Raw genomic sequence first — 57,671 nt, 5'->3', positions numbered from 1 at the left:
TCATGGACGCAGACCTCGAACCCAAGCAGGGCTGAACCAAACCCCACGCCGCGCTTGGATCGGGCCAGACTGCCACCCCAAAAGAAAGCCGCCCCGCCAAGCCCACCCGCTGGCACCACCGCCCGGCCCGCCATGCGCTCGCCTGCAGACCTGGGCCTGTCTGCGTATAGTCGTGCCAACGCCCCGCGCGCCTTCCCACCACTCCCGCCTGATGGCATTGACCCCATGACCGACCTCAGCAACTTTGAAATCACCCGCAAATGGCCTGCCCAGCACCCCGAGCGCCTGCAGCTGTATTCGCTGCCAACCCCCAATGGGGTCAAGGTGTCGATCCTGCTCGAGGAGCTGGGTTGGCCGTACGAGGCCCATCTGGTCAACTTTCAGAGCAATGACCAGCTGAGCCCGGCGTTCTTGTCCTTGAACCCGAACAACAAGATCCCGGCCATCCTGGACCCGCAAGGGCCCGGGGGTCAGCCGCTGGCCTTGTTTGAGTCGGGCGCCATCCTCTGGTACCTGGCCGAGAAAAGCAGCCAGTTCCTGCCCACCGACCCGGCTCAGCGCTACGAAACCCTGCAGTGGCTGATGTTCCAGATGGGGGGCGTGGGCCCGATGTTTGGGCAGCTGGGCTTCTTCCACAAGTTCGCTGGCAAGGACTACGAGGACAAGCGCCCGCGCGACCGCTACGTGGCCGAATCCCGGCGCTTGCTGGGCGTGCTGGAACAGCGGGTGCAAGGCCGAGCCTGGATCATGGGCGACCTCTACACGGTGGCCGACATCGCGATCTGGCCCTGGGTGCGCAACCTGTTCGGCTTCTATGAAGCGGGAGACCTGGTGGGCCAGGCCGACTTCCCTGAAGTCGCCCGCGTGCTGGCCGCCTTTGTGGCGCGTCCGGCGGTGCAACGCGGCCTCAACATCCCGGCGCGCCCCTGATCCGACCCGGGGCCTTGCGCCCCGACTGAAGCCCCCCCACGCGCCCGACCTCGAGCCGCCCCCCCAAACGCGCCAAAGACGTACTTGGTCGGCCGCCCAGCGACCAGCCCCAGCAGCACCAGCACCAGCACCAGCGTGCAGACCTGAGGCCCCTTGGGATCGCTCACCCGATCCCGCCAAAGGACGACTGGCGGATGAAATGGGGGGCGAAGCCGCGGACACCGCAAGCGGTTTGGCCAGGCGAAACAACGACGCCTCAAGGTTTGAGGCAGCGGTTCTCAGGGCTTTCTAAGCGACCTCTGAGAAGCTTCTCAGGGGCTTCTTGGGGCCTCAGGACGTGCCCAGGGCCAAGGGGACTGCGCGCTCGCCGCCGACCTTGAACAAGGCCACCGCGCGCACCAGGTCGTCGGCCTGCACGCGCAGGCTGCCTGCCGCGGCCGCCATCTCCTCCACCAGGGCCGCGTTCTGCTGGGTGACATAGTCCATCTGCGTCACCGCCTCGCCGACCTGGGCCACGCCAGCACTTTGCTCGGTGCTGGCGGTGCTGATCTCATTGACCATGGCGCTCACACGCTGGATCGAATCCACCACCTCCTGCATGGTGTGACCTGCCTGGTGCACCAGCGCCCCGCCCTTTTCAACCCGTTCGACGCTGTCGTTGATCAGGGTCTTGATCTCTCTGGCAGCCTCAGCGCTGCGGCGGGCCAGCGAGCGCACTTCACTGGCCACCACGGCAAAGCCGCGACCTTGTTCGCCGGCGCGGGCGGCTTCCACCGCGGCATTCAAGGCCAGGATGTTGGTCTGGAAGGCAATGCCGTCGATCACCCCGATGATGTCGGCGATGCGGCGCGAGCTGTCGTTGATGCCCTGCATGGTGTCCACCACCTCGCTGACCACCTGCCCACCGCGCGCAGCCACGCTGCTGGCGGTCAAGGCCAGCTGGCTGGCCTCCCGTGCATGCTCGGCGTTCTGGCGCACGGTGCTGCCCAGCTCTTCCATCGAGGCCGCGGTCTGCTCCAGCGCACTGGCCTGGCTCTCGGTGCGACCGCTGAGGTCCTGGTTGCCCAGGGCGATCTCGGCGCTGGCCGTGGCCACGTTCTGCGAGTTCTCGCGCACCGAGCGCACCACCCCCGCCAGGCCTTGGCCAATGCGGTTCACCGACGCCTGCAACTGGCCCACCTCGTCGCGCCCAGCCACCTTCAGGGCCACCGTCAGGTCACCCTGGGCGATCTGGTCGGCGGCCTGACCCACATCGGCCAGCGGCACCACCACCAGGCGGCGGAACACCAGCCAGCCCAGCACCGAGATCACCAACACCATCAGCAGGCCCAGACCCGCATACAGGTTGCGCATGTGCACCACCAGGGCGGAGTATTCGTCGGCGTAGGTGCCGCCCGCGATCACCCAGTTCCACTCCTTGAAATGGGTGAAGGCAATCACCTTGTCGCGCGGGCGCGTCTCGCCGCGCTCCTCGTTGATCCAGGGGTAGCGCAGCTCACCGTTCTTGCGTTCGAGGATCTCGCGGATGAACTCGCGGCCATTCGCGTCCTTGGCCGCGATCATGCTCTGCCCCTCCTTGACCGGGTGAATCACCAACTGCCCATAATTGGGCCCCGGCTGGGCGTCGAGCACGTAGAAGTAACCCGTGTCACCGATCTTCAGGTCGCGGATGGTCTTCTTGAGGATGCTCAGGTAGCCCGTGAACTCCTGCGCCACCAGACTCAGGCCGATCACCTGGCCCTGGGCGTTCTTCAAGGGGTCGTAGCGTGTCATGTACTGACGGCCAAACAGCGACACCAGACCCACAAAGGGCTGGCCCTGCAAGGCCATCGGGTAGGCCGGGTGCTGGCGGTCCAGGGTGGTCCCCGTGACGCGCTGGCCTTGCTCGTTCTTGAGCGAGGTGCTGATGCGCACAAAGTCATCCCCAGCGCGCACAAAAACGGTGGTCGAGCTCTTGGTCAGCAGCGAAAACTCATCGACCACGCTGTTGTCCAGGTTCACCGGCTTGCCGTTCCACAGCATCACCGGGACCGCTCGGCCCGCCAGGGTCTGGGTTTCACCGTTGAGGCTGACCTGCCCGTCCAGGCGCCGGTTGAAGGCCAGCCCCAACTCCGAGGTGCGCAAACGCAGGTCGTCGTCGGTGGCCTTGACCAGATGGGCCAGCAATTGGGTCTTGTCCTGCACCTCGGCGGTGGCGCGGGCCTCGATGCTCTCGGCGACCGACCACGAGATCGCGCTGATCAGCAGGGTCAGCACGGTCAACACCAACAGGAAATTGCTCAGGGAGAGCTTGGTGCCCAAGCTCATGTCACGCCACCGGGCGCGGATCTCGCTCATCTTGACTCTTTCCAACGGGCGGAGGGCAGCACAGGCCTGAGGGGCTCAGGCGATGCGGCCTGGGCTTTCAGGGGCTGCGGGGGTTGCAGTGCCCGAAGTATCCGGGCAGCGCCGCGCGCTGTCTCAGGCCCCGACACAGACGTTGATTCACATCAAGCATTTGGGGGCTGCCCCAAGGCAACGGGCCCGGCAGAGCGGGTCTGCCGGGCCTGGTATCGAGCCTGGTATCGAGCCTGGTGTTGGGGCGTTGGAAAGGGGCTCAGCCCCCGAGGCACCGGATCAAGCGACCCACTTGCGGGCGTTGCGCCACAGGCGCATCCAGGGGCTGAATTCGCCCTTGTCACCCGAAGTCCAGCTCATCTGCACATTGCGGAACACGCGCTCGGGGTGCGGCATCATGGCGGTGAAGCGGCCATCGGCCGTGGTCACGGCGGTCAGCCCCCCCGGGCTGCCGTTCGGGTTGAACGGGTACGCCTCGGTGGCGGCACCGAAGTGGTCCACAAAGCGCATGGCAGCAATCGCCTGGTCCGGCTGGCCGCGGTACTTGAAGTTGGCGTAGCCCTCACCGTGGGCCACCGCGATCGGCAGGCGGCTGCCGGCCATGCCTTGCAGGAACAGGCTGGGCGAATCCAGCACCTCGACCATCGACAGGCGCGCCTCAAAGCGCTCGCTCTGGTTGGTGGTGAAGCGCGGCCAGGCCTCGGCGCCAGGGATGATGTCGGCCAATTCGGCAAACATCTGGCAGCCATTGCACACGCCCAGACCGAAGGTGTCCGTGCGGCCGAAGAAGCCCTTGAACTGCTCGGCCAGCACCGGGTTGAAGGTGATCGAACGGGCCCAGCCAATGCCGGCGCCCAGCGTGTCGCCGTAGCTGAAGCCGCCACAGGCCACCACGCCCTTGAAGTCCTCCAGGCGAGCGCGGCCGTTTTGCAGGTCGGTCATGTGCACGTCATAGGCCTCGAAGCCCGCCTCGGTGAAGGCGTAGGCCATCTCGACGTGCGAGTTGACGCCCTGCTCGCGCAGGATGGCCACCTTGGGGCGGCTCAGGTTCAGGTACGGCGCGGCCACGTTCTCGCTCGGGTCGAAGCTCAGGCTGACATGGGCGCCCGGGTCGTTGGGCACGCCGGCGGCGGCGTGCTCGGCGTCGGCGCAGGCCGGGTTGTCACGGCGCTGGCAGATCTTCCAGCTCACCGCGTCCCACACCTGGTGCAGGTCCGACAGGCTGGCGCTGAACACGTTTTTGGTGTCGCGCCAGACCTGGATCTCGCCCTTGCCGGCGTCCATCGCAGACGAGGCCGGGCGGGTCTTGCCCACGAAATGGCTGTGCTTGCTCAGGCCGTGCTCACGCAGGGTCTGCATGACCTCGTTGCGCTCGCTGGTGCGCACCTGCAGCACCACCCCCAGCTCTTCGCTGAACAGCGCCTTGAGGGTCAGTTCCTGGCGGCGGGCGCTGACTTGCTGCGCCCAGTTCTTGCTGTCGCCGTACTCGGCGCGGCTGTCGCTGATGCCGTCCCCCTCGGTGACCAGCATGTCCACGTTCAGGGCCACCCCCACATGGCCCGCAAAGGCCATTTCGCAGACGCTGGCGAACAGGCCGCCGTCGCTGCGGTCGTGGTAGGCCAGGATCTTGCCTTGGGCGCGCAGCGTGTTGACGGCGTTGACCAGGTTCTTCAGGTCCTGGGCATCGTCCACATCGGGCACGCGGTCGCCCACCTGGTCCAGCACCTGGGCCAGCACCGAGCCGCCCATGCGGTTCTGGCCCTTGCCCAGGTCGATCAGCACCAGGGTGGTGTCAGCCTCGGTGGCGTCGAGTTGCGGCGTCAGGGTGCCGCGCACGTCGCCCAGGCTGGCGAAGGCGCTGACGATCAGGCTGACCGGCGAGGTGACCTTCTTGGCGGCACCGGACTCGTCCTTCCATTGGGTGCGCATGGACAGGCTGTCCTTGCCCACCGGGATCGAGATGCCCAACGCCGGGCACAGGTCCATGCCCACGGCCTTGACAGTTTCGTACAGCGCGGCGTCTTCGCCGGGCTCGCCGCAAGCGGCCATCCAGTTGGCCGACAGCTTGACGCGCGGCAGCTCGATGGGCGCGGCCAGCAGGTTGGTGATGGCCTCGGCCACCGCCATGCGGCCGGAGGCCGGCGCGTCGATGGCGGCCAGCGGGGTGCGCTCGCCCATGCTCATCGCTTCACCGGCAAAGCCCTTGTAGTCGGCCAGGGTGACGGCGCAGTCGGCCACCGGCACCTGCCACGGGCCCACCATCTGATCGCGGTGGCTCAAGCCCCCCACGGTGCGGTCGCCGATGGTGATCAGGAAGCGCTTGCTGGCCACGGTCGGGTGGGCCAGCACCTCGATGGCGGCCTGCTGCAGGCTGACGCCGGTCAGGTCCACCGGCTTGAACTGACGCGCCACGGTCTTGACGTCGCGGTGCATCTTGGGCGGCTTGCCCAGCAGCACGTCCATCGGCATGTCGACGGGGGTCGGCTGACCTTCGTCGGACAGCACCAGCTGGCGCTCTTCGGTGGCCACACCGACCACCGCGAAGGGGCAGCGCTCGCGTTCGCAGAAGGCGGTGAACTGGGCCAGCGACTCGGGCGCAATCGCCATCACGTAGCGTTCCTGGCTCTCGTTGCTCCAGATTTCCTTGGGCGCCAGGCCAGACTCTTCCAGCGGCACCTTGCGCAGGTCAAATCGCGCGCCGCGCCCGGCGTCGTTGGTCAGCTCGGGGAACGCGTTGGACAGGCCGCCGGCACCCACGTCGTGGATGGCCAGGATCGGGTTGGCCGCACCCTGCGCCCAGCAGTGGTTGATGACCTCTTGCGCACGGCGCTCGATTTCGGGGTTGCCGCGCTGCACCGAGTCAAAGTCCAGCTCGGCCGCGTTGGCGCCCGTGGCCATCGAGCTGGCGGCACCGCCGCCCATGCCGATGCGCATGCCCGGGCCGCCCAGCTGGATCAGCAGCGTGCCGGCGGGGAACTCGATCTTCTGGGTCAGGCCGGCGTCGATGACACCCAGGCCGCCCGCGATCATGATGGGCTTGTGGTAGCCGCGGCGCACGCTGTCCACGTCGGAAGGCACGGTCTGCTCGTACTCACGGAAGTAGCCCACCAGGTTGGGGCGGCCGAATTCGTTGTTGAACGCCGCGCCGCCCAGCGGCCCTTCGACCATGATCTGCAAGGGGCTGGCGATGTGCTCGGGCTTGCCGAAATCGGTGGTCTGGCTGTCGTCAAACACCAGGCGCGACACCGTGAAGCCGGTCATGCCAGCCTTGGGCTTGGAGCCACGGCCGGTGGCCCCTTCGTCACGGATCTCGCCGCCCGCGCCCGTCGAGGCGCCCGGGAACGGCGAAATGGCGGTCGGGTGGTTGTGCGTCTCGACCTTCATCAGCACATGGTGGGTGGCGTCGGACTTGGCGTACGCCACCGACTGGCCGGTGGCCGACGGCGCGTTGAAGCGCTCCACGGCGTGGCCCTCCATCACCGAGGCGTTATCCGAGTAGGCCACCACGGTGTGCTGCGGTGCCAGTTGGTGCGTGTTGCGGATCATGCCGAACATGCTCTTGTCTTGCGGCACGCCGTCGATGGTGAACTGCGCGTTGAAAATCTTGTGGCGGCAGTGTTCGCTGTTGGCCTGGGCGAACATCATCAACTCCACGTCGGTGGGGTTGCGCTGCAGGCCCGTGAAGGCCTTCACCAGGTAGTCGATTTCATCGTCGGCCAAGGCCAGGCCAAACTGGGTGTTGGCGGTTTCCAGCGCCGCGCGGCCGCCGCCCAGCACGTCCACGTACGCCATCGCCTGGGCTTGCAGCTCGGTGAACAGGCCCGCGGCCTGGGCGCGCTCAAACATCACCGACTCGGTCATGCGGTCGTGCAGCAAGGCCGCCACGGCTGCGCGCTGCTCGTCACTGAGGCTGGCCTTGCCCAGCAGCGGTTGCTTGAAGCTGATGCGGTACTCGGTCACGCGCTCGACCCGCTTCAGCGCCAGGCCGCAGTTGCGCGCGATGTCGGTGGCCTTGGACGCCCACGGCGACACGGTGCCAAAACGCGGGCTGACCACCAGCACCTCCCCCTCGCTGGGGCCGGTGTACGGATCGCCGTAGGTCAGCAAGGCGGCCAGGCGCTCGCGCGTGGCGGCGTCGGGTTGCGCGTCCGACACCACCAGGTGCACAAAGCGGGCCGAGATGCCGCTGATGCGCTCGTGGATCGCCTGCAGGCGGGGCAGCAGTTGCTGCACCCGGAACGCGCTGAGGGCGTTGCCGCCTTCAAAAGTGCTGATGTGTTGGGCGTGCGAAGGGTGCATCTGGGGCGATGTGGGCAAGGTCACTTTGGCGGCCTGTTGGGGGTAAGACGGCTGGGGCCCGGGACCAGAACCACCGGTCGCTGAATGGGACCGGCTCGCCCTGGCCAGAGCGATACATTGGAAAGCCCGCTATTTTAGCCGTCCCGCAGCCGCCCCTGCCCAAGCCCCCAGCCGGCGCCTGCTGATGCCCGCTGACACCCTATGGTGCGGACCCCGTGGCGCGCGGTGGGCAGGGCCCGCAACTGCCTGGCAAAGCGCACGTGCGTCCCCCAAGCCCTCGCCCCCAAGGCCCGCCCAGCGACGCGGCCCTGACACGCTGTCAGGGCGGTGCGCCCGGGGCCCATGCAGGGCCCCGGCACAGATGGGATAATCCCGGGATGAGCATCACCTACAAAACCGCCGAAGAAGCCGAAGGCATGCGCGTCGCTTGCCGATTCGCATCGGAAGTGCTGGATTACCTGACCCCCTTCGTGAAACCGGGCGTCACCACGTTGGAACTCGACCGCCTGGCGCTCGAATACATCGTCAATGTGCAAGGCAACAAGTCGGCCACCGTGGGCTACCAGCCCCCGGGCTACCCGCCCTACCCGGCGGCCCTGTGCACCTCGCTGAACAACGTCGTCTGCCACGGCATCCCGAACGACAAGCCGCTGAAGAAGACCGACATCATGAACATCGATGTCACCATCATCACGCCCGAAGGCTGGTTTGGCGACAACAGCCGCATGTACGTGATGCCCGAGGCCTCGATTGCCGCCAAGCGCCTGAGCGCGCTGACGTTTGAAGCCATGTGGATCGGCATCCAGCAGGTCAAGCCCGGCGCCCGCCTGGGGGACATCGGCCACGCGATCCAGAAATTTGCCGAAGGCCATGGGTTTTCGGTGGTGCGCGAATTCTGCGGCCACGGCATCGGCAAGCGCTTCCACGAAGAACCGCAGGTGCTGCACTACGGCCGCCCGGGCACGCTCGAGGAATTGAAGCCCGGCATGACCTTCACGATCGAGCCCATGATCAACGCGGGCAAGCGCGAGGTCAAAGAGTTTGGCAACGACGGCTGGACCATCGTGACCAAAGACCGCAGCCTGTCGGCCCAGTGGGAACACACCATCCTGGTGACCGAAACCGGCTACGAAGTGTTGACCCTGTCGGCCGGCAGCCCACCGCTGCCGTCGTTTGTCAGCGCCACCAAGACCTGAGTCCCCCTCCCGTCTGAACCCCACCCCCAGCCCTGCCGCGTGTTCGGCCCCAGCTTGCCACCGTCACCATGACCGAAACCCAGGCCCTGCGCGAGCAGTACCGTGAACAAAAAGCGGCCCTGCTGCAGACACTGCAAACCACCAGCGCATCGACGCGCGGCATCCATTCGCTGCTGGGCAAGTTCGCCCAACAAGTGGACCAGGTGCTGGCCGAGCTGTGGGCACGCACGCAGTTCCCGGCCGGGTTTGCCTTGCTGGCCGTCGGGGGCTATGGGCGTGGCGAGCTGTTCCCTTACTCCGATGTGGACGTGCTGGTGCTGCTGCCCGACGGCGTGGTGCCCGACGAAGACGCCACGCTCAAGCAGCAGCTGGAAACCTTCATCGGCCACTGCTGGGATGTGGGCCTGGAGATTGGCTCCAGCGTCCGCACGGTCAGCGAATGCGTGGCCGAATCGGCCAAGGACGTGACGGTACAGACCTCGCTGCTCGAGGCCCGCCTGCTGGTCGGCGACGCGGCGCTGTTTGCCGATTTCGAGCGCCGCTACCGCGCCCACCTCGACCCCGCCGCGTTCTTTGTCGCCAAGTCGCTTGAGCTGCGGCAGCGCCACAACAAGTCCGAGAACACGCCCTACTCGCTCGAACCCAACTGCAAGGAATCCCCCGGCGGCCTGCGCGACCTGCAGGTGCTGCTGTGGGTGGCCAAGGCCGCCGGCTACGGTCAAAGCTGGGACGAGCTGGCCGCCAATGGCCTGGCCACTGAATTTGAAGTGCGCCAGATCAAGACCAACGAAGCGCTGCTGAGCCTGATCCGCGCGCGCCTGCACCTGGTGGCCAAGCGCCGGGAAGACCGCCTGGTGTTCGACCTGCAAACCGCCGTGGCCGAGACCTTTGGCTACCGCAGCCACGCCCCCGACGGCACGCGGCTGGCCGTGCGGGCCAGCGAGGCCCTGATGCGCCGCTATTACTGGGCCGCCAAGGCGGTGACGCAGCTGCACCAGATCCTGATGCTCAACATCGAGGAGCGCTTGCATCCGGCGGGCCAGTCCCTGCGCCCCATCAACGAGCGCTTCTGTGAAAAAGGCGGCCTGATCGAGGTCGCCAGCGACGACCTGTACCAGCGCAACCCGCACGCCATCCTGGAAACCTTTTTGCTCTACCAGACCACGGTGGGCGTCAAAGGCCTGTCGGCACGCACCCTGCGCGCCCTGTACAACGCGCGCCACGTCATGGACGGCGCCTTCCGCCACGACCCGGTCAACCGCCAGACCTTCCGCCAGATCCTGCAGCAGCCGCAGGGCATCACCCACGCGATGCGGCTGATGAACCAGACCTCGGTGCTGGGGCGCTATTTGTGGGTGTTCCGCCGCATCGTGGGCCGCATGCAGCACGACCTGTTCCACGTCTACACGGTGGACCAGCACATCCTGATGGTGCTGCGCAATGTGCGCCGCTTCTTCATGGCCGAGCACGCGCACGAATACCCTTTCTGCTCGCAACTTGCGGCCGGTTGGGACAAGCCCTGGATCCTGTATGCCGCGGCGCTGTTCCATGACATCGCCAAGGGTCGGGGCGGCGACCATTCGGACCTGGGCCGGGTCGAGGTGCAGCGCTTCTGCCGCGACCACGACATCGCCCCCGAAGACGCCGACCTGATCGCCTTCCTGGTCGGCGAGCACCTGACCATGAGCCGCATTGCGCAGAAAGAGGACCTCAGCGACCCCGAGGTCATCGGCGCTTTTGCCCGCCGCGTGGTCAATGAACGCCAACTCACCGCGCTGTACCTGCTGACCGTGGCCGACATCCGGGGCACCAGCCCCAAGGTCTGGAACGCCTGGAAAGGCAAGCTGCTCGAAGACCTGTACCGCTACACCCTGCGTGTGCTGGGCGGCCGTGCCCCCGACCCCAGCGCCGAAATCGAGGCCCGCAAGCGCGAAGCGCTGGTGCAACTGGCCCTGTACGCCCTGCCCCACGAAGCCCAGAAAGGCCTGTGGGACACGCTGGACGTGAGCTACTTCATGCGCCACGACGCCAGCGACATCGCCTGGCACACCCGCCAGCTGTCGCGCCATGTGGGCTCGGCCGAGACCCTGGTGCGTGCGCGCCAGTCGCCCGTGGGCGAAGGCATGCAGGTGCTGGTCTACACCCCTGACCAGCCTGACCTGTTTGCGCGCATCTGCGGCTACTTTGACCAGGCCGGCTTCAGCATCCTGGACGCCAAGATCCACACCGCGTCCAACGGCTACGCGCTGGACACCTTCCAGGTCGTCACTCAAATGCTGCCCGAGCACTACCGCGAACTGACCAGCCTGGTGCAGTGCGACCTGACCCGCACCATCATCGAGGCCGGCCCGCTGCCACCGCCCAGCCGAGGCCGCGTGTCGCGCCGTGTGAAGAGCTTCCCGATCACGCCGCGCGTGGACCTGCGCCCCGACGAGAAAGCCCAGCGCTGGCTGCTCAGCATCTCGGCCAGCGACCGCCTGGGCCTGTTGTACCTGGTCGCCCGCGTGCTGGCCCGGCACCAGATCAGCCTGCAACTGGCCAAGGTCAGCACCTTGGGCGAACGCGTCGAGGACACCTTCCTGATCCAGGGCCCCGAATTGCAGCAAAACCGCAAGCAGATCGAGATCGAAACCGAGTTGCTGCAGGCGCTGGGCGCGGTTTGAGCGCCAACAGCACCGCCTGCCGCTGGGGGCACGAGGTGCCAGTCGCCGTCCACGCCCCCCCTTGGGTGCGTTGCCGGGAGGCGGGCCGCCGCGCTGCCGCAGGGTCAGACCTTCACCATGGATAAGTTGTGGCTGCAACAGCAGGTGCTGGAGCAACTGAGCGCCGACCTGCAGCAAGTGGAAGCGGCCTTGCAGACCGCCCATGAAGCGGCGACCCACGAAGAAAACATCGCCGAGAACAAATACGACACCCTGGGTCTCGAAGCCGCCTACCTGGCCACCGGCCAGGCGCGGCGCGCTGAGGCCATTCGCCAGGCCATCGCCGCCTGGCGCCAGTTCCGCCCCCGCCCCTGCGACGCCGAGCAGGGCATCCGGGTCGGTGCGCTGATCCGCCTGCGGGACGCGGACGGCCAGGTGCAGCTGCTGTTCCTGGGCCCGCTTGGCGGCAGCATGAGGCTCGACCACGGGGCCCAGTCGGTGCAAGTGATCAGCACCGAAGCGCCCCTGGCCCAGGCCCTGTTCGGCCGATGCGAGGGCGACGAGGTGTCGATCCAGGTGGGGAGCAAGCGGCAGCAATTTGAGGTGCTGGGGCTCGAATAGGCCGCGGGCTGGGCGCCGCGCGGGGGGCCGATTCACAGTGGCGGGCCGCCGGCCTAGTCCTCGCTGAGGTAGCCCCGCTCCACCTGCTGCTGTGGCTGCTCAAAAATGGCCATGGCGGTCTTCATGCGCCTGAAGCCGAAGCGCCGGTAGAACGGCTCTTTGCCCGGGACCGCATACAGGATGATTTTCTTGTGGCCCGCAGACAGGTCCACCAGTTTTTGCACCAGCTGCTGGCCCAGCCCGGTCCCCTGGTGGCTGGGCAGCACCGCAATGTCGCACAGGTAGGCGCAGTCGGCGCCATCGGCCAGAGCCCGCCCGGCCGCGACCAGCTGGGCGTTGTCGTACACAAAACACTTGAACAGGCTGTTGGAGAAGACGCGCTGCAGGTGCTCGGGGGGCTTCTCACCCAGCGGGGCGGCCCGGTACAGGGCCGACAGTTCGTCCCAATTGACGCCATCGTCGGTGCAGTGCCATTCAAGTGTCATTGGAACCCCCTCTTGCCGCCGCGCTTCGCGCTGGCGGTGTGTGTCAAAACCCTCAAGCCCCTGCCCTGCCGCGCTGCTTGCCCGACAGAGCCCCAGCCCAGCGCACCAGCCCCTCAGTCATCCTGCGCCGGGTCCAGCCCCGGAAACAGCACCTCGGTGAAGCCAAAGCGGCTGAAATCGCGCACCCGCATGGGGTATAGCTTCCCGATCAGGTGGTCGCACTCGTGCTGCACCACGCGGGCGTGGAAGCCCTCCACGGTGCGCTCGATGGGGTCGCCGAAGGGGTCGAAGCCGCGGTAGTGCAGGCGCTTGTAGCGCGGCACCACGCCACGCAGGCCGGGCACCGACAGGCAGCCTTCCCAGCCCTCCTCCTCTTCGTCGCCCAGCGGGGTCAGCACCGGGTTGCACAGCACGGTGCGCGGCACCAGCGGGGCGTCGGGGTAGCGCGGGTTGGGCGCATCGGTACCAAAGATGACCACTTGCAGGTCGACCCCGATCTGGGGCGCAGCCAGGCCCGCGCCGTTGACGGCGGCCATGGTCTCGAACAGGTCGTGCACCAGCAGGTGCAGGGCATCGCTGTCGAAGTCGGTCACGGGCTGGGCCACGCGCAGCAGGCGCGGGTCGCCCATCTTGAGGATCTCGCGGATCGCCATGTCAGTCTCCGGTTGGGGGGAAAAGCGCCGCTTGCACCGGCGCGTCCTGCGCAGGGGCCGAAGGGGGGAGCTGCGGCGCCTCAGCCGGGGCCGCAGCGGCGGCCGTCGGGGCGCTGGCGGCTGCGCTGGCCGACTCGGTGGGCGCAGCGGCCAGCAAGGCCAGCATGCCGGCTTCGTCAAGCACCGCGACGCCCAGGCTCAGCGCCTTGTCGAGCTTGCTGCCCGCCTCGGCACCCGCCACCACGTAGTCGGTCTTCTTGCTGACCGAGCCGGTGACCTTGGCCCCCGCGGCTTCGAGCAGGTCTTTGGCCTGGTCGCGGCCCAGTGTGGGCAAGGTGCCGGTCAACACCACGGTTTTGCCAGCCAGGGCCGAGCGGGGGGCAGACTCGGCAGCGGGCAAGGCGGCGAGCAGTTCAGCGCGGATCTGGTCCAGCGCCTGCAGCACCTCGGCCTGGCCAGGCTCGGCAACGAAGGCCTGCACGGAGCGCAGCACCTCGGCCGGCAGGTCGGCCTGGTGGATCCAGGCGGCTTGCGGGTCCAGCAACTCGCTGAGGCGGCCCAGGTGGGGCGCCAGTTGCTCGGCGCGCAGCGGCGTCAGCTTGGGCACCTTGAGGGCGCCCAGCAAGCTGGCCAGGCTCAGCTTGTCGGCCAGCGCCGCCACGGGGCGGCCGGTGTCGGGCGGCACCACCCCTTCGGCCACCAGGGTGTCGATGACCTTGCGGTTGTGGTCCTCCTGCAGGAACTCATAGATCGAGGTGGCCACGACGTCTCCCACGTCGGGCAGCACGCGCAACAAGGGCAGCGGCGCGCGGCGCACCCAGTCCAGGCGCCCCAGCCAGTCGGCCAGGGTCTTGCCGGTGGATTCGCCCACATGGCGCATGCCCAGCGCAAACAAAAAGCGCCCCAGGGGCCGCTGCTTGCTGGCGGCGATGCCGTCCAGGATGTTTTGCGCCCATTTGGTGGGCACCTCGTCCCGGCCTTGCAACTCGGCAGCCACACCGTCACGTTCGTCCACACGGCGTTTGACGTCCAAAAACTGCTGCAGCGTCAGCTGGTAGAGGTCGGCCACGCTGTGCAGTTGGTCAAACTCGACCAGGTTGTCGATGTGGCGCTCGCCCAGGCCCTCGATGTCCATGGCGCGGCGGCTGGCAAAGTGGCGGATCGATTCCTTGCGCTGCGCCTTGCAGAACAGGCCGCCGGTGCAGCGCGCCACCACCTCGCCCTCGTCGCGCATGACATGCGAGCCACAGACCGGGCAATGGCGCGGCATGACAAAGCGCAGGTACGGCTCGGGCAAGGCCTCGGCATTCAGGTCCAGCTCGGCGGGGCGGCGCTCGGGCACCACGGCCACCACCTGCGGGATCACGTCGCCGGCCCGGCGCACGATCACCGTGTCGCCCACCAACAGGCCCAGGCGGGCGATCTCGTCCTGGTTGTGCAGCGTCACGTTGGACACCACCACGCCCCCCACGAACACCGGCTCCAGCCGCGCCACCGGGGTGATGGCCCCGGTGCGGCCCACCTGCACATCGATGCCCAGCACCGTGGTCAGCTGCTCCTGGGCCGGGTATTTGTGGGCCACGGCCCAGCGCGGCTCGCGCGTGACAAAGCCCAGGCGGCGCTGCAGCGCCAGGCTGTTGACCTTGTAGACCACGCCGTCAATGTCATAGGCCAGGCGGTCGCGCAGCGCGCCGATCTTCTGGTGAAAGGCCACCAGCTCGGCCGCGCCGTGCGCGATCTGGTCCAGCGCCTCGACCGGAAAGCCCCAGCTTTTGAGCGCCTGCAAGACCTCGAAATGCGTCTGCCAGGCCGGCCCGCCCTGCTCCGCCGGCGTAACCTCGCCCAGACCGTAGGCAAAAAAGCTCAAGGGGCGCTGGGCCGCGATGTTGGAGTCAAGCTGGCGCACCGCACCGGCCGCCGCGTTGCGCGGGTTGACAAACAGCTTGTCGCCGCGCGCGCGCTGGGCCTCGTTGAGGCGCTCGAAATCGGGGCGGCGCATGTAGACCTCACCGCGCACCTCCAGCACCGGCGGGGCGTCGTCGGGCAGTCGCAGCGGGATCTGGCCAATGGTGCGGATGTTGTGGGTCACGTCCTCACCCAGCTCGCCGTCGCCGCGCGTGGCGGCCTGCACCAGCACGCGGTTCTCGTAGCGCAGGTTCATGGCGAGGCCGTCGAACTTGAGTTCGGCCACGTACTCGACCGGCGGCGCGCCCTCGCCCAGGCCCAGCTCGCGTCGGATGCGGGCATCAAAGGCCTCGGCGCCGCTGGCCTCGGTGTCGGTCTCGGTGCGGATGCTCAGCATCGGCACCGCATGGCGCACGCTGCTGAACTGGTCCAACACCCGCCCGCCCACGCGCTGGGTGGGCGAATCGGGGGTCAGCAGCTCGGGGTGGGCCGATTCCAGGGCCTGCAACTCGGCAAACAGGCGGTCGTACTCGGCGTCCGGCAGCGCAGGCTGGTCCAGCACGTAGTAGGCATGGGCCAGCCGGTGCAGTTCGGCCCGCAGCACCGCGGCTCGGGCTTCGGGGCCGGTCGGCAAGGACCCAGGGGCCGCAGCAGCGGCCCCCGGCAACTCAGCTTGGGTCATGGGCGGCTCAGCTGAAAAGGCGGCGCGCCTGGGGCGATCCGGCCGCCAGGTCGCGGCTGTCGAGTGCGTCGTACAGCTGCTCCAGGTCGGTGCCAATGGTGTCCATCGCCTGCTCGGGGATCAGGTTGCCGTTCTGGTCGGTGACCACGCCGTCCATGGCGTCGGCCAGGGCCTGGGCCACCTCGCGCAGGCGGGTGAAGGGGTGCTCGGCCCGCATCACCTGGGGCACGTCCAAGTGCAGCGCGATCTCGCGCAAGGCCGATTGTTCGGGGTCGTCGGCCATGGCGGCCTGGGCGTCGTAGCTCAGACCCAGCAGCGGGGGCAGGCCTGGCGCGGACGCCGGCAGCACCATGCGGCCCGGGATCGCACCCGGCACAAAGCCCTGGCGCGCCGCGTTCTGCTGCACATAACCGGGGCTCCAGGCAGCATGGCGGGCCCGCAGGCTGAAGGACAGCTGGGCATCGTGGTCGCTGGCGAACTGATCGAGCTCGCGACCGCGCGCCACCTCGTGCAGCATGTCGGGGAACTCGGGCGAGGCATTCACCGCGTCGGCAAAGGCCTGGGTCTTCATGACGAACTCGGAGAACTCGATCTCGTTGAGTGCGCCCGTGCGGTTGGCCAGTTGCACACCGGCCTGGAAGGCGGTGTAACGCTGGCCCGGCACGGGGGTTTCCCAGTGCTGGCTGCCCTCGTTGAGGCCTTCGATGGCAAACGGCTTGCTGCCCGCGCGGCGGGTGTGCGGCAAGGCGGCCAGCGCGGCATCGCCGTAGACCGGGGCCTCCAGCGTGAGCGGGGCAATCACATCGATCAGCGAATCCAGGCCGGGCTTGCGCTCCAGCGTGGGCAGGCCCAGGGCGGCCGCGTGGGCGCCGGGTTGGGTGTCGGCAAAGCCGTCTTCCAGGCCCGGTTCAACGCGCTCGGCGCCGGGGGCCTCGGGAGGGGCGTCGGTGGCCTGGGGCTCGGGATCGGGCTTGCGCGGCTCGTTCTTGCGCGAAGTCCAGGTGTTGTAGGCCACCACCGCCGCCAAAATGGCGCCGCCAGCGATGGCCAGGCTGATTTGCAAGGTACTCATGGGGAGGTCTTTTTCCAGAGGCTTGGGTCGTGTGGATTCAGGCTTGGGCCATGGACAGGGCCGACTCCATGTCCACCGCCACGATGCGGGACACGCCTTGCTCCTGCATGGTCACGCCGATCAGTTGCTCGGCCATTTCCATGGCGATCTTGTTGTGGCTGATGAACAGGAACTGCGTGCCCTGGCTCATGCTGGACACCAGCTTGGCATAGCGCTCGGTGTTGGCGTCGTCGAGTGGCGCGTCCACCTCGTCAAGCAAGCAGAACGGGGCTGGGTTGAGCTGGAAGATGGCAAACACCAGCGCGATGGCGGTCAGCGCCTTCTCACCGCCGGACAGCAGGTGGATGGTCTGGTTCTTTTTGCCGGGAGGCTGGGCCAGCACCTGCACGCCCGAGTCCAGGATCTCGTCACCGGTGATGATGAGCTTGGCCGTGCCCCCGCCAAACAGCTCGGGGAACATGCGGCCAAAGTGCTCGTTGACGGCGTTGAAGGTGCCCGACAACAGGTCGCGGGTTTCGCTGTCGATCTTGCGGATCGCGTCCTCCAGCGTGGTCATGGCCTCCACCAGGTCGGCCGACTGGGCGTCCAGGAAGGTCTTGCGCTCGCGCGCAGCGGTCAGCTCGTCCAGCGCCGCCAAGTTGACGGCGCCCAGTGCGGCGATCTCGCGGTTCAGTCGGTCGATTTCCGATTGCAGACCGGTCAGGCGCACCTGGCCCTGCTCGATCGACGCAGCCACCGCCTCCAGGTCGGCGCCGGCGTCGCTGAGCAGGCTGGCGTACTGCTCAAAGCCCAGGCGCGCGGCCTGCTCCTTGAGCTGGAACTCGGTGATGCGCTGGCGCAGAGGTTCGAGCTCACGCTCCACCTGCAGGCGGCGTTCGTCGGTGGCGCGCAGCTGGGCGGTCAGGCCGTCGTATTCGCTGCGGCGCGCGGCGAGGTTCTTCTCGCGCTCCATCTTGCGCTCCAGCGCGTCCTGCAAGCCCCCTTGGGCGGCCGCGTCCGACAGGCGCCCCAGCTCGGCCTGGGCCCGCTGCTCTTCGTCGAGCAAGGCCTCGCCCTGTTGGCGTGCGGTGTCGATGGTGCGCGACAGCTCGCCCCGTCGGGCTTCGAGCGAGCGGCGGGCAAAGGTGGCCTCTTGGGCCTGGCGCTCCAGCGTGCGTTGCTGCTCGCGGCTTTCGGCCAGCTTGCGCTCGGCCTCGATGACGCGTTCGTCCAACTGGGCGTGGCGCTCCTGGGTGTCGGCGAGCTGCATGTCCAGCTCTTCAAAACGGGCCTCGGCGGTGATGCGGCGCTCCTGGATGTCCTCCAGGGCCAGGTCGACTTCGGCGAGGTCGGACTGGATCTGTTCGCTGCGGCTGCGGGTCTGCTCGGCCAGCTGCGACAGGCGCAGGGTCTCGACCTCCAGCTCATGGCGACGGCCCTGCACCTCGGTGGCTTCGCGCCGGGCGGCGACCAGGCGCTGCGAGGCCTCGGCATAGGCCGCCTCGGCGCGCACCAGCGCGCTGCGCGAGTCTTCGGCGATCAGCGCCTGGGCACGCAATTGCTTGTCCAGGTTCTCGATTTCCTGGGCGCGGGCCAGCAGGCCCGACTGCTCGGAATCGGGCGCGTAGAAGGTCACGCCATGCGCCGACACGGCGTGGCCACCCGCCACATAAATGACCTGCCCGGGCGCCAGGTCGGCGCGCTGGGCCAGGGCTTCTTCGAGGCTGCTGGCGGTCAGGCAGCCATGCAGCCAGTCGGCCAGCAAGGCGCGCAGGCTGGCGTCGTGCACGCGCAGCAGGTCGACCAGGCGGGGCGGGCCGCCGCTGACCTCGGGCCGGGGCGCCGACGGCGGGCTGAAAAAGGCCAGCCGCGCCGGCGGTGCGTCGGCACTGCTGTGCCCGAGGAAGCCACGCACCATCTCCAGGCGCGACACCTCGAGGGCGCCCAGGCGCTCACGCAGCGCGGCCTCCAGGGCGTTCTCCCAACCGGGTTCAATGTGCAGACGGCTCCACAGCCCGGCCAGCCCGTCCAGCCCGTGGCGGGCCAGCCAGGGCTGCAGCTTGCCATCGGTCTTGACCTTGTCCTGCAAGGCCTTGAGGGCGTCCAGGCGGGCCGACAGTTCGGCCTGACGCGCCCCCTCGGCGTTCACCGCCTGCTGGCGCTGGCGGCGGTCGTCGTCGAGCTGGGGCACGCTGTCTTGCAGCTCATGCAGGCGGGCCTCGGCCACCTCGGCGGCCTCTTGGGCCTCTTCGAGCTGGCTGCGCAGGGCGTTCAGGCGGGCCTCGTCGGGGGCCGCCAGGGCACTGCGGTCGGCACTGAGCTTGTCGCGGCGCTGGTTCAGGCTGCGCGACTGCTCGTCCAGGCTGCGCTGCTCGGCGGCCAGCACCTGGATCTGCTGCTGCACCTGGGCCACGCTGGCGCGCTGTTCATTGGCACGCTGCTGGCTCAGGCGCAGCGCGTCCTCGAGTTCGGGCAGGCGCATGGCCTGCTCCTCGACCTGGGCGGCCAGCAGCTCGGCGCGCTCTTCGGCGTCCACATCAGCCTCGGCCAGGGTTTCGAGCTGGGCCTCGGCGTCTTCGCGGCGCAAGCCCCACTGGGCCATCTGTTCCTTCAGGGTCACCAGGCGCTGCTGCACGCGCTGGCGGCCTTCGATGACGAAGCGGATCTCGGCCTCGAGCTTGCCCACCTCGGTGCTGGCCTCGTACAACTGGCCTTGCGCCTGGTTGACCTGGTCGCCCGCGGCGTAATGGGCCTGGCGGATGGTTTCGAGGTCGGCCTCGATGTGGCGCAGGTCGGCCACCCGGGACTCGAGGTCGTTCAGGGCCTTGTCGGCATCGGCCTTGACCTTGGCCTGGTCGCCTTCGCTTTCGCGCCGCTTCAGGAACCAAAGCTGGTGCTGCTTGAGCGTGACCTCGCTCTGCAGGGCGTTGTACTTGCGCGCCACCTCGGCCTGCTTTTCGAGCTTGTCGAGGTTGGCATTGAGCTCGCGCAGGATGTCCTCGACCCGGGTCAGGTTTTCGCGCGTGTCGGACAGGCGGTTTTCGGTCTCGCGGCGGCGCTCTTTGTACTTGGACACGCCGGCGGCTTCTTCAAGGAACAGGCGCAGCTCTTCGGGCTTGGACTCGATGATGCGGCTGATCGTGCCCTGACCAATGATGGCGTAGGCGCGTGGCCCCAGGCCCGTGCCCAGAAACACATCCTGCACGTCCTTGCGGCGCACCGGCTGGTTGTTGATGAAGTAGCTGCTGGTGCCGTCGCGGGTCAGCACGCGCTTGACGGCGATTTCTTCGTATTGGTTCCACTGACCGCCGGCGCGGTGGTCGGCGTTGTCAAACACCAGCTCGACGCTGGACCGGCTGGCGGGCTTGCGGGTGGTCGTGCCATTGAAGATGACGTCCTGCATCGACTCGCCGCGCAGTTCACTGGCCTTGCTTTCGCCCAGCACCCAGCGCACGGCATCCATGATGTTGGATTTGCCGCAGCCATTGGGGCCCACCACCCCCACCAGCTGCCCAGGCAGCAGGAAGTTGGTCGGCTCGGCGAACGATTTGAACCCTGATAACTTGATTGAATTGAGACGCACGTCAAACCCTGTTCGGGCTGCAGCGGGGCATCGCCGCTGTCAGCTTGAGGGCCTCCAACCCGCCATGGGCGAAGGCAGCGGTCCGGACGATCCGCGGGGCACGATGTTACCCGAGCCCGCTGCCCTGCTTCACCAGGCCGCGGGCCCTGGCAGCCGCCACCCGCGCCCACGCGGGCCCAGGGGTGCTCCCAGCGCCCCATGGCGGGGGCGGCGACCGACCGGCGGCCTGGCGGCCCCCAGGCCATCGCGCGGGTCATGGCAGCGTGACGGATTCGCCCGAACGCCGCACCATCTGGCCGACGCGGAAGTTCGGGTTGGCCGGGAAGTCGTAGTTCTGGGTCATGCCGCCGGGGTACTCCACCGTCACGACCCAGACCACATGGCGGCCCGCCCGTTCTTCGAGGGCCCGGCCCCCATAGACGCCCCCGGCCGCGCCCGCCACGGTGGCCAGTTGTTTGCCAAAGCCGCCGCCGATCTGGTGCCCGATGGCGGCGCCGATCACGCCGCCCGCGATGGTGCCCAAGGCCCCCGCGTGGCCTTCACGTTCTTCTTCGTTGACGGCGGCCACGGTGCCGCAGCCCTCGCACAGCGTTTGAGCGCGCGGGGCCGGTGGGGGCAGGGGTGCGGCCGCAGGCAGGCCACGGGCCCGGTCGTAGGTGGCGGTGGCGTCGCGGTTGCACTGCATCCGGCTCTCAGGGGTCGACTCCTGATCGCAGATCTGCAGGTCCTGGCGGTAGCGGGCCTGGGCCGATTGGGCCTGGGCGCCCAGCGGGGCGGCCAGGGCCGCGAACAGCAAAGCGCAATGAAGGACGGAAGGGGTGTGGCGCATGGTCATGAACTCGGTGGTGTTGGGGCCTTGTTTATCGCGGCCCCGCGAGCCGCCCAGGCAACGCGCTGTAAGCAGCTGTGCTCAGCCTGCCAGCGTCCCCCAGCAGGGCAGCCCCTGCCCGGCGCGGGCCCGATTCAATTCGTAGCACCTGAAGGTTTTTGTTGCCTTGACCGGCGCGCCTGGCGGCCCAACGGCCCGAACGCGGCCTCGGATTCTGAACTTCATCATTCATTTATCGAATATTGATCTGCATTGCATGTGTGATATAAATTATTTGATATGGAAACCCGCCACCTCGAAGCCTTCTCTGCGGTCATGACCAGTGGCAGCATCACGGGGGCTGCCCGCCTGCTGGAGCGGTCCCAGCCCGCCGTGACGCGGCTCATCCAGGAGCTGGAGGCCGAAATCGGCCACCCCTTGTTCCAGCGCCATGGCCCGCGGGTCACGCCCACTGAGCACGGTTTTGGCCTGCGCGAGGAGGTCGAGCGTGCGCTGGCCAGCCTGCGCCTGGTCAGTGAACGGGCGCGCCAGATTGCGCGCCGCGACGTCCCCAGCCTCGACGTGGTGGCCACCTCGGCCTTGGCCCTGGGTTTGCTGCCCGCTGCGCTGGCCAGCCTGGAATCCCAACAAGGACCGGGGCCGCTGCAACTGCGCAGCACCTCCCCCGAGCAGGTGATGCAAGCCGTGCTCAGCGGCGCCGCCGATCTGGGCCTGTGCAGCCTGCCGCTCGAGCACCGGGGCCTGCAGGTGCACTGGATCGGTCAGGTGCCCTGTGTGGCCGTGCTGCGCGCCGATGACCCGCTGGCCCAGCAGTCGGTGCTGTCCTCACAGGCCCTGGCGGAGCGCCGACTGATCACCCTCAACAACCCCTACCGACTGCGCCACCGGCTGGAGCACGCCCTGCCGTCGCGGCAGCAGTCGGCCCTGATCGAGACCAATTCCTCGGTGAACGCCCAAGCCCTGGTGCGGGCGGGTCTGGGGGTGGCCGTGCTGGAACCCCTGACGCCCCTGAGCCTGCCCGCACCGGATCTGGTGACCCGCCCGCTGGACACCGAGGTGCTGTTTTTCTTTGGCGTCATCACCCTGCAGGCGCGGCCCCGCAACCCCGCGCTGGAGCAGCGTGTCGAGGCCCTGGCCCAGGCGCTGCTGCAGCAGGCCCGCCAGCTGCCGGGCTTCGTCGAACACGCCCCGAGCACCCACACCCATTTGCTGGACGCCGCCCACGGGCGGGTGCCCCAGCCCCCTGCTTCTTCTATTTGACTGCGACAAAGGTTCAAGCCATGAGCACCGCCCCCTCCCCCACCGGCCTGTCGGCCCTGGAAGCCCGCCTTCAACAGGATTTGCAATGGCTGTGCCTGCCTGCCAAACCCTGGGTGCCCCAACACGACCCGGCCGTGCTCGATGTGGCGATCATTGGCGGCGGCATGGCGGGGCTGGCCCTGTCAGCCTCGCTGCGCCACCTGGGGGTGCGCAACCGCATTTACGACCAGGCCCCGGCGGGCTATGAAGGCCCCTGGGCCACCACCGCGCGCATGGAAACCCTGCGTTCGCCCAAAGAGCTGACCGGGCCCGCTCTGGGCCTCGCGAGCCTGACCTTCCGCGCCTGGTTCGAGGCCCAGTTCGGCCTGGCCGCCTGGGACGCGCTGGACAAGATCCCGCGCCTGCAGTGGGCCGACTACCTGCGCTGGTACCGGCAGGTGCTGGACCTGGACGTGCAGAACCAGCACCGAGTCAAGGCCGTGCTGCCCCAGCCCGATGGCACCGTGACGCTGGCCTTGCTCAACGAGGCCGCGTCGCCAGCCCAGGCGCTGACGGTGCGCGCCCGCCACGTGGTGCTGGCCACGGGGCGCGACGGCCTGGGCGGCGCCTGGGTACCAGACTGGGCGCACCAGTTGCCGCGTGATCGCTGGCACCATTCTTCGGATGTGTGGGACGGCGAAAGCCTGCGCGGCCTGCGCGTGGCCGTGGTGGGCGGGGGCTCGTCGGCCATGGACGCCGCCGCCACCGCACTGGAACACGGTGCCCAGCGCGTCGACCTGCTGATCCGCCGCACCGACCTGCCGCGCATCAACAAGGGCAAGGGCGCGGGCCACCCCGGCATGATCCACGGCTACCCCAGCCTGCCCGACGAATGGAAATGGCGCTTCCGCCACTACATCAATGTGCAGCAGGTGCCGCCGCCGCACGGCAGCACGCTGCGGGTTTCGCGCCATGCCAATGCCCATTTCCACCTGGGCACGCCGGTGAAGGGCGCCGAGGTGCGCGCCGACGGCGCGCTGAAGCTGGACACCGGCAAGGGCCCGCTGGCGGCGGATGTGGTGCTGTTCAGCACCGGCTTCCGCACCAACTGGGCCCTGCGCCCCGAGTTCGCGGCCATCGCCCCGCATGTGCGCCAATGGAGTGACCGTTACCAGGCGCCCGCAGGCCTCGAGGACGCCGAGCTCGACCAATCGCCCGACCTGGGCCCGCTGTTCGAGTTCCAGCCCAAGACCCCGGGCGCGCTGCCCGGTCTGGAGCGCGTGCATTGCTTCTGCTACGCCGCGGCCTTGTCCCAAGGTGCGGGCGCAGGCGACATTCCGCAAATCAGCGATGGCGCCCAGCGCCTGGCCCGTGGCCTGGCCGCCGAACTGCTCAAAGAGGACGCCGCCCTGCACTTTGCCGCCATGGAGCGTTACGCCGACCCCGAACTGGACGGCGAGGAATGGACGCCTGCGAGCTTCCCGGCCTACGAGGAAGCGGCCACCGACGCAACGCAGGTCGCGGCATGACGCTCTGGTTCCTGCGCCGCCTGGCCCAGGCCGCGGGGGTGGTGCTGCTGATGACGGTGATCGTCTTCGTCGGCATGCACGCCATCGGCAACCCGATCGACATCCTGATCGGTGACGACCTGAACCAGCAGGAGCGGCTGGAGGCCATCGCCCGGCTCGGGCTGGACCAACCCCTGTGGCGCCAGTACCTGGCCTTCCTCGACGGCGCGGTGCACGGGCAGCTGGGCCGCAGCTTTGTCTACCAGGAAGAAGCCATCCACCTGATCCTGCAACGCCTGCCCGCCACGGTGGAGCTGGCCGTGATCGCATTGCTGATGGCGGTGCTGCTGGGCGTGCCGCTGGGACTGGTGGCCGGCATGTGGCCTGAGCACCCCGCGTCCAAGGCCCTGATGGCCGGGTCGATCCTGGGCTTCTCGCTGCCGGCTTTCTGGGTCGCGCTGATGCTGATCATGTTGTTCAGTGTGCATCTGGGCTGGCTGCCCGCCAGTGGACGCGGCGCCACCGTGACGGTGGGCGGCGTGGCCTGGTCCTGGTTGACCCTGGATGGCTGGCAACACCTGCTGCTGCCCGCGTTCAACCTGGCCTTGTTCAAGATCTCGCTGGTGCTGCGCCTCACGCGGGCCGGCGTGCGCGAGGTGATGCCGCAAGACTTTGTGAAGTTCGCGCGTGCCAAGGGCCTGTCGCCGGCGCGGGTGCTGTTGGTGCATGTGCTGCGCAACACCTTGATTCCGCTGGTCACCGTGCTCGGCCTGGAGCTGGGCTCGACCATTGCCTACGCGGTGGTGACCGAAAGCATTTTTGCCTGGCCCGGTGCTGGCAAGCTGATCCTGGACAGCATCAACGCCCTGGACCGCCCGGTGGTGGTGGCCTACCTGATGGTGGTGGTGCTGATTTTTGTCACCCTGAACCTGGTGGTGGACGTGCTCTACAAATGGCTGGACCCGCGCGTGCGGCTGGAGGGGGCCGCATGAGCGCCCCCCGCCCCCCGATCAAGGTGCCCCTCGGCACCCCGCCCTCGGCGACTGCGGCCCCCCCACGCGGCCGCGAAGACCGCCCCCTGTGGTGGCGCCTGGGCGCCGAATTTGTGCGCTCGCGCGTGGCGCTGGGCGGCCTGCTGGTGCTGCTGGCGGTGTTGCTGCTGGCCCTGGCCGCGCCGTGGATCACCCCCCAGAACCCCTATGACCTGATGCAGCTCGACGTGCTGGACGCGCGCCTGCCGCCCGGCAGCCGCCAGGGCAGCGACCAGTACACCTACTGGCTGGGCACCGACGGCCAGGGACGCGACCTGTACTCGGCCATCGTCTACGGCCTGCGCATCAGCTTGCTGGTGGGGGTGGGCTCGGCAGCGGTGGCGGCCGTGCTGGGCACCTTGCTCGGCCTGCTGGCCGCGTACGCGGGCGGCCGGGTGGACGCATTGCTGATGCGCCTGGTCGACCTGCTGCTGTCTTTTCCCAGCATCCTGATGGCGTTGATGATCCTGGCCTACCTGGGCAAGGGTGTGGGCAATGTGATGCTGACCCTGGTGCTGCTCGAATGGGCCTATTACGCCCGCACCGCGCGCGGCCAGGCGCTGGTCGAAACCCGCCGCGAATACGTCGAGGCCGCGCGCGGCCTGGGCCTGTCGCGCGCGCGCATCGTGCTGGGCCACATCCTGCCCAATTGCCTGCCACCGCTGCTGGTGATTGGCGCCCTGCAGGTGGCGCGCGCCATCACGCTGGAGGCCACGCTGTCCTTTCTGGGGCTGGGCGTGCCGATCACCGAGCCCTCGCTGGGCCTGCTGATCGCCAACGGCTACCAGTACCTGCTGTCCAACGAGTACTGGATCAGCGTCTTCCCTGGCCTGGCCCTGCTGGCCACCATCGTCGCCATCAACCTGGTGGGCGACCAACTGCGCGACGTGCTGAACCCGAGGCTGAGCAAATGACCGCCCCCGACATCACCCTCGAGGTGCGCGACCTGCACACCCGCTTCCACACCCGCGAGGGCGTGCTGCCCGTGGTCGATGGCCTGAGCTTCACCCTGCGCCGCGGCCAGGTGCTGGGCCTGGTTGGCGAGTCGGGCTCAGGCAAGTCGGTGACCGGCTTTTCGATCATGGGCCTGGTGGACCCACCCGGCCGGGTCGAGGGCGGGGAGCTGCTGTTCCAGGGCCAGGACCTGCGCCAGCTGAGCCCGCGTGAACGCCGCGCGCTGCAAGGCAACCGCCTGGCCATGATTTTCCAGGACCCCATGGCCACGCTGAACCCGGTGCTGCGCATCGACGCCCAGATGATCGAGGCCGTCAAGGCCCACCGCCCGGCCAGCACCAAGGAAGCCCGCCAATTGGCCCGCGACACCCTGGCCAGCATGGGCATCCCCAGCCCGGACGAACGCCTGCGCGCCTACCCGCACCAACTGTCCGGCGGCATGCGGCAACGCGTGGCGATTGCCATCGCCCTGCTGCACGGGCCCGACCTGATCATTGCCGACGAACCCACCACCGCGCTGGACGTGACCCTGCAGGCGCAGATCCTGTCGGAGGTGCAGGCCCTGGTGCGCGAACGAGGCACCGCGCTGATCTGGATCAGCCACGACCTGTCGGTGGTGGCGGGCCTGGCCGACCAGATTGCCGTCATGTACGCGGGCCGCATCGTCGAGCACGGCACGGTGGACGAGGTGCTGGACCACCCCCAGCACCCCTACACCCAGGGCCTGATCGGCAGCCTGCCCAGCGCCAACCAGCGCGGTGCGCGCTTGCGCCAGATCAGCGGCATGGCGCCCAGCCTGCTGAACATGCCCAGCGGCTGCGCTTTTGCACCACGCTGTGCGCGGGCCAGTGCGGCCTGCGACAGCCGCCCCGACATCAGCCACCCGCGCACCGACGCCCCGGCGCACCAGGTGCGCTGCCACCACCCGGGCCCTGCCCCACTGGGAGCCCCCGCATGAGCGCCGTCCTCACCCCTGCCGCCCCCTTGAACAACGCCGCGCCTCTGGTCGAGTTGCGCGGCGTGCAGCAGCACTTTGGCCTGCGCGCCCCGCGCGGCTGGCTGGGTCGCCAGCTTCAGCGCGTGACCCAGGCCGCTCCGCCCCCGGTCACGCGGGCCGTCGACGGGGTCGACCTCAGCGTGCAGGCGGGCGAAGTCGTGGGCGTGGTGGGCGAATCCGGTTGTGGCAAATCGACCCTGGGCCGCATCGCGGCAGGCCTGCTGACCCCGACGGGCGGCAGCGTGCAGGTGCTGGGCAAGCCTCTGGAAAGCCTGACGCCCGTCGAGCGCCTAGCCGCCCGGCTGCGGGTGCAGATGGTGTTCCAGGACCCCAACGCCAGCCTGAACCCCCGCCTGCGCGTGGACCGCATCGTGGGCGAAGCGCCGCGCCTGCACGGCCTGACCGACGCCGCGGGCCTGGACGACTACGTGTGCGCCCAGTTGCAGCGTGCGGGGCTGGACCCAGCCCTGCGGCAACGCTACCCACACCAGTTCAGCGGTGGGCAACGCCAGCGCATCGGCATCGCACGGGCATTGGCCGTGCAACCCGCGATGCTGGTGTGCGACGAGGCCGTGGCGGCGCTGGACGTGTCGATCCAGGCCCAGATCCTCAACCTGTTCATGGACCTGCGCGACCAGTTGGGCCTGGCCTACCTGTTCATCAGCCACGACCTCGGCGTGATCCACCACCTGTGCGACCGCGTGGTGGTGATGTACCTGGGCCGCGTGGTGGAGAGCGCGCCGGCCGAGGCGCTGTTCGCCCACCCGGCCCACCCCTACACCCAGGCGCTGCTGGCCGAGATCCCGCGCATCGGCCAGCGCCGCACCCGGTTTTCGGCCCTGCAAGGCGAGATCCCCAGCCCCTTGGCACCGCCCCCGGGCTGCCACTTCCACCCGCGCTGCCCGCAGGCCCAGGCCCGCTGCCGCGAAGAAGCGCCCCAGCTGCGCGGCATCGCGGTGCGCCACGCGGTGGCCTGCCACCTGCACCACGCGCCATGACGCAGCCCGCGCACTGATCTGCCCCACCCACCTGATTCCCACACTGCCCACCCGAGAGGCCCTCATGAACGTTCCCCACCACCGCCTGGCCCTGGTCGCCGGCCTGCTCGCTGCCTTGGGCGGCCTGGCCCAAGCGCAGAACCTGTCGATTGCCTTTGCCGACCCACTGAGCTCGCTGGACCCCCAGCTCAACAACCACGCGGGTGACCGCTCGCTGGCCCTGCACTTCTGGGACTCCATCGTCAACTCGCGTGACGGCGGCAAGCTCGAACCCGCGCTGGCCAGCAGCTGGAAGTCCTTGGACGAGCGCACCTGGGAATTCAAGCTGCGCACCGACATCAAGTGGCAGGATGGCACGCCGTTCACGGCGGACGACATCGTGTTCTCCTTCCAGCGCGCCCGCAATGTGCCGGGCAGTGTCGCGTCCTACACCGGGGCCTTGCGCACGGTCGAGTCGGTCACCGCACGCGACGCCCACACGGTGGTGATCAAGACCAACACCCCCAACCCCATGCTGCCGCTGGAGATCGCGTCGGTGTACGTGGTCAGCAAGCAGGTCGGTGAGAAGTCCAAAACCGAGGACTACAACGCCGGCCGCGCCATGGTCGGCACGGGCCCCTACAAATGGGTGTCCTACACCCCGGGAGACCGCACTGTGATGGAGCGCAACCCCCAGTACTGGGGCCCCAAGCCCGCCTGGGACAAGGTCAGCTACCGCTTCATCAACAACGGCGCGGCCCGCACCGCAGCCCTGCTGGCCGGCGATGTGGACGTGATCGACAAGGTCGCCGTCACCGATGTGGACAAGCTGCGCAAGAACCCCAACGTGGCGGTCTACACCTACCCGGGCCTGCGCGTGCTGCTGGTGCAGCCGAGCTTCCGCGCCGGCCCCAATGAATTCATCACCGACAACGCGGGCAAGCCCCTGGCGCAAAACCCGCTGCTCGACGTGCGGGTGCGCCAGGCACTGTCGCTGGCCATCAACCGAAAAGCGATTGCCGAGCGCATCCTGCAAGGCACGGTGACCGTGGCCAACCAATGGATGCCCAAGGGCAGCTTTGGTTTCAACCCCGACATCCCCGAGATCCCGAACGACCCCGAGCAAGCCAAGAAGCTGCTGGCGGCGGCGGGCTTCCCGGACGGCTTCAAGATCAGCATCCATGTGCCAGGCGACCGCTACCCGCAGGCCCCCGAAAGCGCACAGGCCGTGGCCCAGTTCTGGACCCGCATCGGCGTCAAGACCCAGGTCGAGGTGGTGCCCTGGTCGGTCTATGCGGGCAAGGCCAACAAGAACGAGTACGCCGTGAGCGTGCTGGCCTGGGGCAACGGCACCGGTGAAGCCGCCTACGGCCTGCTCAACGCGTTCGCCAGCGCCGACCCCAAGCGGGGCCGCGGCGCCTCGAACTGGGGCCGCTACAGCAATGAATCGGTCGACAAGGCCCTGGATGCGGCCACCGTGGAGTTCGATGCCAAGCGCCGCGAAGCCATCCTGCGCCACTCGGCCAAGCTGGTCACCGACGACGTGGGCGCCATCCCGCTGTTCCACTACCAAAACATCTGGGCTGCCAAAAAAGGCCTGAAGGTGGTGCCGCTGCTCAGCGACCGCACCACCGCGATGCAGGTCAGCCGACTGGCCAAGTAAGGCGCAACGGCCATGAGCCTCACGCCCCAACTTCGGGTCGAACCCGCGGACGCGCTGATCGACGAGCCGCGCCAGATCCGTGCCAGCGGTCTGCGCCCCGGTGAAACCGTGCGCCTGCAAAGCCGCACCGTGCGCGGCCCCGGCGTGCTGTGGCAGGCCGAGGCGCATTTTCAGGCCGACGCCAACGGCACGCTGGACCTGTCGCGCGATGCCCCCCTGGCCCTGCCCGTGCCCGCCTACACCGGGGTGTCGGCGCTGGGCCTGATCTGGGCCCAGGCCCCGACGGCGCCGGGCGCTTCGCGCGAGGTGTTCCCGGCCGAACCCGGTGCCGCGCTGCACACCACCCTGAGCCTGCACCGAGGCCCGGACACCCTCGCCCAGGCCCTGTTGGTGCAACAACTGGCGGGGCCCGGTGTGCAGCGCCGCGAAGTGCGCGAGCACGGCCTGGTCGGCAGCCTCTGGACCCCGGCCGGACCAGGCCCGCACCCGGCGGTGCTGGTGCTCAATGGCTCGGGAGGCGGCATCAACGAGGCCCGCGGCGCGCTGTACGCCTCGCGCGGCTATGCCGCGCTGGCACTGGGCTACTTCAAGGCCCCTGGCCTGTCGGACTACATCTCCAACACGCCGCTGGAGTACTTTGAGACGGCGCTGCACTGGCTGCACCGCGAACTGCGGCCCGCCCACGGGTTTGTCGCGCTCAGCGGCCAGTCGCGCGGCGGCGAACTGGTGCTGCTGCTGGGGTCGCGCTTCCCGACGCTGGTGTCGGCCGTCATTGGCTATGTGCCGTCGGCGGTGGTCAACTGTGCACAGAACGCCTGCGACCCGGCGCTGGGCCGCGAAGGCTGGGCCTGGCTACACCACGGCCAGCCGATTCCCCACATCTGGACCGACAACCGCACGGCCACCTGGGCGCCTTGGGACCACGGACCCGAACCACGCCGGCACGCCGCGGCCCTGCTGACCTCCTTGCAAGACCCCGACGCCGTGGAGCGCGCCCGCATCCCGGTGGAACGCATCCAGGGACCGGTGCTGCTGCTGAGCGCCGGCGACGATGGCTCCTGGCCCTCCAGCCTGTACAGCCGCATGGTGGTCGACCGCCTGGCCCAGCACCAACACCGCTGGCCCGTGCAGCAGGTGGACGCGCCGGAGGCCGGCCACAGCATCGTCTTCCCCACCGTGCCGACCACCCAGCTGACCTATGCCCACCCGGTGTCCGGCCGGCTCAGCACCACCGGCGGCCAACCGGCCGCCAACGCCCAGGCCGATCAGGCCTCATGGACGGCCGTGCTGGCCTTTTTGCAACAGGCCGTGGCCGACCACGCGGCGGCGCAGGCCTGCCCCCCCAACACTTCTCACTGAAAGCCCCCCATGAGCACAGACTTGATGGATTCCCTGGTGCCCCTGGCCCCGACCGATGCCCTCTACACCACCCGCCACCAGCGCGACAAAGTCGTGGCCGCCACCCAAGGCAGCCACCAGGCCCTGTTCGACCCGGCCCTGCCGGGCCTGAGCCTGGGCGAACGCCTGCATGTGGCCTTGTCGATGGCCCAGACCGTGGGCGTCGAGGCCCTGAGCGCCCACTATGCCCAGGCCTTGCGCGAGCACGGGCCGGTGCAGGATTCGGGCCGGCTGGCCGCCGCCCGCACCTTCGCGCACACCCTGACGGTGGACCCTTTGGCCGGTGACCGCGAGGCCCTGCTGCGCCTGCCCGAGGCGGGCTTCAGCACCGCCGACAGCGTGGCCCTGGCGCAGTTGATCGCCTATGTCAGCTACCAGGTGCGCGTGCTGGCCGGTTTGCAGGCCATCCAGGCCCTGGGCAGCACCGAGGTGACCCCGGCGACCGCCGACGAGGCGCCTTTCGTGCACCCGGCCCACCTGCCACCGCCGGGCCAGGTGCTCAACATCAAGGGCTTCACCAGCGCCACCCTGGGCTGGAAAGCCTGGCTGCCGGTGCTGGACCTGGCCCAGGCCACACCCGAACAGCTGGCCGTGTTGGACACCAGCCACCCCAAGGCCCGCAGCTCGGACTACTACCTGCTGCTGACCCAACAGCCGCGCATCCTGCAGGAGCGGTCGACCGTCTTCAACGCGATCATGTACGCGCCGGGGGGCCTGTCGCGGGCCGAGCGCGAACTGGCCAGCGCCGTGGTGTCGCGCGTCAATGGCTGTGTGTACTGCGCGTCAGTGCACGCGCAACGCTTTGAGCAACTGACCAAGCGCAATGACGTGATTGCCCAGGTCTTTGAGCAGCCGGAGGGCGCAGGCACCAACGCCCGTGAACGCGCCATCGTCGACCTCTCGATCGCCCTGACCCGAGACCCGGCGGCCTTCGGGGCCCAGGACCTGCAGGCCGTGCGCGCCGCGGGCCTCAATGACCTCGAGGTGTTGGACCTGATCCACGCCGTGGCCATTTTTGCCTGGGCCAACCGCTTGATGCTGAACCTCGGCGAGCCCGTCGTCGGCGGCTGAGGCCTGCGGGTCCCAAATGGCGCCGCGCGGGCCGCGCCACGGCCTCAGGGTCGACGGTGCGCGGGCGCCCGTGAGGCATCCCCCGCGCCCGCGGCACAGCAAGCCGGCCCCAAGCGCGTGCCGGCCTTGGCGCCTGGCCACCTGGCCACCTGGCCGCTTGGCCGCTTGGTCGCTTGGTCGCTTGGTCGCCCGGGACGTTTGCACTTTTCAGAGGCTGGTGGCAGCCTTGCTCCGTCTTGCTCCGTCTTGCTCCGTCTTGCTCCGTCTAGCTCCGTCTAGCTCCGTCTAGCTCCGTCTAGCTCCGTCTAGCTCCGTCTAGCTCGGCTTTTACCGCGTTCTCAAGGCTTCGCCTTGCCGGGGCGCTGCGGCACCAGCGCCCGCTGACAGCCCGGTGTACCGCCCCTCATGCTCCCCCCGACCGCTGGGGCTGCGCCCGCCACGGCCACCTTCAAGAGGCCTCGGTGAAGGCCGCCCTCCGGCAACCAACACCCACAGGGCCACCGCCCGGAATTGAGGGCGCCCGAACGCCCGCCCCACCCCACCCCACGCCACGCGGTGCCGGGGCTGGCGCGGTGAAGCGGTCGGAGGCGCTGTCGGAGGTGGTGTAGAGGGCGCCGCCGGAGGGCAGCTGGGCGGCCCGGCCCGGGCAGGTCAGTCGGTGACGTGCCCGGACAGGGGCGCACTGGGCGCACTGGGCGCGCGGCTCAGCTCATTGTTGCCATCCACCAGCACCCGCAGCATGCCCATGAACACGGCCCGTTGGGCCTCGGGCAGCGGCTCCAGCATGCGGGCCTGCGCGCGCAACATGCCGGGCTCCACGGCCTGCAACAGCGCCACCCCGTCGTCGGTGAGGGTCAGCATGCGCACGCGCCGGTCAGTGGGCGAGGCATTGCGCTGCATCCAGCCCCGCGCTTCGAGGCGGTCAATCACACTGCCGATGGTCGAGGTGTCGAAGCCGATCGTGCGTGCCAGCGTGCGCTGGTCCACGCCCGGCTGGCGTTGCACAGCGGCCAGGGCGGCGTACTGCACAGGGGTCACGCCATGCTCCTGCGTCTCTTCCAAAAACACCGCCACGGCAATCTGCTGCAAGCGACGGATGTGAAAACCAGGCAGGTCTTCCAGCGACGGGGTCGAGCTCATTGAACGGGCGGGCATGAACGAAAGCGGACAGACAAGGGGCGGCCAGCAGGGCCAAGGGTTTGTACGGACTTGTGGAATTTGATTCTAATCCACACAATCGTCAGCATACTGTCTATCAGCACACGGCTGATGTAAGGCCTGTTGGTCACCGTCTCGAAAGGAAGCCCCCATGTCCCCTCCCCACAGTCCCCAGGCCCCGGTGATCGTCGCCGGTGGCGGCATTGGCGGCCTGGCCGTGGCCTTGTCCCTGGTGCGCCAGGGTTTCCAGGTCAAGGTGCTTGAGCAAGCCGCCGAGCTGGGCGAGATCGGTGCCGGCATCCAGCTCGGCCCCAACGCCTTCCATGCCTTTGACGCGCTGGGCGTGGGCGAGAAAGCGCGCAGCCGCGCGGTGTTCACCGACTACATGGTCATGCACGATGCGCTCGACGAGTACCAGGTCGGCAAGATCCCGACCGGTGAGGCTTTCCGCCAGCGCTTCGGCAACCCCTACGCGGTGATCCACCGGGTGGACGTGCACAACGCCCTGCTGGAGGGCGTCCAGGAAACCGGTCAGGTCGAGTTTGTGACCTCCACCCGCGTGACCCGCATCGAGCAGGACGCTTCCGGCGTGACCGTGCATGACCAAAACGGCCAGGCCCACCACGGGGTGGCCGTGATCGGGGCCGACGGCGTCAAATCGGTGGTGCGGGCCCAGTACCTCAACGACCCGGCCCGTGTCACTGGCCATGTGGTCTACCGTGCCGTGGTCGACAAGGCCGACTTCCCGGCCGACCTGCAGTGGAACGCGGCCAGCATCTGGGTCGGGCCCAACTGCCACCTGGTGCACTACCCCCTGCGGGGCGGCGAACAGTACAACGTGGTGGTGACCTTCCACAGCCGCCAGCAGGAGGAATGGGGCGTCACCGATGGCAGCAAGGAGGAAGTCCAGAGCTACTTCCAGGGCATCTGCCCCAAGGCGCGCCAACTGATCGACCTGCCCAAGAGTTGGCGCCGCTGGGCCACGGCCGACCGCGAGCCCGTGGCGCAGTGGACGTTTGGCCGCGCCACCCTGCTCGGCGACGCCGCCCACCCCACCACGCAGTACATGGCCCAGGGTGCCTGCATGGCCCTCGAAGACGCGGTCACGCTGGGCGAGGCCTTGCGCGTCAACGGCAACGACCTGCCGCGTGCCTTTGCCCAGTACGAGCGCTCGCGCATCCCGCGCACCGCGCGCATCGTGCTGTCCGGCCGCGAGATGGGCCGCCTCTACCACGCCAAGGGCGTGGAGCGCCTGGTGCGCAACGATTTGTGGAAAGGCCGCAGCCCCGAGCGTTTTTACGACGCCATGGAGTGGCTGTATGGCTGGAACGTCAGCAACTGCTTGAGCGCATGAGGATCACAACATGAACGAACTTGGCCGCCTCGAAGACCTGCCCCAAGACTACCGCGACGCGTTGAAGGCACAGAACCTGGTACCGCTGTGGCCCAGCCTGCGCGCCGTCTTGCCACCCGGCAAACCGCGCCCCAACACACGTGCCACCGCCTGGTCCTACCAGGCCTTGCGCCCGCTGCTGATGCAAGCCGGCCAGCTGACACCGATCGAAAAAGCCGAGCGCCGCGTGCTGGTGCTGGCCAACCCGGGCCACGGCCTCGACAAGATGCAGGCCAGCGCCGCCATCTACCTGGGCATGCAGTTGCTGCTGCCGGGCGAGTGGGCGCCGTCGCACCGCCACACCCCCAACGCGGTGCGCATGATCGTCGAGGGTGAAGGCGCCTACACCACGGTGGACGGCGAAAAATGCCCCATGAGCCGGGGCGACCTGATCCTCACCCCCACCGGCCTGTGGCACGAACACGGCCACGACGGCAGCGAGCCCGTGGTCTGGCTCGATGTGCTGGACCTGCCCCTGGTTCACTACATGGAGGCGTCCTACCACGTGGACGGACCGCGCCAGACCGTGCACCCCGGCAGCGGCCACCGCAGCCACGCCCATGGCGGTTTGCTGCCCACCCCCGTCTTTGAGCGCAGCCGCAAGGCCTACCCGATGTTGCGCTACCCCTGGGTCGAGGCACGCGCTGCGCTGCAGGCCCTGGCCGCCGACCAACCCACGCTGGACGCCGTGCAACTGACCTACAGCAACCCCGCCACCGGCGGCGACGCCGAAAACATCCTGGGCTTTTATGCCTTGATGCTGCGCCCGGGCCAAACCCTGAACCTGCCCGCCCGCTCGCCGGCCAGCGTGTTCCATGTGATCGAGGGCGGCGCCCAGGTGCGCATTGAGGAGCAGGTGTTTGACCTCGCCGAGGCCGACACCTGCTGCGCGCCCGGCTACACGCCCATCACCTTGGTCAACGCCTCGGCCAGCGCACCGGCCTTTGTGTTCATTGCCGACGAGTCGCCACTGCACCGCAAGCTGGGCGTTTACGAAACGCGCTGAGCCCCCTCGAATTGAAACCTCCCTGCTGACCACCCACCCCTTGTTTTGCCCATGAGCACCGAACCCACCTACCTCTGGAACCCGCCCGCCGTTCAGTCCCTGCCCGTGCAGGGCAGCCGCCAGCGCCTGCCGATCAACCGCCTGTTTTTTGTTGGCCGCAATTACCACGCCCACGCCATCGAGATGGGCAAGCCGGTCGACAAGACCGTCGAGCGGCCGTTTTACTTCACCAAGGCGCCTCAGACCCTGGTCGAGAGCGGCGCCACCGTGGCCTACCCACCGGGCACCAGCAACTTCCACTTCGAGATGGAGCTGGTGCTGGTGGTGGGCAAGCCGGGCTTCCGGGTGCGGGCCGAAGACGCGCACGAGCTGATCTACGGCTACGCGCCAGGCCTGGACATGACCCGGCGCGACCTGCAACTGGTGGCCCGCGACAAGGGCCGCCCCTGGGACCTGGGCAAGGACGTCGAGCAATCGTCCGTCTGTGGCACCGTGGTGCCGCTGCCGGGCCAGGTGATCGAGCAAGGCGAGATCGCGCTCAGCGTCAATGGCGACACCAAGCAAAAGTCGGATGTCGACAAACTGATCTGGAACCTGCGCGAAATCATCGCCGACCTGTCCCAGTTCTACCACCTGCAGCCAGGTGACCTGATCTACACCGGCACCCCGGAAGGCGTGGGCGCCGTGCTGCCCGGTGACTTGATCGAGGGCCATGTCGCGGGCGTGGGCACCATCAGCCTGCGCATTGGCGCGGCGGAGTGAGGGCCTGGGCATGAAGCTCTACAACTTCTTTCGCAGCGGCACCTCCCACCGGCTGCGCATCGCGCTCAACCTCAAGGGCCTGAAGCCCGAGTACCTGGCCGTCGACCTGCGCCGGGACGAACACCTGGGCGCGGCCTTCAAGGCCGTCAACCCCCAGGGCCTGGTGCCCGCCCTGGTGCTCGACGGCGGCGAGGTGCTGATCCAGACCCCCGCCATCCTCGAGTGGCTCGAAGAAACCCACCCCCAGCCGCCCCTGCTGCCCACCGACGCCGCCGGCCGGGCCCGGGTGCGCGCGCTGGCCGCCTTGGTGGCCTGCGACATCCACCCGGTCAACAACCGCCGCATCCTCGAAACCCTGCGCCACCAGTTTGGCGCCGACGAGGCCGCCATCAACGCCTGGTGCGGGCGCTGGATCAGCGACGGCTTCGACGCGCTGGAGGCCCTGCTCGCGGCCGACCCGCAACGGGGCAGATTCTGCTTCGGTGACCGCCCCACGCTGGCCGACGTCACCCTGGTGCCGCAGATCGAGAGCGCACGCCGCTTCCAGGTGGACCTGGGCCGCTGGCCCCGCCTGAGCGCCATCGACGCCGCGTGCGCCGCCCTGCCGGCCTTTGCCGACGCGGCGCCTGGGCGCCAACCCGACGCCGGCTGAGCCGCCCCGGTTCACGCAGCCCCACCCGCCCCTCATCAGCACAGAGACAACCATGAACTTTTCCCCCACCCCACGCCGCCCGCTGCTGCGGATGGCGCTTTCGTTGGCCTGCGCGGGCCTGGCCGTTCCTGCGCTGGCCCAGGGCACCGACTACCCCAACAAGCCGGTCACCGTCTACACCGCCTTTGCGGTCGGCAGCGGGCCCGATGCGGTGCTGCGCCTGGTGGCCAACCGCCTCGCCCAGCAGTGGAAGCAGAGCGTCACCGTGGACAACCGCCCCGGCGGCGGTGGCTTCATCGCCATCGAGGCGGTGCGCCGGGCGCCCCCCGACGGCCACAGCTTGGTGCAGCTGGACAGCGAACACCTGGCCGCCCTGCCCTCGCTCTACCCATCGCGCCATCTCGAAACGCTCAAGGCCTTTGACCCGGTCGCGCCCCTGTTCCGCACCCCGTTCATGGTGGCGGTGTCGGCCCAATCGCCCTGGAAGAACGTCAGCGACCTGCTGGCCGCCGCCAAGGCCAAACCGGGCTCGGTGAGCTACGGCTCCTGGGGCGTGGGCAGCCCTGGCCACCTGGGCGCCGAATGGCTGGAAATGCTGACCGGCGTCGAAATGGTGCACGCGCCGTACAAGGAGGTCAGCCAGCTCTACACCTCGGTCGCCAACGGCGACGTGGGCTGGAGCTTTGCCAGCATCCCCTCGAGCCAGGGCGTGTACAAGGCCGGCAAGCTGCGTTACCTCGCGGTGGCCGCGCCCAAGCGCATCCCCCAACTGCCCGAGGTGCCCACGGTGGCCGAAGCCGGCGGCACGGCCGCCCTGGACGTGAACTCTTTTGTGTCCCTGCTGGCCCCCAAGGGCGTGCCGGCCGCGGTGCGCGCCAAGATCCACGCCGATGTGCTCAAGGTGCTGGCCGAACCCGAGGTGCGCGAGCGCTTCAACACCTTCGCCTTCGAGCCCCTGAACTGGTCGGTGGAGGAGATCCTCAAGCAGGCCGACACCAAGGCCACCCAGTACCAGGCCCTGATCAAGAAGGCCAACATCAGCCTCGACTGAGGCGATGGTGATGGCGCGGACGCGGGACGGCTCGCCGGCTGCCCAACGGCTGGTCCCGGGTTTGGCGGGCGCCCGGTGGGCAGGGCCTCGCCTCGGTTGCGCCTCAGTCCGGGTTCAGCCAGCCCTGCAGGCCCTGGATGGTGTCGCGGATGAAGCCCCAGGTCAGCTGCATGCGCGCCTGGTGCTTGGCCTCGGCCGGCATCGACATCCAAAAGGTGCGGGTGAAACGCGCCTGACCGGGCAACACAGGCACCAGCTCAGGGTCGCGTGACGCGACAAAGGCTGGCAGCACGGCCAGGCCCGCGCCGGCCTTCACGGCCTCGTACTGGGTCAGGATGCTGGTGCTGCGCAGCGCAAAGCGCTCGGGGCGGTGCAGTTCGTCCAGCAGTTGCAGTTCTTTGGTGAACAGCAGGTCGTCCACATAACTGATGAACGCATGGCCGCGCAGGTCCTCCCGGGTCTCGATGCGGGGCTGCGACGCCAGGTAGCGGCGCGAGCCGTACAACTGCAGCACGTAGTCGGTCAGCTTGCTGACCAGCACCGGCCCGCGGGTCGGCCGCTCGAGCGAGATGACGATGTCCGCCTCGCGCCGCGACAGGTGCAGCAGGCGCGGCAAGGCCAGCAGGTCCACCGCCAGCCCCGGGTATTGCAGACTCAGCTGCGCCAACTGAGGGGCCAGCACCACGGTGCCAAAGCCCTCGGTGGTGCCAATGCGCACCAGGCCGCTGGGGCCCTGCTCGCCGACCCGCACGCTGCGCTCCACCTGGCGCACGGCGGCCTCCATGGCCTCCACCTGGGGCAGCAGTTGGCGGCCCGCCTCGGTCAGGCGGTGGCCACCGGCTTCGCGCGCAAACAAAGCGGTGCCCAGCTGCTTTTCCAGGGCCTGCAGGCGGCGCGACACGGTGGTGTGGTCCACCGCCAGCTGGCGCGCTGCGGCCACCAGCGTGCCGGCGCGCGCCAGGGCCAAAAAATAACGCAGGTGCTCCCAATCCATGCGGTTCTCCATCTGGGGGCCCGCGCTGGGCGGGCCCGGCTCCAGCCCCAGTGGGGCTGTGCGTTTTTGCAAATCAAGACTGCAATTATGTCTATTGTTATTGCAATTCTGCACAGCTAACATGCACCCGATGGCAGGCCCCACCGGCACCGGGCCGCCCTGCCACGCCAACACAACAGGAGACTTTCATGACTGCCAACATCCCCACCGTCAAACTGCTGATCAACGGCCAGTTTGTGGAGTCCAAGAGCACCCAGTGGCGCCCTGTGGTCAACCCCGCCACCCAGGAAGTGCTGGCCCGGGTGCCGTTTGCCACGCCCGATGAGATCAACGCCGCCATCGCCAGCGGCAAGGAAGCCTTCAAGACCTGGCGCAAGACGGCCATTGGCGCCCGCGCCCGCATCTTCCTCAAGTACCAGCAGCTGATCCGCGAGAACATGGCCGAACTGGCCGCCATCCTGACCGCCGAGCAAGGCAAGACCCTGCCGGACGCCGAAGGCGACGTGTTCCGCGGCCTCGAAGTGGTCGAACACGCGGCCGGCATCGGCAACCTGCAACTCGGCGAACTGGCCAACAACGTGGCCGGTGGCGTCGACACCTACACCCTGCTGCAACCGCTGGGCGTGTGCGCCGGCATCACGCCGTTCAACTTCCCCGCCATGATCCCGCTGTGGATGTTCCCGATGGCCATCGCCACCGGCAACACCTTCGTGCTCAAGCCCTCCGAGCAGGACCCCATGGTCACCATGCGCCTGTGCGAACTCGCGCTGCAGGCCGGCATCCCGCCCGGCGTGCTCAACGTGGTGCACGGCGGTGAGGACGCGGTCAACGCCCTGTGCGACCACCCGGACATCAAGGCCATCTCGTTCGTGGGCTCGACCAAGGTCGGCACCCACGTCTACAACCGCGCCAGCCTCAACGGCAAGCGCGTGCAGTGCATGATGGGCGCCAAGAACCACGCCATCGTGATGCCCGACGCCAACAAGGAACAAACCTTGAACGCCATCGCTGGCGCCGCCTTCGGGGCCGCCGGCCAGCGCTGCATGGCGCTGTCGGTGGTGGTGCTGGTCGGCGAAGCCCGCCAGTGGGTGGACGAGCTGACCGAGAAAGCCAAGACCCTGAAGGTCAATGCCGGCACCGAAAAAGGCACCGACGTCGGCCCCCTGGTGTCCTGTGCCGCGCGCGAGCGCGTCGAAGGCCTGATCGAGCGCGGCGTGGCCGAAGGCGCCACCCTGGTGCTGGACGGCCGTCAACCGCAGGTGCCGGGCTACGAGCAAGGCAACTTTGTCGGTCCGACCATCTTCAACGGCGTGCAACCCGGCATGAGCATCTACGACCAGGAAATCTTTGGCCCGGTGCTGTGCCTGGCCGGCGCGGCCACCCTGGACGAAGCCATCGAGCTGATCAACCGCAACCCGAACGGCAACGGCACGGCCATCTTCACCCAAAGCGGTGCGGCGGCACGCAAGTTCCAGGAGGACATCGACGTCGGCCAGATTGGCATCAACGTGCCGATCCCGGTGCCGGTGCCGATCTTCTCGTTCACCGGTTCGCGCGCCTCCAAGCTCGGCGACCTGGGCCCCTACGGCAAGCAAGTGGTGATGTTCTACACCCAGACCAAGACCATCACCTCGCGCTGGTTCGACGACAGCACCGTGAGCCAGGGCGTCAACACCACCATCAGCCTGAAGTAAAACATCGGCTTTCGCCCTCGTTTTTGGAAAGCACACGATGGACTTTGAGTTGTCCGAAGAGCAGCGCGCCTTTGCCCAGAGCGCGCGCGACTTTGCACAGGCTGAATTCGCCCCCCACGCCGCACGCTGGGACGAGGAGGCGATCTTCCCGCGCGAGGCCATCGCGCAGGCTGGCGAGCTGGGCTTTTGCGGCCTCTACGCCCCCGAAGCCGCCGGTGGCCTGGCCCTGCCCCGGCTGGACGCCACGCTGGTGTTCGAAGAACTCGCCGCGGTGGACCCGTCCACCACGGCCTTCATCAGCATCCACAACATGGCCACCTGGATGCTCGGCACCTGGGCCACGCCCGCGGTGCGCGACCACTGGGGCCCCCTGTTGTGCAGCGGCCAAAAGCTGGCGTCCTACTGCCTGACCGAACCGGGCGCAGGCTCGGACGCGGCCTCGCTGAAGACGCGCGCCGAACTGGTGGGCCACGAGTACGTCATCAACGGCGGCAAGGCCTTCATTTCGGGCGCTGGCAGCACCGACGTGCTGATCCTCATGGCCCGCAGCGGCGGCCCCGGTGCCGCCGGGGTGTCGGCCTTTGTGGTGCCGGCCGACTCGCCGGGCATCAGCTACGGCAAGAAGGAGCACAAGATGGGCTGGAACAGCCAGCCCACGCGCACCATCAGCTTCGACAACGTGCGCATCCCCGCCGACCACCTGCTGGGCGCCGAGGGAGAGGGCTTCAAGATCGCCATGAAGGGGCTGGACGGCGGGCGCATCAACATCGCCACCTGCTCGGTGGGCGCAGCCCAGGGCGCCTTGGCCCAGGCCCAGCGCTACATGCAGGAACGCCAGCAGTTCGGCAAGCCGATTGCGAGCTTTCAGGCGCTGCAGTTCAAGCTGGCCGACATGGCCACCGAACTCGTGGCCGCGCGCCAGATGGTGCGCCTGGCCGCGGCCAAGCTCGATGCCGGGGCGCCGGACGCCACCACCTACTGCGCCATGGCCAAGCGCTTTGCCACCGATGTGGGCTTCACCGTCTGCAACGAGGCGCTGCAACTGCACGGCGGCTACGGCTACATCCGCGAGTACCCGCTGGAGCGGCTGCTGCGCGACGCGCGGGTGCACCAAATCCTCGAAGGCACGAACGAGATCATGCGCGTGATCATTTCGCGCCGCCTGCTCGATGGGGACGGTCCCGAAGCGATCCGCTGACCCACCACCCCTCATAAACACTCACTCCGGAGACAAACAATGAACATCGCCTTCATCGGCCTGGGCAACATGGGTGGCCCGATGGCCCTGAACCTCCAAAAGGCCGGCCACGAAGTGCAGGCCTTTGACCTGTCCAAGCCCGCTTGCGACAAGTGGGCCGAACAAGGCCTGTCGATCGCGGCCAGTGCCGCCGACGCGGTGCGTGGTGCGCAGGCCGTGATCAGCATGCTGCCCGCCAGCCAGCACGTCGAGTCGCTGTACCTGGGTGACACCGGCCTGCTGGCGCAGTTGGCCACGGGCACACTGGTGATCGACTGCTCGACCATCGCCGCCGCCAGCGCCCAAAAAGTGGCCCAGGCGGCCGCGGCGCGCGGCCTGCCCTGCATCGACGCCCCGGTGTCGGGCGGCACGGGGGGCGCCATCGCGGGCACCCTGACCTTCATGGTCGGTGGCGACGACGCGGCGCTGGCCCTGGCGCGCCCCCTGCTCGAGAAAATGGGCGCCAACATCTTCCACGCGGGCGCCGCCGGTGCCGGCCAGACCGCCAAGATCTGCAACAACATGCTGTTGGGCATCCTGATGATCGGCACCAGCGAGGCCCTGGCCCTGGGCGTGGCCAACGGGCTCGACCCGAAGGTGCTGTCGGAGATCATGCGCCGCAGCTCGGGTGGCAACTGGGCCCTCGAGAAGTACAACCCGATGCCCGGCGTGATGGACAACGTGCCGTCCTCCAAAGGCTATGCCGGGGGGTTTGGCACCGACCTGATGCTCAAGGACCTGGGCCTGGCACAGGAGAATGCCGCCGCCGTCAAGGCCAGCACCCCGTTGGGGGGCCTGGCGCGCAACCTGTATGCCGCGCACAGCCTCGGCGGCCAGGGGGCGCTGGACTTCTCCAGCGTCATCCAGCTGCTGCAAAAGCGCTGAACTGCGCTGAGAACCCGGCCCGGGGCCGGGCCCAGCCCCCAGCTCGCGGTCAGGCCCGGGGGGCTGCGAGCCGTCCACCACCAACCGTCCCGGTGCGCCTGCCGACAGTCTGGCGGGGTCGGGCGGCCTGACCCCACAGCGCAGGGGGCTGGCTAGAGTGAGGCGTCCGCCCAGAACGCCCCATGCGTGCCCTCCCCGACCGCCCCCCGATCCCCTACAGCGCCACGCAAGCTGACGTCGCGCACATCATCCTGGTGTGCCTGGCCGTGAGCCTGTTGTCCTTTTTGCTCATCGCCTGGTTGATCCGTTTTGAGTTCCAGTGGGCGGTGCTGCTGTCCCGCTCCCTGGTGATCCTGATCGCCCTGGGGGCCTTGGCCCTGTTGGGCGCGGGGTCGGTGCGCTGGAGCGCTCGGGTGCTGATCTGGGGGCTGTGGTGCGCCAACCTCGAAATCGTGAGCCAGAACGGCGGGCTGCACGCGCCTCAGATCCTGGCCTTCCCGGTGCAGCTGGCCCTGGCCGGCTGGTTGCTGGGCCGCCGCGAAACCGCCCTGCTGGCGCTGCTCACCGCCCTCAGCCTGCTGGCCCTGCTGGGGCTTGAGCAAGCCGGCCGGCTGCCACCGCCCCGCAGCCGCCACCCTTTTGTGCTGGGTTTGCTGGTCTTTGGCAACCTCGGCATCGCCACCGCTGCCGCCCTGATCAGCCGGGCCAGCTACCTGCGCCAATGCGCCCATTTGCAGCAGACGCTGGACCAGGTGCTGAAGCAGGACGCCGAACAGGCCAAGCTGCTGCAGCTGCTGGACCAATGCCCGGTGGGCCTGGCCATCACCGATGCCCGTCACCGCGTGGAGTACCTCAACCACACGCTGGCCCAAAGCCGCCGCGTGCAACGGGGCGACTGGCTGGGGCGCGACATCGCCGCCCTGAACCACCAGGGCCTCACGCCCCCGCAGATCACCGCACTGGCCCACGCTCAGGCCCTGGGGCGCCAGTGGCATGGCGAACAGACGCTCGAAGGCCCGCAGGGGCAACACCGCACCGAGTCGCTCGACGTGGCCCCCCTGCGCGACGCCCAGGGCCGCATCAACCATTGGTTTGAGCTGAGCCAGGACACCAGCGACCGGCGCTGGGCCGCCGAGCAGATTGCCCGTTTGGCCTACACCGACCCCGCCACCCAGCTGCCCAACCGCGCCGCCTTGCTGGACCACCTTGAAACACCCAGCCCCGCGGTGGAAGGGGGCCAGGCCTTGCTGCTGTTCCGGCTCTGCGGTCTGCGCGACCTGCACGACGCGATGGGCCCACAGAGCAGCGAACAGTGGCTGCTGGCGGTGGCCGACGCCTTGCGGCAACACCTGCCCGCGTCGGCCCAGGGCTACCGCCTGGGCGGCGGCACCTTTGCCATCCGCCTCTGGCAGCTGCCGTCCGGGCCCCACGAGGCGCTGAGCCATGCCCAGCGCGAGGTGGCCCGGTGGCAGCCGTGGCTGCAGCGCACCCGGCCTGGCCTGCCCCCCGACCCGGCCCCCAGCGCCCACACCGTGCACCAGGGCGCCACCCTGTACCCCTGGCGCGGTGACGCAGCCGACACCCCCAATGCCGGCCTGCAGCGCGCCAGCCTGGCGCTGAGCCAGGCCCGCAGCGAACAAGCCACCCAGGTCCGCTGGTGTGCACCCCAGCAGGTCTGGCTGGCGCAACAGCGCCTGCGGGGTCAGGCCGACTGGCTGGGAGCGCCAGGGCTGGGGCAGCTGCGCCTGCTGGTGCAGGGTCAGCACGCGCCCCAGGGGGGGCCTGTTGGGGCCTGTCTGACCTTGCTTTGGGCCCACCCGACGCTGGGTTGGCTGCCGCTGGACCGGCTGCCGGACCACCCCAGCCCCACGCCGCTGCCGTTCAACACCCCCGATCAACCGCCGCTCATCGATTGGGTCTTGGCGCAGATTGCGCACTGGCAGCAGCAACACCCTGACGCGGCGGGCCTGGTCTGGACCCTGCCCTGGCTGACCTGCTGGCTGTTGCCTGGGTCGGACCCGGGCGACAGCCGCGCCGAGGCCCTGCTGCGGCAACTGCAGAACCACGGCCTGCGGCCGCAGCAGCTGCGACTCGCCATTTCGGCGCGCCAGCTCGCCGCGCCCCTGTCGGACAACCCGGACGCACAATGCCCCCTGCACACCTGGCGCCGCGCCGGCCTTGAGCTGGTGCTGCAGGACCTGGGCCTGGGCCCGCCCTCGCCCTGGGATTTGCCCCGCTGGCCGTTCCAGGCGGTGCACCTGAGCCCCGACCTGCTCAAGGCCGTGCCCGGCAGCCCGCCGCACACCGCACTGTTGCGCGGCCTGGTGTCGGTGTGCCAGGCACAGGGCATGCGGGTGGTGGCGCAGGGGGTGGACACCCCGGCCCAGTGGCAGGCGCTGCAAGGCCTGTCGCCCGCGCTGATCCTGCAGGGCGAACAGCTCAGTCCCGCCCAGTTGATCGGCGACTGGCCCGGCCCAACCGCAGCGGCCAGGCCCGCGCCATCCCCCTCAACGCCCTTGAGAAACAGCTGATTTCAAGCCCCAGCGCACAAACCGGTCTGGGCTCCCGGATAATGCGGGCCCATGAATCCACTGCTCTCCAAACTGCAGCCCTACCCGTTTGAGCGGCTGCGACAGCTGTTCGCTGGCGTCACCCCCAACGCGCACTACAGCCCCATCAGCCTGGGCATTGGTGAGCCCAAGCACGCCACCCCCGAGTTCATCAAGAGCGCCCTGGTCAACAGCCTCGAAGGCCTGGCCGGCTACCCCGCCACCGCCGGCGAGCCCCGCCTGCGTGAAGCCATGGCCCAGTGGGTCGAGCGGCGCTACGGCCTGAAGGTCGACCCCGCCACCCAGGTGCTGCCGGTCAACGGTTCGCGCGAGGCCCTGTTCGCCTTCGCCCAGACCGTCATCGATCCGCGCTGGCCGACCCCGGCCGTGGTCTGCCCCAACCCGTTCTATCAAATCTACGAAGGCGCAGCGCTGCTGGCCGGTGCCGAGCCGTATTTCGCCCCCAGCGACCCGGCGCGCAACTTCGCGGTGGACTGGGACAGCGTGCCGGCCGACATCTGGTCGCGCACCCAGCTGATCTTTGTCTGCTCGCCCGGCAACCCCACGGGCGCGGTGATGCCACTGGACGAGTGGAAAAAACTGTTCGAACTGAGCGACCGCTACGGCTTCATCATTGCCTCCGACGAGTGCTACAGCGAAATCTACTTCCGTGACGAGCCACCGCTCGGCGGCCTCGAAGCCGCCAAGAAGCTGGGCCGCGACGACTTCAAGAACCTGGTGGCCTTCACCAGCCTGTCCAAGCGCAGCAATGTGCCAGGCCTGCGCAGCGGCTTTGTGGCGGGTGACGCGGCCATCATCAAGCAGTTCCTGCTCTACCGCACCTACCACGGCAGCGCCATGAGCCCGATCGTGCAGACCGCCAGCATCGCGGCCTGGAACGACGAGACCCATGTGGTCGAGAACCGCGTGCTCTACCGCAAGAAGTTTGCGCAGGTCACGCCGATCCTGGCCGGGGTGCTCGAAGTGGCCCTGCCCGACGCCAGCTTCTACCTCTGGGCCCGCGTGCCCGACGCCCTTGGCCTGAGCGACACGGCTTTCGCCAAGGAGCTGCTGGCTCAATACAATGTCACCGTGCTGCCCGGCAGCTACCTGGCCCGCGACGTGGCCGGCGTGAACCCTGGGGCCCAGCGCATCCGCATGGCCTTGGTGGCCGACGCCGCGGAATGCGTCGAAGCGGCCCTGCGCATCGTGAATTTCGTCCAATCCAAAAGCAAGTAATCCATGACTCAACAGCTGCAAACCCTGATCGACTCCGCCTGGGAGAACCGTGCCAACCTGTCGCCCGCCAGCGCCCCCAAGGAAGTGAGCGAAGCCGTCGACCACGTGATCGCCGAACTCGACTCGGGCCGCCTGCGCGTGGCCACCCGTGAAGGCGTGGGCCAATGGACCGTGCACCAGTGGATCAAGAAGGCCGTGTTGCTGTCCTTCCGCCTGAAGGACAACCAGTACATCGGCGGCGGCGACCTGGGCTTCTACGACAAGGTCCCGACCAAGTTCGCCGGCCTCAGCGAAGAGCAACTCAAGGCCACCGGCGTGCGCGTGGTGCCGCCGGCCGTGGCCCGCCAAGGCAGCTTCATCGCCAAGGGCGCGATCCTGATGCCCTCGTACGTCAACATCGGCGCCTACGTGGACGAAGGCACCATGGTGGACACCTGGGCCACCGTGGGCAGCTGCGCCCAAGTCGGCAAGAACGTTCACCTGTCCGGCGGTGTCGGCCTGGGCGGCGTGCTCGAACCCCTGCAAGCCAACCCGACCATCATCGAAGACAACTGCTTCATCGGTGCCCGCTCGGAAATCGTGGAAGGCGTGATCGTCGAAGAAAACTCGGTCATCTCGATGGGCGTGTACATCGGCCAGAGCACCCCGATCTATGACCGCGCCACTGGCGAAATCAGCTACGGCCGCGTGCCCGCCGGCTCGGTGGTCATCAGCGGCAGCCTGCCCAAGGACGGTGGCCGCTACAGCCTGTACGCCGCCATCATCGTCAAGCGTGTGGACGCCCAGACCCGCGCCAAGACCAGCCTGAACGACCTGCTGCGCGACTGATCGCGCCGGGCCCTGCGCGACCCGCGCGGGGCCTGGGTCTGACCCCGTTTTCGCCCCCGACCCCAGCCCGTCCCCAGAAAGCCCAGCCCCATGAGCGCGAACATGAGCATGATGGAACGCATCCTGCGGTTGATGAGCGAAAAGGGCGCCTCCGACGTTTACCTGTCGGCCAACGCGCCCGCGCTGATCCGCATCAACGGGGTCTGCATCCCCGTCAACAACCAGCTGCTGCCCTTCGATGCCCCACGCAGCCTGCTGGCCGAGATCCTACAGCCGGCCCAGATGGAAGAACTCGCCGAAACCGGTGAGCTCAACGTGGGCTACGCCCTCAAGGGCATTGGCCGCTTCCGCATCAGCGCCATGCACCAGCGGGGCAGCGTGGCCGCGGTGATCCGCTACATCACCCACGAAATCCCCAAGCTGGCCGACCTCAACCTGCCCCCGATCCTGACCGACCTGATCATGGAAAAGCGGGGCTTGCTGCTGGTGGTGGGGGCCACGGGCTCGGGCAAGAGCACCAGCCTGGCCTCGATGCTGGACAACCGCAACGAACACAGCACCGGCCACATCCTGACCATCGAGGAGCCGATCGAGTTCCTGTTCAAGAACAAGAAGTCGATCATCAACCAGCGCGAGGTCGGCACCGACACCCAGTCGACCCAGATCGCGCTCAAGAACGCCCTGCGCCAGGCCCCCGATGTGATCCTGATCGGCGAAATCCGCGACCGCGAAACCATGTCGGCGGCGCTGGCCTACGCCCAGTCAGGCCACCTGGTGCTGGCCACCATGCATGCCAACAACAGCTACCAGGCGCTGAACCGCATCCTGAGCTTCTACCCGGTGGAAGTGCGCCAGACCTTGCTGGTGGACCTGAGCTCGGCCCTCAAGGCGGTGATCTCGCAGCGCCTGCTGCGGCGCCAGACCGGCGGGCGCATCCCCGCCTGCGAGGTGCTGCGCAACACCAAACTGGTGGCCGACCTGATCGAAAAAGGCGACTTCAACGGCATCCAGGAAGCCATGGAGAAGTCGATGGCCGAAGGCTCGCAAACCTTCGAAGAGGACCTGGCCCGCCTGATCCTCAATGGCGAAGTCGACCGCAAGGAAGCCATGTCCTACGCCGACTCGCCAACCAACCTGATGTGGCGCCTGCAGAACGACTTTCAGCAGTCCCACAAGGCCGCCAGCGAAGCGGCCAAGGCCCGCGCCGAACCCGACGACGAGCCCTCCTTCACCGAAATTGTCCTGGACGTTAAGCACTGATGTCGCGCACCCTGCTCCTCAGCGAACAACTCATTTCGCGCCCCTCCGTGACCCCCGACGACGCGGGTTGCCAAGCCCTGCTGCGCCAGCGTCTGGAGGCCATCGGCTTTGTCTGCGAGCAGATCGACAGCGGCCCGGCGGATTTCCGCGTCAGCAACCTGTGGGCCAAGCGCCCCAGCGCCGTGCCTGGCGCCCCGACCCTGGTGTTTGCCGGCCACACCGACGTGGTGCCCACCGGCCCGCTCGAACAGTGGACCAGCGACCCGTTCACGCCCACCCACCGCGACGGCCACCTGTATGGCCGCGGTGCGGCTGACATGAAGACCTCGATCGCTGCGTTTGTGGTGGCCTGCGAAGAGTTCCTGGCGGCCCAGCCTGAGCCGGCCTTGTCGCTGGCCCTGCTGATCACCAGCGACGAGGAAGGCCCGTCGATCGACGGCACCCAGGTGGTCTGCCGTGAGCTGTCGGCGCGTGGCGAGCGCCTGGACTACTGCATCGTGGGTGAACCGACCTCGGTCGAACGCCTGGGCGACATGATCAAGAACGGCCGCCGCGGCAGCCTCAGCGCCAAGCTCACCGTGCTTGGCGTGCAGGGCCACATTGCCTACCCGCAACTGGCACGCAACCCGATTCACCAGGCGCTGCCGGCGCTGGCCGAGCTGGCCGCCACCGAATGGGACCGCGGCAACGAATTCTTCCCGCCCACCAGCTGGCAGGTCAGCAACATCCATGGCGGCACCGGCGCCACCAACGTGATCCCGGGCCAGGTGGTGGTGGACTTCAACTTCCGCTTCTCCACCGAATGCACTGCCGAAGGCCTGAAGCAGCGCGTGCAGGCGGTGCTGGACCGCCACGGCCTGAGCTACGACATCCACTGGACCCTGGGTGGCCAACCCTTCCTGACCCCGCCGGGCACCCTGGTCGGCGCCGTGCAACAGGCCATCCGTGACGAAGTCGGTCTGGAGACCGAGCTGTCCACCACCGGAGGCACCAGCGATGGCCGCTTCATTGCCCAGATCTGCCCGCAGGTGCTCGAGTTCGGCCCCATCAATGCCAGCATCCACAAGATTGACGAAAACGTGAAGGTGGCCGACCTGGACCCGCTCAAGAACATCTACCGCCGCACCCTGGCCCACCTCGACACCGGCCTGCGCGCCCCGGGGGCCGCATGAGCGCCCCCACCACCGTGCTGCCCTTGATCGAACAGGCCGCCGCCCAGCTCGAGCAGGCCGGCGTGGCCTTTGGCCATGGCACCACCAACGCCTTTGACGAAGCCGCCTGGCTGGTGCTGTGGCGCCTGGGCCTGCCGCTGGACAGCGCGCTCGACGGCGCCCCCGATGGCGAGGAGGACGTGGCGCTGCGCCCGGTCAGCGCCGAAGAAGCCGCCCAGGTGCAGGCCCTGATCGCCCAGCGCATCAGCACCCGCCAACCCGCGGCCTACCTGACCCAGGAGGCCTGGCTGCAAGGCGTGCCCTTTTACGTGGACGAACGCGCCATCGTGCCGCGCAGCTTCATTGCCGAGCTGATCGCCGATGGCAGCATCGACCCCTGGCTCAGCGACCAGACCCACCAGGTGCTGGACCTGTGCACCGGCAACGGCAGTCTGGCCGTGCTGGCCGCGATGGCCTGGCCGGAGGTCGTGGTCACCGGGGCCGACCTGTCGCCCGAGGCGCTGGCGGTGGCCCGCATCAACGTCGACCGCCACGGCCTGCAAGAACGCATCAGCCTGGGCCTCAGCGACGGCCTCAGCGCCCTGCCCGGCCCCTACGACCTGATCCTCTGCAACCCGCCCTACGTCAACGCCCAGAGCATGAGCGAGTTGCCCGCCGAGTACCGGGCCGAGCCCGAACTGGCCCTGGCCGGTGGGGCTGACGGCATGGACTTCGTGCGCCAGTTGCTGGACCAGGTCGCCAGTCGCCTGAGCCAGCACGGCGTGCTGGTGCTGGAGATCGGCAACGAGCGCGGCTACTTCGAGGCCGCCTTCCCCGACCTGCCGGTGTTCTGGCTCGACACCAGCGCCGGCGAAGACCAGGTGCTGCTGGTGACCCGCGAGGCGCTGATGCGCTTCCACCTGGCCGACGCCTGAGCGGCGTTGCCACCGGCGTGGCCCCCCTGTCTTGCCCGCGGATCCCCCCGCGGCGCCCAGGCGTGCGAAAATAGAAGGCTTTGCCCCTTCTTCTCCGGAATGTTCCGGCCACGCCATGATCACCCTCAAAAACATCGTCTTGCGACGCGGCTCCCGTGTGCTGCTGAACCAGGTCTCAGTCAACCTGAACCCCGGCGAAAAAGTGGGCCTGGTGGGCCGCAACGGCGCGGGCAAATCGACCCTGTTTGCGCTGCTCAATGGCAGCTTGCACGAGGACGGCGGCGACTTCGTCATTCCGCGCCAATGGCGCATGGCCCAAGTGGCCCAGAACATGCCCGAGACCGAGGAGTCGGCCACCGAGTTCGTGCTGGCCGGCGACACCCGCCTGGCCGAACTGCGCGAGCACCTGAAGGCCCTGGAAGCGTCTGACGCGTCCTACGACGACCCCGAGCACGGCATGGCCATCGCCCAGGCCTACACCGACCTGGCCGACGCCGGTGACCACGACGCCGTGCCGCGCGCGCAGGCCCTGATCCTGGGGCTGGGCTTCCAGGCCCATGAGCTGGAACTGCCGGTGAACAGCTTCTCGGGCGGCTGGCGCATGCGCTTGCAACTGGCCCGGGCGCTGATGTGCCCGTCCGACCTGCTGCTGCTCGACGAACCGACCAACCACTTGGACTTGGACGCCCTGGTCTGGCTTGAAGCCTGGCTCAAGCGCTACGCGGGCACCATGATCGTGATCAGCCACGACCGCGAGTTCCTCGACGCGGTGACCAACGTCACGCTGCACATCGACAACGCCCAGCTGGTGCGCTACGGCGGCAACTACAGCGCCTTTGAAACCCTGCAGGCCCAGCAGCTCGAGCTGCAGCAGGCCGCCTTCGCCAAGCAGCAGGACAAGATCGCCCACCTGCAGAAGTTCATTGACCGCTTCAAGGCCAAGGCCAGCAAGGCCAAGCAGGCCCAGAGCCGGGTCAAGGCGCTGGAACGCATGGAGAAGGTGGCCCCGATCCTGGCCAACGCCGAATTCACCTTCGAATTCAAGGAGCCCACCAACCTGCCCAACCCGATGCTGGCGATCAGCGACGCGGCCTTCGGCTACGAGACCGACGAGGGGCAAAAGGTCATCCTGCGCGGCGTCAGCCGCTCGGTGCTGGCCGGCCAGCGCATTGGCATCCTGGGCGCCAACGGCCAGGGCAAGTCGACCCTGGTGAAGACGATTGCGCGCGACATGAAGGCCCTGGCCGGCAGCGTGACCGAAGGCAAGGGCCTGACGATTGGCTACTTTGCCCAGCAGGAACTGGACGTGCTGCGCACCGGCGAGAACCCGCTCGAGCACATGATCCGCCTGGCCCGTGACATGGGCCCCAACTCGCGCGAGCCCTCGCGCGAACAGGACCTGCGCAGCTACCTGGGCTCGTTCAACTTCAGTGGCGACATGGTCAAACAGGCCGTGGGCACCATGAGTGGCGGCGAAAAAGCCCGCCTGGTGCTGGCCATGATCGTCTGGCAACGCCCCAACCTGCTGTTGCTGGACGAGCCGACCAACCACTTGGACCTGGCCACGCGCGAGGCCCTGGCCATGGCGCTCAATGAGTTTGAAGGCACCGTCATGCTGGTCAGCCACGACCGGGCCTTGCTGCGCTCGGTGTGCGATGAGTTCTGGCTGGTGGGCCGCGGCGTGGTGGGACCGTTTGACGGTGACCTCGACGACTACCAGCGCTACCTGCTGGAGGAATCCAAGCGCCTGCGCGAGGTGGCCCGCGACACCCAACGCAGCCTCGAAGCCGATGCAGCGGCCGCCACGCCCGCCCCCGCCGTGGCGGTGCCTGTGGCCGCAGCCCCCGTGGCCGCCCCGGCGCCGGCACCGGAGGCCAGCAAGCCCGCCGTGGCCCAGCGTGACCAGCGCAAGCTGGACGCCCAGGCGCGCCAGCAACTGGCCGAGAAAACCCGGCCGCTGAAGCGCGAGCTGGAACAAATCGACCAGCGCATGGCCCAGTTGAGCCAGCAGAAGACCGAGCTCGAAACCCGTTTGAGCACCGCGCTGCCGCCGGCCGAAATCGCCGAATGCGGTCGCCAGCTCAAAGCCGCGACCGAGGGCATTGAACAGCTCGAAGAACGCTGGCTGGAGCTGACCGAGCAGATCGAGGCCCTCACCGCGGCGGCCTGAGCGCGGCGAGTCACCACTGCCGAGCCACCGAGCCACCGGGCCCCAGTGGCCCCGGGCTCAGCGACAATCACCGACCATGTTGTCTCCCCGGCCCACCTGTCGCCCCCGCCCTGCGGCCCTGCCGCGCGGTCTGCGGGCCCCTGTCGCCAGCCTGCTGATCCTGGCGCTGCTGGGCTGCGCCGGCCCGGCCGTGCCGCCCGATTCCACCTTTCCCCCTTTGCACCCTGTGCCAGCCGGCGCAGACCAGGTGCCCCCTGACCAGGCCACCGCCAGCCCCCCGGCGCCGGCCCACCGCCCGCCCGCCCCCGCCAGTGCCGTGCTGGCCTCGCGTTACCTCGCGGTGGTCGACGCGGGCAGCAGTGGCACCCGCCTGCACCTCTACCAGAGCCAGCCCGATGGCCGCTTTGTCACGGTGCGCGAGCTGTTCAGCCACGCCCAGGCGCCCCACCCCCTGGCCTGGTACAACGGCAGCAACGGCCCCGGCAGCGAGCCCGACGCAGCGGGCCCCGCTGGCCTGCAGCCCTTGCTGAAACGCCTGCAGGATCAGCTGCAGGCTCAGGGCCTGGCCCCCGCCCAGGTGCAGGTCGACGTGCTGGCCACCGCGGGCATGCGCCTGCTGCCCGCGGCCACCGCCGACGCCATCTATGCCAGCGTGCGAGCCACCCTGGCGCGCCAGGGATTCAGCACCGGCGAGGTGCGCACCCTCAGCGGTCGGGATGAAGGCCTGTACGCCTGGGTCGACCTGAACTACCTGCAAGGGCGTTTTCACCGCCAGGAAGCCACCGAGGGCGTGGTCGAGGTGGGCGGTGCTTCGGCCCAGGTGGCCTTTGCATTGCCCGCCGAAGCCGCTGCGGCGGCCCCCCGCCAAGCCCCCCAACTCAGCGAGCACGAGATCAATGGCGTGCGCTACACCGTGTTTGCCTTGTCCTACCTGGGACTGGGGCAGAACCAGGCACGCCAGGCCATGCTGCAACACCCGGCCTCGGGGGGCACCGAGGCCAATGTCTGTTACCCCCAGCACAGCGGGGCCACGCCGCAGCGCTACCAAACCGACCTGCGCGGCCTCAGCGTGCTGGCCCGCGGCAGCCGTTACAGCACGCAATGCCGCCAGGTCTACGAGTCGGTGGTGCAGCAGGCCGGCGCCAGCCCGGTCAACGCCTACCCGGTGCCCCAGGTGACGCAGCAGGCGGGCTTTGCGCAGACCCGCTTTGTCGGCCTGTCGTCGGTGTACTACGCGTTCCGCGACTGGGGGGCCTTGAACGCGCCCTCACCGGCCCAGGCCCTGCAAGAGCGGCTGGACCAACAGTGCGGCGGCGCCGACGCCTGGGCGCGCGTGCTGAACCAGTTCCGCCAGCAGGCCAATGTGTTCACCCAGAACGCGTGTGCCAATGGCAGCTTCATGCTGGCCTACCTGTACAGCCCGCAGGGCCTGGGCCTGCGGAGTGACCAGTTGCGTGCCCTGGGGCGGGTGCAGGGCCAGGAGCCCAGCTGGACGCGCGGTCGGGTGGTGCTGCAGGCGGCCCAGCCGACCCGCTAGGACCGCCGCGCCCAGCCGAGGCCAGGCCCCAAGCCCACCGGACAGGCGGCCCTCACCCGGGTCGAACCGGACCGGGCCATCAGTCCAACGCGGCGTGCACCAGCGTGCGGGTGTAGTCGCTGCGCGGTGCCGACAGCAGCTGCTGCACCGGGCCCGCTTCGACCACCGCGCCGTCCTTCATGACCAGCACCTCGTGCGCCATGGCGCGGATGACGGCAATGTCGTGGGTGATCAGCAAGTAGCTCAGACCCCGTTCACGCTGCAGGCCCTGCAAGAGCTGCAACACCTGCTTCTGGATGCTGACGTCGAGCGCACTGGTGGGTTCGTCAAGCACCAGCCAGCGCGGCTGCACGATGAGGGCCCGGGCAATCGCCAGACGCTGCCGCTGCCCGCCCGAGAACTCATGCGGGTAGCGCGCCAGCAATCCGGGGAACTGCGCCTCGGACAGGCCCACATCGGACAACGCCGCCATCACCCGGCGTCGGCGCTCGGGCAGGGGCAGGCCGGGTTCGTGCACCTGCAGGCCTTCGCCCACGATCTCTTCCACCGTGAGGCGCGGCGACAGCGACGAGAACGGGTCCTGGAACACCACCTGCACCTGCCGGCGCAGCGCCCGGTGCGCGGGCGTGTTGCGCGTGCCCAGCCCCTGCCAGGTCTGCCCGCCGAGGTCGAGCTGGCCCGAAAAGGGCAGCAAACCCAGCACGGCCTGGGCCAGCGTGGACTTGCCCGAACCCGACTCGCCGACCACACCCAGCGTGCGGCCCGCCGCCAGCTCAAAACTGGCGCCCTGCACCGCGACAAACTCGGCGCTGCCGAACCAGCCACGCCAACCCGGGCGCGGCACTGCATAGGCCACGCGCAGGTCCTGCGCGCGCAGGACCGTGGCGGGGGTCGGGGCCTGGGGGTCGACCTCGATCACCTCGCGGGCCGGCACGCTGTCGAGCAATTGCCGGGTGTACGGGTGCTGCGGGTGGGCGAACACCTCGGCCACCGGGCCTTGCTCGACCAGGTGGCCATGCTCCATCACCGCCACGCGGTCGGCGAAACGGCGCACCATCTGCAAATCGTGCGTGATCAGCAGCACGGCCATGCCGGTGCGGGCCTGCAAGGCGCTGAGCAGGTCCAGGATCTGGGCCCGCAGGGTGACATCGAGCGCGGTGGTGGGCTCGTCGGCCAACAGCAGCCGCGGCTCGGTGGCCAGGGCCATCGCGATCATCGCGCGTTGGCGCTGCCCGCCCGACAACTGGTGCGGGTAGGCGCGCGCCCGGCGTTCGGGCTCGGGCAGGCCGGTATCGGCCAAGGCCTGCACCGCGAGCGGCCAGGCCTCACGCCGGTTCAGGCCCTTTTTGAGCTGCAACACTTCGACGATCTGCTCGCCCACGGTGAACAGCGGGTTCAGGGCCGTCATCGGCTCTTGGAAGATCATCGCGATGTCGTCGCCCCGCACCCCCAGCAGCTCGGGCTCGGGCAGGCTCAGCAGGTCCTGGCGTGGCGCGTCCGGGTCGCGCGCGCTGAGCCAGACGTGGCCCGTGCAGCGCGCCTGGGCGGCCAAACGCAGCAGGCTCAGCGCCGTCACCGACTTGCCCGAACCCGACTCGCCCACCAGTGCCACTTTTTCACCGGCCTGGATCTGGAGGTCGATGCCGTGCACCACCGCCTTGTCGCCAAAGGCGATGCGCAGTTGTTCGATCTGCAACAGGGGCTGGCTCATGACTGGGCCTCCGCCTTGCGCGGGTCCAGGGCGTCGCGCAGCGCGTCCCCCATGAAGGTCAGCAGCAGCAAGGTCACGACCAGGACGCCAAAGGTGGACAACGAGATCCACCAGGCGTCGATGTTGGCCTTGCCCTGGCTCAGCAGCTCACCGAGCGAGGGGGTGCCCGGCGGCACCCCCAAGCCCAGAAAATCGAGTGAGGTCAGCGCCAGGATGGCCGCGCTCATGCGGAACGGCAAGAAGGTGACCACCGGCGTCAGGCTGTTGGGCAGGATGTGGCGCCAGATGATCTGCAGGTTGGACACCCCCAGCGCGCGCGCCGCCTTGACGTAGTCGAGCTGGCGGTTGCGCAGGAACTCGGCGCGCACATAGTCGGACAGGCCCATCCAGCCAAACAAACTGAGCAGCAAGAGCAGCAGGGCCACACTGGGCGCAAACACCGCGCTGAAGATGATCAGCAGGTACAGCTCGGGCATCGAGCCCCAAATCTCGATGAAACGCTGAAACGCCAGGTCGGTGCGACCACCAAAATAGCCCTGGATGGCGCCCGTGAGCACCCCCAGGACCACGCCCGACACGGTCAGGGCCAGGGCGAACAGCACGCTGACCCGAAAGCCGTAAATCAGCTGCGCCAGCAGGTCGCGGCCCCGGTCGTCGGTGCCCAACCAGTTGTCGCGCGAGGGCGCCGAGGGGTTGGGCTCGCGGGCAAAGTAGTTGAGCGTCTTGGGCCCATACGGGTTGGGCGCGAACACCGCCCAGTTGCCCGGCTGGGCCAGCTGGGCGCGGATGAAGGGGTCGAGAAAATCGGTCGGGGTGTCGAAATCACCGCCAAACACCTTCTCGGGGTAGTCCTGCCACAGCGGCGTGTAAAACTGGCCCTGGTAACGCACCAGCCAGGGCCGGTCGTTGGACACCAACTCGGCGGCCAGGCTGAACACCACCATGCCCACAAACAGCCACAGGCTGACATAGCCCAGCCGGTTGCGCTTGAAGCGCAGCCAGGCGCGCCGGCTGGGGCTCAGGCTGGCGGGCACCGGCGCGGGCTTGGAGGGGGGCGCCGGTGGCGCGATGGGCGACAGGCCTTCAATCGAATTTGACACGGGGGTCCACCCAGATATAAGACAGGTCAGAAATCAGCTTGGTCAGCAAACCAATCAACGTGAACAGGTACAGCGTGCCGAGCACCACCGGGTAGTCGCGGCGGATCACGCTCTCGTAGCTCAGCAGGCCCAGGCCGTCGAGCGAGAACAGGGTTTCGATCAGCAGCGAACCGGTGAAAAACGCCCCCACAAAGGCCGCCGGAAAGCCCGTGATGATGGGGATCAGCGCATTGCGGAACACATGCTTCCAAAGCACCTGGCGCTCGCTGAGGCCCTTGGCCCGCGCCGTGATGACGTACTGCTTGCGA

43 protein-coding genes (2 of these 43 cut by a window edge) are annotated in these 57,671 nt (G+C 68.6%); 30 read left to right on the top strand and 13 right to left on the bottom strand.

Features of this window, described 5'->3' with window-relative positions:
- Positions 1-35 carry the 3' portion of a site-specific integrase gene (locus PSQ40_RS02905; protein WP_273948639.1) on the top strand. It extends 1,024 nt beyond the left edge of the window, so only the last 35 of its 1,059 coding nucleotides appear in the window; its start codon lies beyond the left edge, outside the window; the stop codon is at positions 33-35.
- 190 nt (positions 36-225) lie between these two features.
- The gene (locus PSQ40_RS02900; protein WP_273948637.1) at positions 226-930 is read left to right on the top strand and encodes a glutathione S-transferase N-terminal domain-containing protein; all 705 of its coding nucleotides are present in this window, start codon (positions 226-228) and stop codon (positions 928-930) included.
- A gap of 330 nt (positions 931-1,260) precedes the next feature.
- On the opposite strand, the gene PSQ40_RS02895 is transcribed toward PSQ40_RS02900, so the two are convergent.
- Together PSQ40_RS02895 and purL are read right to left on the bottom strand one after the other, a co-directional pair.
- Positions 1,261-3,267 carry a methyl-accepting chemotaxis protein gene (locus PSQ40_RS02895; RefSeq protein WP_273948634.1) on the bottom strand — a complete coding sequence of 669 codons (2,007 nt, stop codon included), beginning with the start codon at positions 3,265-3,267 and terminating at the stop codon, positions 1,261-1,263.
- Between the two features lie 279 nt (positions 3,268-3,546).
- A complete protein-coding gene (purL, locus tag PSQ40_RS02890) occupies positions 3,547-7,566 on the bottom strand; it encodes a phosphoribosylformylglycinamidine synthase (RefSeq protein WP_273948834.1) in 4,020 nt (1,339 codons plus the stop codon).
- A gap of 377 nt (positions 7,567-7,943) precedes the next feature.
- On the opposite strand from purL, the gene map reads away from it, so the two are divergent.
- The 3 genes from map to PSQ40_RS02875 all read left to right on the top strand — a co-directional run bounded on the left by map (position 7,944) and on the right by PSQ40_RS02875 (position 12,025).
- A complete protein-coding gene (gene map / locus PSQ40_RS02885; protein ID WP_273948631.1) occupies positions 7,944-8,762 on the top strand; it encodes a type I methionyl aminopeptidase in 819 nt (272 codons plus the stop codon).
- Between the two features lie 68 nt (positions 8,763-8,830).
- Positions 8,831-11,425, top strand: a complete 2,595-nt coding sequence (locus PSQ40_RS02880) for a [protein-PII] uridylyltransferase (RefSeq protein ID WP_273948629.1) — start codon at positions 8,831-8,833, stop codon at positions 11,423-11,425.
- A 117-nt stretch (positions 11,426-11,542) separates the two neighbouring features.
- Positions 11,543-12,025 carry a GreA/GreB family elongation factor gene (locus tag PSQ40_RS02875; RefSeq protein WP_273948626.1) on the top strand — a complete coding sequence of 161 codons (483 nt, stop codon included), beginning with the start codon at positions 11,543-11,545 and terminating at the stop codon, positions 12,023-12,025.
- A gap of 53 nt (positions 12,026-12,078) precedes the next feature.
- Here PSQ40_RS02875 and PSQ40_RS02870 read toward each other — a convergent pair whose 3' ends face one another.
- The 6 genes from PSQ40_RS02870 to PSQ40_RS02845 form a co-directional block, all read right to left on the bottom strand.
- The gene (locus PSQ40_RS02870; RefSeq protein ID WP_273948625.1) at positions 12,079-12,510 is read right to left on the bottom strand and encodes a GNAT family N-acetyltransferase; all 432 of its coding nucleotides are present in this window, start codon (positions 12,508-12,510) and stop codon (positions 12,079-12,081) included.
- 113 nt (positions 12,511-12,623) lie between these two features.
- Positions 12,624-13,163: a peptide deformylase gene (gene def / locus PSQ40_RS02865; protein ID WP_273948622.1), complete on the bottom strand. Its 540-nt coding sequence runs from the start codon at positions 13,161-13,163 to the stop codon at positions 12,624-12,626.
- 1 nt (position 13,164) lies between these two features.
- Entirely contained in the window at positions 13,165-15,750 is a 2,586-nt protein-coding gene (ligA, locus tag PSQ40_RS02860) for an NAD-dependent DNA ligase LigA (protein WP_273948620.1), read from the bottom strand.
- 7 nt (positions 15,751-15,757) lie between these two features.
- The gene (locus PSQ40_RS02855) at positions 15,758-16,822 is read right to left on the bottom strand and encodes a cell division protein ZipA C-terminal FtsZ-binding domain-containing protein (RefSeq protein WP_273948618.1); all 1,065 of its coding nucleotides are present in this window, start codon (positions 16,820-16,822) and stop codon (positions 15,758-15,760) included.
- 37 nt (positions 16,823-16,859) lie between these two features.
- On the bottom strand, positions 16,860-20,384 hold the full coding sequence (gene smc / locus PSQ40_RS02850; protein ID WP_273948616.1) for a chromosome segregation protein SMC: 3,525 nt from the start codon (positions 20,382-20,384) through the stop codon (positions 16,860-16,862).
- A gap of 253 nt (positions 20,385-20,637) precedes the next feature.
- Positions 20,638-21,213, bottom strand: a complete 576-nt coding sequence (locus PSQ40_RS02845) for a glycine zipper 2TM domain-containing protein (protein ID WP_273948614.1) — start codon at positions 21,211-21,213, stop codon at positions 20,638-20,640.
- Positions 21,214-21,492: 279 nt separating this feature from the next.
- Between PSQ40_RS02845 and PSQ40_RS02840 the strand changes: the two genes are divergently transcribed.
- The 9 genes from PSQ40_RS02840 to PSQ40_RS02800 all read left to right on the top strand — a co-directional run bounded on the left by PSQ40_RS02840 (position 21,493) and on the right by PSQ40_RS02800 (position 32,051).
- Positions 21,493-22,473, top strand: coding sequence for a LysR family transcriptional regulator (locus PSQ40_RS02840; RefSeq protein ID WP_273948612.1), 981 nt, complete (start codon positions 21,493-21,495; stop codon positions 22,471-22,473).
- Positions 22,474-22,493: 20 nt separating this feature from the next.
- Positions 22,494-23,981 carry an FAD-dependent oxidoreductase gene (locus PSQ40_RS02835; RefSeq protein WP_273948610.1) on the top strand — a complete coding sequence of 496 codons (1,488 nt, stop codon included), beginning with the start codon at positions 22,494-22,496 and terminating at the stop codon, positions 23,979-23,981.
- Positions 23,978-24,952, top strand: a complete 975-nt coding sequence (locus PSQ40_RS02830; RefSeq protein WP_273948606.1) for an ABC transporter permease — start codon at positions 23,978-23,980, stop codon at positions 24,950-24,952. The genes PSQ40_RS02835 and PSQ40_RS02830 overlap by 4 nt, the downstream gene beginning before the upstream one ends.
- The gene (locus tag PSQ40_RS02825; protein ID WP_273948604.1) at positions 24,949-25,905 is read left to right on the top strand and encodes an ABC transporter permease; all 957 of its coding nucleotides are present in this window, start codon (positions 24,949-24,951) and stop codon (positions 25,903-25,905) included. Before PSQ40_RS02830 ends, PSQ40_RS02825 begins: the two co-directional genes overlap by 4 nt.
- Positions 25,902-26,903 carry an ABC transporter ATP-binding protein gene (locus tag PSQ40_RS02820; RefSeq protein WP_273948603.1) on the top strand — a complete coding sequence of 334 codons (1,002 nt, stop codon included), beginning with the start codon at positions 25,902-25,904 and terminating at the stop codon, positions 26,901-26,903. Before PSQ40_RS02825 ends, PSQ40_RS02820 begins: the two co-directional genes overlap by 4 nt.
- A complete protein-coding gene (locus PSQ40_RS02815) occupies positions 26,900-27,940 on the top strand; it encodes an ABC transporter ATP-binding protein (RefSeq protein WP_273948601.1) in 1,041 nt (346 codons plus the stop codon). Before PSQ40_RS02820 ends, PSQ40_RS02815 begins: the two co-directional genes overlap by 4 nt.
- A gap of 64 nt (positions 27,941-28,004) precedes the next feature.
- Positions 28,005-29,582, top strand: a complete 1,578-nt coding sequence (locus PSQ40_RS02810) for an ABC transporter substrate-binding protein (RefSeq protein WP_273948600.1) — start codon at positions 28,005-28,007, stop codon at positions 29,580-29,582.
- 12 nt (positions 29,583-29,594) lie between these two features.
- Positions 29,595-30,941, top strand: a complete 1,347-nt coding sequence (locus tag PSQ40_RS02805; protein WP_273948598.1) for an acyl-CoA thioester hydrolase/BAAT C-terminal domain-containing protein — start codon at positions 29,595-29,597, stop codon at positions 30,939-30,941.
- A gap of 9 nt (positions 30,942-30,950) precedes the next feature.
- Positions 30,951-32,051: a CMD domain-containing protein gene (locus tag PSQ40_RS02800; protein ID WP_273948596.1), complete on the top strand. Its 1,101-nt coding sequence runs from the start codon at positions 30,951-30,953 to the stop codon at positions 32,049-32,051.
- 651 nt (positions 32,052-32,702) lie between these two features.
- Here the strand turns inward: PSQ40_RS02800 and PSQ40_RS02795 are convergent.
- Entirely contained in the window at positions 32,703-33,206 is a 504-nt protein-coding gene (locus PSQ40_RS02795) for a MarR family winged helix-turn-helix transcriptional regulator (protein ID WP_273948594.1), read from the bottom strand.
- Between the two features lie 154 nt (positions 33,207-33,360).
- Between PSQ40_RS02795 and PSQ40_RS02790 the strand changes: the two genes are divergently transcribed.
- From PSQ40_RS02790 to PSQ40_RS02770, 5 genes are read left to right on the top strand one after another with little or no spacing between them, the layout of a single operon-like run.
- The gene (locus PSQ40_RS02790) at positions 33,361-34,563 is read left to right on the top strand and encodes a 3-hydroxybenzoate 6-monooxygenase (protein WP_273948592.1); all 1,203 of its coding nucleotides are present in this window, start codon (positions 33,361-33,363) and stop codon (positions 34,561-34,563) included.
- A 10-nt stretch (positions 34,564-34,573) separates the two neighbouring features.
- Positions 34,574-35,608, top strand: a complete 1,035-nt coding sequence (locus PSQ40_RS02785) for a cupin domain-containing protein (RefSeq protein WP_273948591.1) — start codon at positions 34,574-34,576, stop codon at positions 35,606-35,608.
- Positions 35,609-35,659: 51 nt separating this feature from the next.
- A complete protein-coding gene (locus PSQ40_RS02780) occupies positions 35,660-36,370 on the top strand; it encodes a fumarylacetoacetate hydrolase family protein (protein WP_273948590.1) in 711 nt (236 codons plus the stop codon).
- Positions 36,371-36,380: 10 nt separating this feature from the next.
- Entirely contained in the window at positions 36,381-37,022 is a 642-nt protein-coding gene (maiA, locus tag PSQ40_RS02775; protein ID WP_273948588.1) for a maleylacetoacetate isomerase, read from the top strand.
- 52 nt (positions 37,023-37,074) lie between these two features.
- Positions 37,075-38,073 (top strand): Bug family tripartite tricarboxylate transporter substrate binding protein, encoded by a 999-nt coding sequence (locus tag PSQ40_RS02770; protein WP_409338536.1) that lies wholly within the window; start codon positions 37,075-37,077, stop codon positions 38,071-38,073.
- A gap of 103 nt (positions 38,074-38,176) precedes the next feature.
- On the opposite strand, the gene PSQ40_RS02765 is transcribed toward PSQ40_RS02770, so the two are convergent.
- Entirely contained in the window at positions 38,177-39,067 is an 891-nt protein-coding gene (locus PSQ40_RS02765) for a LysR family transcriptional regulator (RefSeq protein ID WP_273948587.1), read from the bottom strand.
- A gap of 188 nt (positions 39,068-39,255) precedes the next feature.
- On the opposite strand from PSQ40_RS02765, the gene PSQ40_RS02760 reads away from it, so the two are divergent.
- The 11 genes from PSQ40_RS02760 to PSQ40_RS02710 all read left to right on the top strand — a co-directional run bounded on the left by PSQ40_RS02760 (position 39,256) and on the right by PSQ40_RS02710 (position 54,552).
- Complete coding sequence (locus PSQ40_RS02760; RefSeq protein ID WP_273948585.1) at positions 39,256-40,761, top strand: CoA-acylating methylmalonate-semialdehyde dehydrogenase; 1,506 nt, start codon at positions 39,256-39,258, stop codon at positions 40,759-40,761.
- 37 nt (positions 40,762-40,798) lie between these two features.
- On the top strand, positions 40,799-41,959 hold the full coding sequence (locus PSQ40_RS02755) for an acyl-CoA dehydrogenase family protein (protein WP_273948583.1): 1,161 nt from the start codon (positions 40,799-40,801) through the stop codon (positions 41,957-41,959).
- Between the two features lie 39 nt (positions 41,960-41,998).
- Positions 41,999-42,883, top strand: a complete 885-nt coding sequence (gene mmsB, locus PSQ40_RS02750; RefSeq protein ID WP_273948581.1) for a 3-hydroxyisobutyrate dehydrogenase — start codon at positions 41,999-42,001, stop codon at positions 42,881-42,883.
- A gap of 182 nt (positions 42,884-43,065) precedes the next feature.
- On the top strand, positions 43,066-45,414 hold the full coding sequence (locus PSQ40_RS02745) for a bifunctional diguanylate cyclase/phosphodiesterase (RefSeq protein ID WP_273948579.1): 2,349 nt from the start codon (positions 43,066-43,068) through the stop codon (positions 45,412-45,414).
- A 51-nt stretch (positions 45,415-45,465) separates the two neighbouring features.
- A complete protein-coding gene (gene dapC / locus PSQ40_RS02740) occupies positions 45,466-46,671 on the top strand; it encodes a succinyldiaminopimelate transaminase (RefSeq protein WP_273948577.1) in 1,206 nt (401 codons plus the stop codon).
- 3 nt (positions 46,672-46,674) lie between these two features.
- Entirely contained in the window at positions 46,675-47,499 is an 825-nt protein-coding gene (gene dapD / locus PSQ40_RS02735; protein ID WP_273948576.1) for a 2,3,4,5-tetrahydropyridine-2,6-dicarboxylate N-succinyltransferase, read from the top strand.
- 102 nt (positions 47,500-47,601) lie between these two features.
- Positions 47,602-48,759 (top strand): PilT/PilU family type 4a pilus ATPase, encoded by a 1,158-nt coding sequence (locus PSQ40_RS02730; protein WP_273948832.1) that lies wholly within the window; start codon positions 47,602-47,604, stop codon positions 48,757-48,759.
- Positions 48,759-49,931 (top strand): succinyl-diaminopimelate desuccinylase, encoded by a 1,173-nt coding sequence (gene dapE / locus PSQ40_RS02725; protein ID WP_273948573.1) that lies wholly within the window; start codon positions 48,759-48,761, stop codon positions 49,929-49,931. Before PSQ40_RS02730 ends, dapE begins: the two co-directional genes overlap by 1 nt.
- Entirely contained in the window at positions 49,928-50,845 is a 918-nt protein-coding gene (gene prmB / locus PSQ40_RS02720) for a 50S ribosomal protein L3 N(5)-glutamine methyltransferase (RefSeq protein ID WP_273948571.1), read from the top strand. The genes dapE and prmB overlap by 4 nt, the downstream gene beginning before the upstream one ends.
- Before the next feature lie 115 nt (positions 50,846-50,960).
- Positions 50,961-53,015, top strand: coding sequence for an ABC-F family ATP-binding cassette domain-containing protein (locus PSQ40_RS02715; RefSeq protein WP_273948569.1), 2,055 nt, complete (start codon positions 50,961-50,963; stop codon positions 53,013-53,015).
- A 76-nt stretch (positions 53,016-53,091) separates the two neighbouring features.
- A complete protein-coding gene (locus tag PSQ40_RS02710; protein WP_273948567.1) occupies positions 53,092-54,552 on the top strand; it encodes a hypothetical protein in 1,461 nt (486 codons plus the stop codon).
- Positions 54,553-54,631: 79 nt separating this feature from the next.
- Here PSQ40_RS02710 and PSQ40_RS02705 read toward each other — a convergent pair whose 3' ends face one another.
- The 3 genes in view from PSQ40_RS02705 to PSQ40_RS02695 are tightly spaced (each overlapping or abutting the next) and all read right to left on the bottom strand, a layout consistent with a single transcriptional unit that may run on beyond the window.
- Positions 54,632-56,263: an ABC transporter ATP-binding protein gene (locus PSQ40_RS02705; protein WP_273948564.1), complete on the bottom strand. Its 1,632-nt coding sequence runs from the start codon at positions 56,261-56,263 to the stop codon at positions 54,632-54,634.
- On the bottom strand, positions 56,260-57,363 hold the full coding sequence (locus PSQ40_RS02700) for an ABC transporter permease (protein WP_409338535.1): 1,104 nt from the start codon (positions 57,361-57,363) through the stop codon (positions 56,260-56,262). The genes PSQ40_RS02705 and PSQ40_RS02700 overlap by 4 nt, the downstream gene beginning before the upstream one ends.
- A protein-coding gene (locus PSQ40_RS02695) for a microcin C ABC transporter permease YejB (RefSeq protein ID WP_273948561.1) crosses the window boundary here: on the bottom strand, positions 57,347-57,671 show its 3' portion. The gene runs 710 nt beyond the window's last position; the window shows 325 of its 1,035 coding nt (coding positions 711-1,035); its start codon lies beyond the right edge, outside the window; its stop codon occupies positions 57,347-57,349. The genes PSQ40_RS02700 and PSQ40_RS02695 overlap by 17 nt, the downstream gene beginning before the upstream one ends.

Source organism: Curvibacter cyanobacteriorum (genome assembly GCF_028649475.1).
Taxonomy (GTDB): domain Bacteria; phylum Pseudomonadota; class Gammaproteobacteria; order Burkholderiales; family Burkholderiaceae_C; genus Curvibacter; species Curvibacter cyanobacteriorum.
The sequence above is the reverse complement of the archived record's forward strand: the minus strand, read 5'-3'. Positions and strand labels throughout refer to the sequence as shown.

Excerpts from the sequence above, each read along its gene's own strand:
- PSQ40_RS02900 (WP_273948637.1), top strand. The coding sequence starts at position 226 with ATGACCGACCTCAGCAACTTTGAAATCACCCGCAAATGGCCTGCCCAG.
- PSQ40_RS02895 (WP_273948634.1), bottom strand. The coding sequence starts at position 3,267 with ATGAGCGAGATCCGCGCCCGGTGGCGTGACATGAGCTTGGGCACCAAG.
- purL (WP_273948834.1), bottom strand. The coding sequence starts at position 7,566 with ATGCACCCTTCGCACGCCCAACACATCAGCACTTTTGAAGGCGGCAAC.
- map (WP_273948631.1), top strand. The coding sequence starts at position 7,944 with ATGAGCATCACCTACAAAACCGCCGAAGAAGCCGAAGGCATGCGCGTC.
- PSQ40_RS02880 (WP_273948629.1), top strand. The coding sequence starts at position 8,831 with ATGACCGAAACCCAGGCCCTGCGCGAGCAGTACCGTGAACAAAAAGCG.
- PSQ40_RS02875 (WP_273948626.1), top strand. The coding sequence starts at position 11,543 with ATGGATAAGTTGTGGCTGCAACAGCAGGTGCTGGAGCAACTGAGCGCC.
- PSQ40_RS02870 (WP_273948625.1), bottom strand. The coding sequence starts at position 12,510 with ATGACACTTGAATGGCACTGCACCGACGATGGCGTCAATTGGGACGAA.
- def (WP_273948622.1), bottom strand. The coding sequence starts at position 13,163 with ATGGCGATCCGCGAGATCCTCAAGATGGGCGACCCGCGCCTGCTGCGC.
- ligA (WP_273948620.1), bottom strand. The coding sequence starts at position 15,750 with ATGACCCAAGCTGAGTTGCCGGGGGCCGCTGCTGCGGCCCCTGGGTCC.
- PSQ40_RS02855 (WP_273948618.1), bottom strand. The coding sequence starts at position 16,822 with ATGAGTACCTTGCAAATCAGCCTGGCCATCGCTGGCGGCGCCATTTTG.
- PSQ40_RS02845 (WP_273948614.1), bottom strand. The coding sequence starts at position 21,213 with ATGCGCCACACCCCTTCCGTCCTTCATTGCGCTTTGCTGTTCGCGGCC.
- PSQ40_RS02840 (WP_273948612.1), top strand. The coding sequence starts at position 21,493 with ATGGAAACCCGCCACCTCGAAGCCTTCTCTGCGGTCATGACCAGTGGC.
- PSQ40_RS02835 (WP_273948610.1), top strand. The coding sequence starts at position 22,494 with ATGAGCACCGCCCCCTCCCCCACCGGCCTGTCGGCCCTGGAAGCCCGC.
- PSQ40_RS02830 (WP_273948606.1), top strand. The coding sequence starts at position 23,978 with ATGACGCTCTGGTTCCTGCGCCGCCTGGCCCAGGCCGCGGGGGTGGTG.
- PSQ40_RS02825 (WP_273948604.1), top strand. The coding sequence starts at position 24,949 with ATGAGCGCCCCCCGCCCCCCGATCAAGGTGCCCCTCGGCACCCCGCCC.
- PSQ40_RS02820 (WP_273948603.1), top strand. The coding sequence starts at position 25,902 with ATGACCGCCCCCGACATCACCCTCGAGGTGCGCGACCTGCACACCCGC.
- PSQ40_RS02815 (WP_273948601.1), top strand. The coding sequence starts at position 26,900 with ATGAGCGCCGTCCTCACCCCTGCCGCCCCCTTGAACAACGCCGCGCCT.
- PSQ40_RS02810 (WP_273948600.1), top strand. The coding sequence starts at position 28,005 with ATGAACGTTCCCCACCACCGCCTGGCCCTGGTCGCCGGCCTGCTCGCT.
- PSQ40_RS02805 (WP_273948598.1), top strand. The coding sequence starts at position 29,595 with ATGAGCCTCACGCCCCAACTTCGGGTCGAACCCGCGGACGCGCTGATC.
- PSQ40_RS02800 (WP_273948596.1), top strand. The coding sequence starts at position 30,951 with ATGAGCACAGACTTGATGGATTCCCTGGTGCCCCTGGCCCCGACCGAT.
- PSQ40_RS02795 (WP_273948594.1), bottom strand. The coding sequence starts at position 33,206 with ATGCCCGCCCGTTCAATGAGCTCGACCCCGTCGCTGGAAGACCTGCCT.
- PSQ40_RS02790 (WP_273948592.1), top strand. The coding sequence starts at position 33,361 with ATGTCCCCTCCCCACAGTCCCCAGGCCCCGGTGATCGTCGCCGGTGGC.
- PSQ40_RS02785 (WP_273948591.1), top strand. The coding sequence starts at position 34,574 with ATGAACGAACTTGGCCGCCTCGAAGACCTGCCCCAAGACTACCGCGAC.
- PSQ40_RS02780 (WP_273948590.1), top strand. The coding sequence starts at position 35,660 with ATGAGCACCGAACCCACCTACCTCTGGAACCCGCCCGCCGTTCAGTCC.
- maiA (WP_273948588.1), top strand. The coding sequence starts at position 36,381 with ATGAAGCTCTACAACTTCTTTCGCAGCGGCACCTCCCACCGGCTGCGC.
- PSQ40_RS02770 (WP_409338536.1), top strand. The coding sequence starts at position 37,075 with ATGAACTTTTCCCCCACCCCACGCCGCCCGCTGCTGCGGATGGCGCTT.
- PSQ40_RS02765 (WP_273948587.1), bottom strand. The coding sequence starts at position 39,067 with ATGGATTGGGAGCACCTGCGTTATTTTTTGGCCCTGGCGCGCGCCGGC.
- PSQ40_RS02760 (WP_273948585.1), top strand. The coding sequence starts at position 39,256 with ATGACTGCCAACATCCCCACCGTCAAACTGCTGATCAACGGCCAGTTT.
- PSQ40_RS02755 (WP_273948583.1), top strand. The coding sequence starts at position 40,799 with ATGGACTTTGAGTTGTCCGAAGAGCAGCGCGCCTTTGCCCAGAGCGCG.
- mmsB (WP_273948581.1), top strand. The coding sequence starts at position 41,999 with ATGAACATCGCCTTCATCGGCCTGGGCAACATGGGTGGCCCGATGGCC.
- PSQ40_RS02745 (WP_273948579.1), top strand. The coding sequence starts at position 43,066 with ATGCGTGCCCTCCCCGACCGCCCCCCGATCCCCTACAGCGCCACGCAA.
- dapC (WP_273948577.1), top strand. The coding sequence starts at position 45,466 with ATGAATCCACTGCTCTCCAAACTGCAGCCCTACCCGTTTGAGCGGCTG.
- dapD (WP_273948576.1), top strand. The coding sequence starts at position 46,675 with ATGACTCAACAGCTGCAAACCCTGATCGACTCCGCCTGGGAGAACCGT.
- PSQ40_RS02730 (WP_273948832.1), top strand. The coding sequence starts at position 47,602 with ATGAGCATGATGGAACGCATCCTGCGGTTGATGAGCGAAAAGGGCGCC.
- dapE (WP_273948573.1), top strand. The coding sequence starts at position 48,759 with ATGTCGCGCACCCTGCTCCTCAGCGAACAACTCATTTCGCGCCCCTCC.
- prmB (WP_273948571.1), top strand. The coding sequence starts at position 49,928 with ATGAGCGCCCCCACCACCGTGCTGCCCTTGATCGAACAGGCCGCCGCC.
- PSQ40_RS02715 (WP_273948569.1), top strand. The coding sequence starts at position 50,961 with ATGATCACCCTCAAAAACATCGTCTTGCGACGCGGCTCCCGTGTGCTG.
- PSQ40_RS02710 (WP_273948567.1), top strand. The coding sequence starts at position 53,092 with ATGTTGTCTCCCCGGCCCACCTGTCGCCCCCGCCCTGCGGCCCTGCCG.
- PSQ40_RS02705 (WP_273948564.1), bottom strand. The coding sequence starts at position 56,263 with ATGAGCCAGCCCCTGTTGCAGATCGAACAACTGCGCATCGCCTTTGGC.